General features: G+C 64.5%; 51 protein-coding genes and 8 tRNA genes (2 of these 59 cut by a window edge). 39 read left to right on the top strand and 20 right to left on the bottom strand.

Annotation, left to right across the window (positions count from 1 at the left end; genetic code table 11):
• From OIK44_RS13240 to OIK44_RS13225, 4 genes are all read right to left on the bottom strand, one after another.
• Window positions 1-967, bottom strand: the 5' portion of a protein-coding gene (locus tag OIK44_RS13240) for a diguanylate cyclase domain-containing protein (RefSeq protein ID WP_273671219.1). The gene continues 392 nt to the left of window position 1, outside the view; only the first 967 of its 1,359 coding nucleotides appear in the window; its start codon is at window positions 965-967; its stop codon lies off the left edge, out of view.
• 425 nt (window positions 968-1,392) lie between these two features.
• Window positions 1,393-2,586 carry an aminotransferase-like domain-containing protein gene (locus OIK44_RS13235; protein WP_273671218.1) on the bottom strand — a complete coding sequence of 398 codons (1,194 nt, stop codon included), beginning with the start codon at window positions 2,584-2,586 and terminating at the stop codon, window positions 1,393-1,395.
• A gap of 132 nt (window positions 2,587-2,718) precedes the next feature.
• Window positions 2,719-3,180 (bottom strand): RidA family protein, encoded by a 462-nt coding sequence (locus OIK44_RS13230; protein WP_273671217.1) that lies wholly within the window; start codon window positions 3,178-3,180, stop codon window positions 2,719-2,721.
• A 210-nt stretch (window positions 3,181-3,390) separates the two neighbouring features.
• A complete protein-coding gene (locus tag OIK44_RS13225; RefSeq protein WP_273671216.1) occupies window positions 3,391-4,317 on the bottom strand; it encodes a DMT family transporter in 927 nt (308 codons plus the stop codon).
• A gap of 174 nt (window positions 4,318-4,491) precedes the next feature.
• On the opposite strand from OIK44_RS13225, the gene OIK44_RS13220 reads away from it, so the two are divergent.
• Together OIK44_RS13220 and htpG are read left to right on the top strand one after the other, a co-directional pair.
• Window positions 4,492-5,946 carry an aminotransferase-like domain-containing protein gene (locus tag OIK44_RS13220; protein WP_273671215.1) on the top strand — a complete coding sequence of 485 codons (1,455 nt, stop codon included), beginning with the start codon at window positions 4,492-4,494 and terminating at the stop codon, window positions 5,944-5,946.
• 111 nt (window positions 5,947-6,057) lie between these two features.
• Entirely contained in the window at window positions 6,058-7,983 is a 1,926-nt protein-coding gene (gene htpG, locus OIK44_RS13215; RefSeq protein ID WP_273671214.1) for a molecular chaperone HtpG, read from the top strand.
• Window positions 7,984-8,041: 58 nt separating this feature from the next.
• On the opposite strand, the gene OIK44_RS13210 is transcribed toward htpG, so the two are convergent.
• From OIK44_RS13210 to kynU, 4 genes are all read right to left on the bottom strand, one after another.
• On the bottom strand, window positions 8,042-8,629 hold the full coding sequence (locus OIK44_RS13210; RefSeq protein ID WP_273671213.1) for a CHRD domain-containing protein: 588 nt from the start codon (window positions 8,627-8,629) through the stop codon (window positions 8,042-8,044).
• A gap of 200 nt (window positions 8,630-8,829) precedes the next feature.
• Window positions 8,830-10,011, bottom strand: a complete 1,182-nt coding sequence (locus tag OIK44_RS13205) for a sterol desaturase family protein (protein ID WP_273671212.1) — start codon at window positions 10,009-10,011, stop codon at window positions 8,830-8,832.
• Between the two features lie 207 nt (window positions 10,012-10,218).
• The gene (gene kynA, locus OIK44_RS13200) at window positions 10,219-11,061 is read right to left on the bottom strand and encodes a tryptophan 2,3-dioxygenase (protein ID WP_273671211.1); all 843 of its coding nucleotides are present in this window, start codon (window positions 11,059-11,061) and stop codon (window positions 10,219-10,221) included.
• 27 nt (window positions 11,062-11,088) lie between these two features.
• Window positions 11,089-12,339 carry a kynureninase gene (gene kynU / locus OIK44_RS13195; protein ID WP_273671210.1) on the bottom strand — a complete coding sequence of 417 codons (1,251 nt, stop codon included), beginning with the start codon at window positions 12,337-12,339 and terminating at the stop codon, window positions 11,089-11,091.
• 583 nt (window positions 12,340-12,922) lie between these two features.
• On the opposite strand from kynU, the gene flhD reads away from it, so the two are divergent.
• From flhD to OIK44_RS13120, 15 genes are all read left to right on the top strand, one after another.
• Window positions 12,923-13,240, top strand: coding sequence for a flagellar transcriptional regulator FlhD (gene flhD, locus OIK44_RS13190; RefSeq protein WP_273671209.1), 318 nt, complete (start codon window positions 12,923-12,925; stop codon window positions 13,238-13,240).
• Between the two features lie 45 nt (window positions 13,241-13,285).
• A complete protein-coding gene (gene flhC, locus OIK44_RS13185) occupies window positions 13,286-13,840 on the top strand; it encodes a flagellar transcriptional regulator FlhC (RefSeq protein WP_273671208.1) in 555 nt (184 codons plus the stop codon).
• 37 nt (window positions 13,841-13,877) lie between these two features.
• A complete protein-coding gene (locus tag OIK44_RS13180; protein WP_273671207.1) occupies window positions 13,878-14,645 on the top strand; it encodes a class I SAM-dependent methyltransferase in 768 nt (255 codons plus the stop codon).
• A 186-nt stretch (window positions 14,646-14,831) separates the two neighbouring features.
• Entirely contained in the window at window positions 14,832-15,692 is an 861-nt protein-coding gene (motA, locus tag OIK44_RS13175; RefSeq protein ID WP_273671206.1) for a flagellar motor stator protein MotA, read from the top strand.
• A gap of 48 nt (window positions 15,693-15,740) precedes the next feature.
• Entirely contained in the window at window positions 15,741-16,661 is a 921-nt protein-coding gene (motB, locus tag OIK44_RS13170) for a flagellar motor protein MotB (protein ID WP_273671205.1), read from the top strand.
• A 51-nt stretch (window positions 16,662-16,712) separates the two neighbouring features.
• Entirely contained in the window at window positions 16,713-17,261 is a 549-nt protein-coding gene (locus tag OIK44_RS13165) for a chemotaxis protein (protein ID WP_273671204.1), read from the top strand.
• Window positions 17,262-17,329: 68 nt separating this feature from the next.
• Window positions 17,330-17,695, top strand: a complete 366-nt coding sequence (locus OIK44_RS13160; protein WP_273671203.1) for a response regulator — start codon at window positions 17,330-17,332, stop codon at window positions 17,693-17,695.
• A 50-nt stretch (window positions 17,696-17,745) separates the two neighbouring features.
• Entirely contained in the window at window positions 17,746-19,974 is a 2,229-nt protein-coding gene (cheA, locus tag OIK44_RS13155; RefSeq protein ID WP_273671202.1) for a chemotaxis protein CheA, read from the top strand.
• 20 nt (window positions 19,975-19,994) lie between these two features.
• Window positions 19,995-20,498 (top strand): chemotaxis protein CheW, encoded by a 504-nt coding sequence (locus tag OIK44_RS13150; RefSeq protein WP_273671201.1) that lies wholly within the window; start codon window positions 19,995-19,997, stop codon window positions 20,496-20,498.
• 207 nt (window positions 20,499-20,705) lie between these two features.
• Entirely contained in the window at window positions 20,706-22,436 is a 1,731-nt protein-coding gene (locus OIK44_RS13145) for a methyl-accepting chemotaxis protein (RefSeq protein ID WP_273671200.1), read from the top strand.
• Between the two features lie 63 nt (window positions 22,437-22,499).
• Window positions 22,500-23,369: a CheR family methyltransferase gene (locus tag OIK44_RS13140; RefSeq protein ID WP_273671199.1), complete on the top strand. Its 870-nt coding sequence runs from the start codon at window positions 22,500-22,502 to the stop codon at window positions 23,367-23,369.
• A 9-nt stretch (window positions 23,370-23,378) separates the two neighbouring features.
• Complete coding sequence (gene cheD, locus OIK44_RS13135; protein WP_273671198.1) at window positions 23,379-23,987, top strand: chemoreceptor glutamine deamidase CheD; 609 nt, start codon at window positions 23,379-23,381, stop codon at window positions 23,985-23,987.
• Between the two features lie 90 nt (window positions 23,988-24,077).
• Window positions 24,078-25,148 (top strand): protein-glutamate methylesterase/protein-glutamine glutaminase, encoded by a 1,071-nt coding sequence (locus tag OIK44_RS13130; protein ID WP_273671197.1) that lies wholly within the window; start codon window positions 24,078-24,080, stop codon window positions 25,146-25,148.
• Window positions 25,149-25,295: 147 nt separating this feature from the next.
• Window positions 25,296-25,694, top strand: a complete 399-nt coding sequence (cheY, locus tag OIK44_RS13125) for a chemotaxis response regulator CheY (RefSeq protein WP_273671196.1) — start codon at window positions 25,296-25,298, stop codon at window positions 25,692-25,694.
• 152 nt (window positions 25,695-25,846) lie between these two features.
• Complete coding sequence (locus OIK44_RS13120; RefSeq protein ID WP_273671194.1) at window positions 25,847-27,055, top strand: EAL and HDOD domain-containing protein; 1,209 nt, start codon at window positions 25,847-25,849, stop codon at window positions 27,053-27,055.
• Between the two features lie 142 nt (window positions 27,056-27,197).
• On the opposite strand, the gene panC is transcribed toward OIK44_RS13120, so the two are convergent.
• The 3 genes from panC to OIK44_RS13105 are packed head-to-tail and all read right to left on the bottom strand — an operon-like array spanning window position 27,198 to window position 29,156.
• On the bottom strand, window positions 27,198-28,037 hold the full coding sequence (gene panC / locus OIK44_RS13115) for a pantoate--beta-alanine ligase (RefSeq protein WP_273671193.1): 840 nt from the start codon (window positions 28,035-28,037) through the stop codon (window positions 27,198-27,200).
• A gap of 48 nt (window positions 28,038-28,085) precedes the next feature.
• Window positions 28,086-28,928 carry a segregation and condensation protein A gene (locus tag OIK44_RS13110; protein ID WP_273671192.1) on the bottom strand — a complete coding sequence of 281 codons (843 nt, stop codon included), beginning with the start codon at window positions 28,926-28,928 and terminating at the stop codon, window positions 28,086-28,088.
• Between the two features lie 18 nt (window positions 28,929-28,946).
• Window positions 28,947-29,156, bottom strand: coding sequence for a DUF3460 family protein (locus OIK44_RS13105; protein WP_273671191.1), 210 nt, complete (start codon window positions 29,154-29,156; stop codon window positions 28,947-28,949).
• 274 nt (window positions 29,157-29,430) lie between these two features.
• Between OIK44_RS13105 and OIK44_RS13100 the strand changes: the two genes are divergently transcribed.
• A complete protein-coding gene (locus OIK44_RS13100; protein ID WP_273671252.1) occupies window positions 29,431-30,330 on the top strand; it encodes a DMT family transporter in 900 nt (299 codons plus the stop codon).
• Here OIK44_RS13100 and OIK44_RS13095 read toward each other — a convergent pair whose 3' ends face one another.
• The gene (locus OIK44_RS13095) at window positions 30,331-30,810 is read right to left on the bottom strand and encodes a GNAT family N-acetyltransferase (protein WP_273671190.1); all 480 of its coding nucleotides are present in this window, start codon (window positions 30,808-30,810) and stop codon (window positions 30,331-30,333) included.
• A 10-nt stretch (window positions 30,811-30,820) separates the two neighbouring features.
• Complete coding sequence (gene metG / locus OIK44_RS13090; protein WP_273671189.1) at window positions 30,821-32,965, bottom strand: methionine--tRNA ligase; 2,145 nt, start codon at window positions 32,963-32,965, stop codon at window positions 30,821-30,823.
• Window positions 32,966-33,100: 135 nt separating this feature from the next.
• Here metG and apbC point away from each other — a divergent pair, with 135 nt between their 5' ends.
• Together apbC and OIK44_RS13080 are read left to right on the top strand one after the other, a co-directional pair.
• Window positions 33,101-34,189, top strand: a complete 1,089-nt coding sequence (apbC, locus tag OIK44_RS13085; protein WP_273671188.1) for an iron-sulfur cluster carrier protein ApbC — start codon at window positions 33,101-33,103, stop codon at window positions 34,187-34,189.
• Window positions 34,190-34,219: 30 nt separating this feature from the next.
• A complete protein-coding gene (locus OIK44_RS13080) occupies window positions 34,220-34,630 on the top strand; it encodes a DUF4399 domain-containing protein (protein WP_273671187.1) in 411 nt (136 codons plus the stop codon).
• A gap of 49 nt (window positions 34,631-34,679) precedes the next feature.
• Here OIK44_RS13080 and lysA read toward each other — a convergent pair whose 3' ends face one another.
• The gene (gene lysA, locus OIK44_RS13075) at window positions 34,680-35,972 is read right to left on the bottom strand and encodes a diaminopimelate decarboxylase (protein WP_273671251.1); all 1,293 of its coding nucleotides are present in this window, start codon (window positions 35,970-35,972) and stop codon (window positions 34,680-34,682) included.
• A 98-nt stretch (window positions 35,973-36,070) separates the two neighbouring features.
• On the opposite strand from lysA, the gene OIK44_RS13070 reads away from it, so the two are divergent.
• The 15 genes from OIK44_RS13070 to OIK44_RS13000 all read left to right on the top strand — a co-directional run bounded on the left by OIK44_RS13070 (window position 36,071) and on the right by OIK44_RS13000 (window position 44,412).
• Complete coding sequence (locus OIK44_RS13070) at window positions 36,071-36,982, top strand: LysR family transcriptional regulator (RefSeq protein WP_273671186.1); 912 nt, start codon at window positions 36,071-36,073, stop codon at window positions 36,980-36,982.
• Between the two features lie 78 nt (window positions 36,983-37,060).
• A complete protein-coding gene (gltX, locus tag OIK44_RS13065) occupies window positions 37,061-38,470 on the top strand; it encodes a glutamate--tRNA ligase (RefSeq protein ID WP_273671185.1) in 1,410 nt (469 codons plus the stop codon).
• A 62-nt stretch (window positions 38,471-38,532) separates the two neighbouring features.
• Window positions 38,533-38,608 (top strand) — tRNA-Ala (locus OIK44_RS13060).
• 71 nt (window positions 38,609-38,679) lie between these two features.
• A tRNA-Glu gene (locus tag OIK44_RS13055) sits at window positions 38,680-38,755 on the top strand.
• A 100-nt stretch (window positions 38,756-38,855) separates the two neighbouring features.
• Window positions 38,856-38,931, top strand: a tRNA-Ala gene (locus OIK44_RS13050).
• A gap of 33 nt (window positions 38,932-38,964) precedes the next feature.
• A tRNA-Glu gene (locus tag OIK44_RS13045) sits at window positions 38,965-39,040 on the top strand.
• Window positions 39,041-39,094: 54 nt separating this feature from the next.
• Window positions 39,095-39,170: transfer RNA gene (locus tag OIK44_RS13040), tRNA-Ala, on the top strand.
• Between the two features lie 26 nt (window positions 39,171-39,196).
• Window positions 39,197-39,272, top strand: a tRNA-Glu gene (locus tag OIK44_RS13035).
• 200 nt (window positions 39,273-39,472) lie between these two features.
• A complete protein-coding gene (locus OIK44_RS13030) occupies window positions 39,473-39,865 on the top strand; it encodes a hypothetical protein (protein ID WP_273671184.1) in 393 nt (130 codons plus the stop codon).
• A 30-nt stretch (window positions 39,866-39,895) separates the two neighbouring features.
• Window positions 39,896-41,350 (top strand): PoNe immunity protein domain-containing protein, encoded by a 1,455-nt coding sequence (locus OIK44_RS13025; RefSeq protein ID WP_273671183.1) that lies wholly within the window; start codon window positions 39,896-39,898, stop codon window positions 41,348-41,350.
• A gap of 182 nt (window positions 41,351-41,532) precedes the next feature.
• Entirely contained in the window at window positions 41,533-42,084 is a 552-nt protein-coding gene (locus OIK44_RS13020; protein WP_273671182.1) for an immunity protein Imm33 domain-containing protein, read from the top strand.
• A 141-nt stretch (window positions 42,085-42,225) separates the two neighbouring features.
• A tRNA-Glu gene (locus tag OIK44_RS13015) sits at window positions 42,226-42,301 on the top strand.
• A gap of 61 nt (window positions 42,302-42,362) precedes the next feature.
• Window positions 42,363-42,438, top strand: a tRNA-Glu gene (locus OIK44_RS13010).
• A gap of 107 nt (window positions 42,439-42,545) precedes the next feature.
• Window positions 42,546-43,703: an elongation factor P maturation arginine rhamnosyltransferase EarP gene (gene earP, locus OIK44_RS13005; RefSeq protein WP_273671181.1), complete on the top strand. Its 1,158-nt coding sequence runs from the start codon at window positions 42,546-42,548 to the stop codon at window positions 43,701-43,703.
• Window positions 43,704-43,836: 133 nt separating this feature from the next.
• Window positions 43,837-44,412 (top strand): elongation factor P, encoded by a 576-nt coding sequence (locus tag OIK44_RS13000; RefSeq protein ID WP_273671179.1) that lies wholly within the window; start codon window positions 43,837-43,839, stop codon window positions 44,410-44,412.
• 137 nt (window positions 44,413-44,549) lie between these two features.
• Here the strand turns inward: OIK44_RS13000 and OIK44_RS12995 are convergent, their stop codons facing one another.
• Window positions 44,550-44,951 carry a type II toxin-antitoxin system MqsA family antitoxin gene (locus OIK44_RS12995; protein WP_273671178.1) on the bottom strand — a complete coding sequence of 134 codons (402 nt, stop codon included), beginning with the start codon at window positions 44,949-44,951 and terminating at the stop codon, window positions 44,550-44,552.
• Between the two features lie 2 nt (window positions 44,952-44,953).
• Window positions 44,954-45,250: a type II toxin-antitoxin system MqsR family toxin gene (locus OIK44_RS12990; protein WP_273671177.1), complete on the bottom strand. Its 297-nt coding sequence runs from the start codon at window positions 45,248-45,250 to the stop codon at window positions 44,954-44,956.
• Between the two features lie 255 nt (window positions 45,251-45,505).
• Here OIK44_RS12990 and OIK44_RS12985 point away from each other — a divergent pair, with 255 nt between their 5' ends.
• Window positions 45,506-47,110, top strand: a complete 1,605-nt coding sequence (locus OIK44_RS12985) for an amidase (RefSeq protein ID WP_273671176.1) — start codon at window positions 45,506-45,508, stop codon at window positions 47,108-47,110.
• Window positions 47,111-47,125: 15 nt separating this feature from the next.
• Window positions 47,126-47,578, top strand: coding sequence for an Ivy family c-type lysozyme inhibitor (locus OIK44_RS12980; protein WP_273671175.1), 453 nt, complete (start codon window positions 47,126-47,128; stop codon window positions 47,576-47,578).
• A 130-nt stretch (window positions 47,579-47,708) separates the two neighbouring features.
• Here OIK44_RS12980 and OIK44_RS12975 read toward each other — a convergent pair whose 3' ends face one another.
• A complete protein-coding gene (locus tag OIK44_RS12975; RefSeq protein ID WP_273671174.1) occupies window positions 47,709-51,542 on the bottom strand; it encodes an EAL domain-containing protein in 3,834 nt (1,277 codons plus the stop codon).
• On the opposite strand from OIK44_RS12975, the gene OIK44_RS12970 reads away from it, so the two are divergent.
• Both OIK44_RS12970 and aqpZ read left to right on the top strand, forming a co-directional pair.
• Entirely contained in the window at window positions 51,529-51,780 is a 252-nt protein-coding gene (locus OIK44_RS12970) for a hypothetical protein (protein ID WP_273671173.1), read from the top strand. The two genes, OIK44_RS12975 and OIK44_RS12970, sit on opposite strands and share 14 nt — an antisense overlap.
• A 102-nt stretch (window positions 51,781-51,882) precedes the next feature.
• On the top strand, window positions 51,883-52,572 hold the full coding sequence (aqpZ, locus tag OIK44_RS12965; RefSeq protein WP_273671172.1) for an aquaporin Z: 690 nt from the start codon (window positions 51,883-51,885) through the stop codon (window positions 52,570-52,572).
• Between the two features lie 37 nt (window positions 52,573-52,609).
• On the opposite strand, the gene dbpA is transcribed toward aqpZ, so the two are convergent.
• From dbpA to OIK44_RS12950, 3 genes are all read right to left on the bottom strand, one after another.
• Window positions 52,610-54,022 (bottom strand): ATP-dependent RNA helicase DbpA, encoded by a 1,413-nt coding sequence (dbpA, locus tag OIK44_RS12960; RefSeq protein ID WP_273671171.1) that lies wholly within the window; start codon window positions 54,020-54,022, stop codon window positions 52,610-52,612.
• 109 nt (window positions 54,023-54,131) lie between these two features.
• On the bottom strand, window positions 54,132-54,365 hold the full coding sequence (locus OIK44_RS12955) for a hypothetical protein (protein WP_273671170.1): 234 nt from the start codon (window positions 54,363-54,365) through the stop codon (window positions 54,132-54,134).
• Window positions 54,366-54,696: 331 nt separating this feature from the next.
• Window positions 54,697-55,958, bottom strand: partial view of an acid phosphatase gene (locus OIK44_RS12950; protein WP_273671169.1) — the 3' portion only. 397 nt of this gene lie beyond the right edge of the window; only the last 1,262 of its 1,659 coding nucleotides appear in the window; the start codon falls outside the window, past its right edge; it ends in the stop codon at window positions 54,697-54,699.

The raw sequence follows: 55,958 nt of genomic DNA, 5'->3' as shown, positions 1-55,958 counted from the left end.
GGTGCCCCAGGCTGTCGTTGTACAGCTTGAAGTGGTCGACGTCGAGCACCACCAGCGACAGCGGCGTGCCGCTGCGCACCGAGCGCTGCCACTCTTTTTCCAGGAAGCTGTCGAAATGGCGCCGGTTGGCGATCTTCGTCAAGGGGTCGATGTGGGCGGCGCGCTGCAGCGCGTCCTCCGACTGCTTGTGGTGGGTGATGTCGTGCAGCAGGCCGATGTAGAGCGGCTGGCGCAGGAACATCGGCGTCAGCGTCAGGTCCATGCTCAGCGTGCCGCCGTCGCGGCGGCGGATCGCCACCTCGCGCGTGCCGTGCTTGTGCGCGGTCGCCGGGTTGGCCGCGTACATGGCGAAATAGTCGAGGTACTCGCTGGCCACCAGCGGCATCAGCAGTTCCTTGATGCTGCGCCCGGCCAGCTCGTTCTCCTGGTAGCCGAGGTACTGGTCGCAGGCCGGGTTGGTGAACTGGATGCGGCCGTCGGCCTCGATCACCAGCAAACCCTCGGCCATGTTGTTGACGATCGTGCGCAGCCGCTCGGCCTGCTCCTGCTGGGTTTCGCTGTTGCTGCGCATCTGCAGCTGGGCGCGCACGCGGGCGCACACTTCGGCCATGCGCAGGGGCTTGCTGATGTAGTCGGCGGCGCCGATGTCGAAGCCGGCGACGACGTCCTCGGTTTCCGTCTTGGCGCTCATGAAGATCACCGGAATGCGCTGGGTCAGCGCGTTCAGCTTGAGCTGGCGGCAAGTCTCGAAGCCGTCCATGCCGGACATGACGACGTCGAGCAAAATCAGGTCGGGGTGGACGCGCTGGGCGATCATCAGCGCCCGCTCGCCGGACGTGGCGACAAAGGTCTGGTAACCCTGTTGGTCCATCAGGTGGCGCAGCATCGCCAGGTTGGCCGGCGCGTCGTCGACGATCAGGATGGTGGCGTCGCGCCGCTGCGGGAGTCCCCCGCCGACTAGGTTCATCGGGCCTGGCCCGTTGCCGCGCCGCCGCGCGGGGCGCGGGGGCGCACCGCTCCCGCCCGCTTGGCGGGATGCCGGACTGACGCCGTCTGGCCCGCAGTGCTGGCGCTGCGGGCGCTGGAAAGTTCTGCGCGTACTGACAAAGGCTGGCCTGGTTTCAAAAATGAATAGTCTTGCAAATCATACCGCTTTGTTAATTTATTTGGTGAAAAAATCCTTGGATTGTGTACTGAAGAATACACGCCGATGTGGAGTTTTCATACAGGATGCCATGAATTTGCGCGCCGTTGGGTGAACTTCCGGTAGTTTTCGGATGCTGCCACGTAGTTGTTCGCGCTCGGCGGCGCGGTGCGGGAGGGGAGTCCCCGCCGGGGAGGGCGGGGCGGCGGCGTGGCTGGCGGGCAGCCACGCCGGGGGCGGCGGGCGCCTTAGATCTTGGCGGCGATCAGCTTGCCGAGGATGGCGATGCCTTCGCGGATGCGCTCCGGCGGCACGGTGACGAAGGACAGGCGCAGCGTGTTCGTTTCCGGCGCGTTCGCGTAGAACGGCGAACCCGGCACGAAGGCGACTTTGTTGGCAATCGCCTCGTCGAGCAGCTTCATGGCGTCGATGTGGGCCGGCAGCGTGACCCAGATGAACATGCCGCCTTCCGGTTTGGTCCATTGCACGCCGGCCGGGAAGTGCTGTTGCATGGCCGACAGCATGGCCTGGCACTGGTCGCCGTACAGCGTGCGGATGCTGGGGATGTGGCGGTCCAGGAAGCCGTCCTTGATGACCTCATGCACGACCATCTGCGTCAGTTGCGAGGTGTGCAGGTCGGCCGCCTGCTTGGCCAGCTCCAGGCGGCGCACCAGCGGCAGCGGCGCGACCACGTAGCCGAGGCGGATGCCCGGCGTCAGCACCTTCGAGAACGAGCCCATGTAGATGACGCCGTCCGGGTTCATCGCCAGCATTTTCGGGAACGGCTCGCCGGCGTAGCTCAGCGCGCCGTAGGGATCGTCCTCGATCAGCGGCAGGCCGTGGCGGGCGCAGGTTTCCACCAGTTCCAGGCGGCGCTCGACGGACAGGCTGCGGCCGGTCGGGTTCTGGAAGTTCGGCAGCGCGTACAGCAGGCGCGCGCCGTCGGCGACGCCGGTCACCGATTGCGGCACCAGGCCGTGCTCGTCGGTGGCGACGGAGACGAACTCCGGACGGTACACGGAAAACGCCTGCAGCGCGCCCAGGTAGCTGGGGGTTTCCACCAGCACGCGGCTGCCTTCGTCGATCAGCACCTTGCCCAGCAAATCGAGGGCTTGCTGCGAACCGGAGGTCATCAAGACCTGCTCGGGAACGATCTTCGCGCCGTTCGTCGACAGCGAATCGGCGATCCACTGGCGCAGCGGCAGATAGCCGTCGGTCGGGCCGTACTGCAGCGCGACCTTGCCATTGTCCGACAAGACCTTGTCGAAGGCGGTCTTCATTTCGGCGACCGGGAAGGTGGCCGGCGACGGCAGGCCGCCGGCGAAGGAAATGATTTCCGGTTGCTGCGTGATCTTCAGGATTTCGCGGATGAAGGAGCTTTGCAGCTGGTCGGCACGCTCGGCAAAACGCCACTGGATCGGATTGGGATTTTCAATTTTCATACGAGTCTCACTGAGGGAAGGGCCGTGCAGCGCCCGGCCGGGGTAATAAGCGCGCTCGTGGCGGCTATATAAAAGAGCGGCGCCGGATCAGCGCCGCCCGCACATGTTTCACAGGCGGCGCCGGCGCCGCGATCAGGCGATTTCGACGATCATCTCGATTTCCACGCACGCCCCCAGCGGGATTTGCGCGACGCCGAAGGCGGAGCGGGCGTGCGCGCCCTGCGCGCCGAACACCTCGGCCAGCAGCGTCGAGGCGCCGTTCGTGACCAGATGCTGTTCGGTGTAGTCGGGCGTCGAATTGACCAGGCTCATCAACTTGACGATGCGCCGGACGCGCGTCAGGTCGCCGCCGCAGGCATCCTGCAGCGTGCCGATCAGGTCGACGGCGATGGCGCGCGCCGCCGCCTGTCCCTCTTCGGTCGTGATGTTCTTGCCCAGTTGCCCGACCCAGACGCTGCCGTCGGCTTTTTTCGCGATGTGGCCGGAGATGAATACCAGATTGCCCGTCTGCACATGCATGACATAGGCGGCGGCCGGCGTGGCCGGCTTGGTCAGCGTGATATTCAGCGCTTCGAGTTTTGCGTAAACTGACATGTAGTATCCATATAGGTGCCGTTCGTTTGGCGGGTTCGGGGCGGCCAGCTATGTTTGTTTTTGTACTGGAAACGATATTGTACGTCTTGCAGCCGGCGCTGCACACTAAAGCAAAAAAACGGAACTTAATCAGGTAAAACGGCCGGGGCGAGCTATATTTTGGTGCGGCGGGCGGCGCGCCGACACGGAAATAACAGAAACTGCCATGCCTCAGCGCCTGATCTGCATCTTGCGGCCCGCCGCGACGACGCCGATGACGGCCAGCGCGAACAGCACGGTGGCCCATTCCAGCGGCTCGCCCAGTATCAGCGTGGCGCCGAGCAGCGACAGGAAGGGTTGCAGCAACTGGGTCTGGCCGACCCGGGCCACGCCGCCCAGCGCCATGCCGCGATACCAGAAGAAAAAGCCGATGAACATCGAGCACACGGAGATGTAGGCGAAGCCCAGCCAGGCGCCGGCGCCGGCGCTGGCGAAGACGGCGCCCTGCGACCAGCTCAGCCACAGCACCAGCGGCAGCAGCAGGGGCGCCGACAGCACCAGCGCCCAGCTGATGACCTGCTGGCCGCCCATGCTTTGCGCCAGCCGGCCGCCCTCGGCGTAGCCCAGCGCGGCCAGCACGACGGCGGCGAACATGGCCAGGTCGGCCAGGTGGAAGCTGCCGCCGCTCTGGCGCAGCGCGAAGCCGATCACCAGCGCCGAGCCGGTGGCGGCCATGACCCAGAAGCCGGCCGAGGGCTTTTCATTGCCGCGCAGCGCAGAAAACAGCGCCGTGGCCAGCGGCAAAATACCGACCAGCACGGCGCCATGCGAGGCCGGCAGCGAGCGCATGGCGATCGACGTCAGCCAGGGGAAGCCGATGACGCAGCCGAGCGCCACCATCGACAGCGCCGGCAGCGCGGCGCGCGGCGGCGGCGGCGCGCGCCGCCACCACAGCCAGATGCCGGCCAGCGCGGCCGCCACCAGCGCCCGGCCCAGCGCGACGAAGCTGGCGTCGAGGGCGGCCACGGCCAGCCGCGTGAACGGCAGCGTCAGGCTGAAAATGGCCACGCCGATCAGACCCAGCAGCATGCCCTTGCTTTCGTCGGACAGGCGCGTCGTGGCGGCAGCGGGTTGGGACAGGGGGAGGCTATTGTTCATGCTTGATTCCAGGGTCGTGTAAAAGGGGTCGGGGGCGCCAGCGGGGTCCGCCCCCGGCTGCGAACAGACTTTCCGGCGGGTGGATTTGTGCGTCCGATACAGGTATCCTAGACTACAAAACCAATACAGTGCCAATACACTATTCCATATAATTTCATATACTGTGACGGTAAAATGACCAATACACGCCCCGCCGCCGCCCGTAGCGCCCCGGCGCCCCTGCTGGCGCTGCTGTCGCGCGATTCCGGCGAAACGCTGATCGACCAGATCGTCCGTTCGGTGATCGCCCGCATCGACGACCGGCTGCTGCGCGGCGGCGCGCGCATGCCCTCGATCCGCCAGTTCGCGGCGACGCAGGGCGTGTCGGCCTTCACCGTCGTCGCCGCCTACGACAAGCTGGTCGGCGCCGGTTACCTGGAATCGCGCCGCGGCGCCGGCTTCTTCGTGCGCGGGCGCGCGCCGCTGAGCGCGCCCGCGCCGGAAAACGGCGCCGCGGCGCCGCAGTCGCTGGACGTCACCTGGCTGGTGCGCAATATGTTCCGCCAGGCGCCGCTGGGCCAGGCCCCCGGCACCGGCACGCTACCGGCCGACTGGCTCGACAGCGAACTGGTGGCCAACGCGCTGCGCACCGTCAGCCGCCAGGGCGGCGCCGCGCTGCTCGGCTATGGCGCGCCGCAGGGCTTTTTGCCGCTGCGCCAGGGCTTGCAGCGCAAACTGGCCGAGCTGGAAATCGCCGCCGCGCCCGAGCAGATAGTCCTGACCTTGGGCGTGACGCAGGCGCTGGACCTGGTCGCGCGCGAATTCGCCCGCCCCGGCGACACCATCTTCGTCGACGATCCGGCCTGGTTCCTGATGTTCGGCTCCTTCGCCGCACTGGGCATGAAGGTGGTCGGCATCCCGCGCCTGGCCGACGGCCCCGACATCGCGCTGCTGGAGGAGATGGCGGCGCTGCACAAGCCCAAGCTCTACATCATCAACTCGGTGCTGCACAACCCGACCTCGACCTCGCTGTCGGCGGCCAAGGCTTTCCAGGTGCTGCGCCTGGCCGAGCAGCACGACTTCATCCTCGTCGAAGACGACATCTATTGCGATCTGCATCCGGGCAGCGCGGTGCAGCCGGCCACGCGCCTGGCCGCGCTCGACCAGCTGCGCCGGGTGATCTACCTGGGCGGCTTCTCCAAGACCCTGTCGGCCACGCTGCGGGTCGGCTTCATCGCCGCCGCGCCCGAGTGGGCCGTGCGCCTGACCGACCGCAAGATCCTGACGACGCTGACCAGCGGCGAAATCAGCGAACGCGTCGTATATAAAATCCTCGCCGAAGGGCTCTACCGCAAGCACGCGGAACGCGTGCGCGCCCGGCTCGACCAGGCGCGCGGCAAGGTCATGCGGCAGATCGAGCGCGCCGGGCTGCGCATCGAGGTGGCCGCGCCGGCCGGCATGTTCGTCTGGGTCGACGCGCTCTGCGACACCAATGTGCTGACGCAGAAGGCGATGGCGCAGGGCCTGCTGCTGGCGCCGGCCAGCCTGTTCTCGCCGAAGCAGCTGCCGTCGACGCGCATGCGCCTGAACGTGGCGGCGATGCAGGACCCGGCCGTGTGGCGCTTTTTCGAGCGCGAGCTGGGGCGTTAATGGCCGCCGCTTGGCGGGGTGGCGGGGCGGATTCGTCTGTGCCCTTGAAAACAGCCTTTATAATCCCCACCTTGCTTCCATCCGTTCAACTAGTCTTATACGAGGTATAACATGGCTGTCGCCGAAAAAGAAACCCTTGGCTTTCAAGCTGAAGTAAAGCAGCTGCTGCAACTGATGATCCACTCGCTGTACTCGAACAAGGAAATCTTCCTGCGCGAACTGATCTCGAACGCCTCCGACGCGTCCGACAAGCTGCGCTTCGAGGCGATCAATAACGACACCCTGTACGGCAACGACCATGAACTGAAGATCAAAGTCAGCTTCGACAAAGAGGCGCGCACCGTCACGATCTCCGACAACGGCATCGGCATGAGCCGCGACGAGGCGATCTCGCACCTGGGCACCATCGCCAAATCGGGCACCAAGGAATTCTTCGGCAAGCTGTCGGGCGACCAGCAGCAGGACGCGGCCCTGATCGGCCAGTTCGGCGTGGGCTTCTACTCCGGCTTCATCGTCGCCGACAAGATCACCGTCGAAACCCGCCGCGCCGGCGCGGCCGCGTCCGAAGGCGTGCGCTGGGAATCGGCCGGCGAGGGCGACTACAGCGTCGAGGCGATCGACAAGACCGCGCGCGGCACCGACATCATCCTGCACCTGCGCGAAGGCGAGGACGAGCTGCTGTCGAGCTGGAAGATCAAATCGATCATCCGCAAATACTCCGACCACATCTCGCTGCCTATCGTCATGCAGAAAGAGGAATGGGACGAAGAGAAGAAGGAAACCGTCGTCAAGGACGAATTTGAGACGATCAACCAGGCCAGCGCGCTGTGGGCCCGCAACAAGTCCGACATCACGGCGGAACAGTACGACGAATTCTACAAACACGTCTCGCACGACTTCCAGGCGCCGCTGACGCACACCCACAACCGCGTCGAAGGCCGCAGCGAATACACGCAGCTGCTGTATATCCCGAGCAAGGCGCCGTTCGACATGTGGGACCGCAACAAGCGCGGCGGCATCAAGCTGTATGTCAAGCGCGTCTTCATCATGGACGACGCCGAACAACTGATGCCGGCCTACCTGCGCTTCGTCAAGGGCGTGATCGACTCGAACGACCTGCCGCTGAACGTCTCGCGCGAAATCCTGCAAGAGTCGCGCGACGTCAAAGTGATCCGCGAAGGCTCGACCAAGCGCGTGCTGGGCATGCTGGAAGAGTTGGCGAACGCCGACGAGCAGGAGAAAAAAGACAAGTACACGACCTTCTGGAAAGAGTTCGGCCAGGTGCTGAAAGAAGGCATCGGCGAAGACACGGTCAACAAAGAGCGTCTGGCCAAGCTGCTGCGCTTCGCCACCACCCACAACGACAGCGACGAGCAAACCGCCTCGTTGGCCGACTACGTGGCGCGCATGAAGGAAGGCCAGGACAAGATCTTCTACGTCACGGCCGACAACTACCGCGCCGCGAAGAACAGCCCGCACCTGGAAATCTTCCGCAAGAAGGGCGTCGAAGTGCTGCTGCTGACGGACCGCGTCGACGAGTGGATGCTGTCCTTCATCCAGGACTTCGAAGGCAAGGAACTGGTGTCCGTGGCCAAGGGCGGCCTGGACCTGGGCAAGCTGGAAGACGACGCCGAGAAGAAAGAGCACGAAGAAACCGAAACCTCGTATGCCGATCTGGTCGGCAAGATGAAGACCGCGCTGGCCGACAAGGCCAAGGACGTGCGCGTCACGTTCCGTCTGACCGATTCGCCGGCCTGCCTGGTCGCCGACGAGAATGAGCTGTCGGGCAACCTGCTGCGCATGCTGAAGGCGGCCGGTCAAAGCGCGCCGGAATCGAAGCCTATCCTGGAGATCAACCCGAACCATCCGCTGGTGACGCGCCTGAAGTACGAAGACGCGGAAAAAGGCACGCAGTTCGCCGATTGGTCGCACATCCTGTTCGATCAGGCGATGCTGGCCGAAGGCGGCTCGCTGGCCGATCCGACGGCTTTCGTCAAACGCCTGAACGACATGTTGTTGAACGCCCCGGCCAAGTAAGCCCGCCTGAGCGATAACAGAACGGCCCCCGCTTGCGATGCGAGCGGGGGCCGTTTTTTTAGCGCGCCGTGCGGCGCAGGCGCCAGCCCAACAGGCCCAGCAGGCCAGCGCCGAGCATGGCCATGGGACTCGGCTCGGGAACCGGCGCCAGGAAGCCGCGGATCTCGCCGCCGGGATACGCCATGCTGTGGATGTTGAAGTACGCCCGTCCATCCAGCAGGCCGGCGCCGAACGCCGCCTCGGCGCCGGCCGCGCCGCCGTGGGCCGCCAGGAAGGCCGAACTCCAGGTGCTGTCCAGCGCGGTGTTGAAGGCGACGTTGTAGGTGCCTGCCGTGACGCCGAGCGGGAAGCCGTTGAAGCTCGGCGTTTGCGTCGCCACGCCGGCCGTGCCCGTGCCCGGCAGCGCGGTGCAGCAATGGATGTGGGCGGCGGTGCTTGGCGCCAGCAAGCCGCCGAAGGTGACGTCGATGCCCAGCATGTGCGCCATCGGGTCGAAGCTCAGTTGCACCATGCCGCTGCCGGGCGAGGCGTTCGGCGGCGCTTCGTTTGCGCCGGATAAATTGGCGCTAAATGACGCGGCCTGGCACAGCGTCGCCGGCAACAGCAGTGCCAGCAGCGCCAGGGTATGTCGGATCTGAGTGTTCATATCATGCACCTTTCCTCGTTGTTCCTGCCAATATGCGCAGTCGTCAATGGCTGTGCAAGAACCGTGCTAGCCGGCGTATTCTGCATGGAATCAAATGCTTGGGATCAGTTGCAGGAAAGGCGGACGGGTGCATGTAAAAAGCGCCGACAGGTCGGCGCTTTGGGGAGGCAAGGATGCTGCGCCCCCGGCGAGGCGCGGGCTTACTTCTGGGAGCGGAAGGGGAACATCAGCTGCTTGGTGAAGCCGTCCGGCATATAGTCGCCCTGCACGCCGTATTTTTCCGGGAAGCCGGTCTGCCCCTTGATCTGGGTGCCGAACAGGTGGTCGAGGAAGGCGTAGTGGGCGGCGTAGTTTTTGTCGATGGCGACCGCGTCCGAGGAGTGGTGCCAGTGGTGGAAGTCGGGCGTGACGATGATGTACTTCAGCGGCCCCCAGGGCAGGTGCACATTGGCGTGGTTGAACACGGCCTGGAAGCCGACGACGATGATGTAGACGTCCATCACTTCCTTGTCGAAACCGAGCACATACAGCGCGCCCAGCACGCCGACGCGGGTGACGATCAATTCCAGGATGTGCTGGCGCGAGCCGGCCAGCCAGTCCATCGTCTTGGCCGAGTGATGCACGGCGTGGAAGCGCCACAGGAAGGGGATCTCGTGGTAGGCGCGGTGGGTCCAGTACTGGACGAAATCGGCGGCCAGGATGCACAGCAGCAGTTGCGGCACGAAGTGGATCGATTGCACCAGATCGTGCAGGGTTTCATTGGCCATCCAGCCGAACAGGCGGTGGATGGCGAAGTTCACCGTCAGCAAGGCCAGGCCGACGATGAAGTGGTTGACGGCGAAATGCACCATATCGGTTTGCCACTCGCGGCGGAACAGCAGTTGCCCTTTATACAGCGGGAACAGTTTCTCGATGGCGGCGAAGATCACGGTCGAGCCCAGCAAATCGAGGATGAACCAGTCCAGCCCGATGTAGGGCGTGTGGTCGGGGAAATCCTTGATCGGCACGTGCGAACCGCCCAGCGCGACGCACAGCAGGATCATGGTGCCGGCCACGCCGTTCAGGCCGCGTTTGCGGTTCAGCACGACATTGAGCAGGCTGATCGAGCCGGCCAGCACCATGGCGGCGAACATGATGTGGCGGATCACGTCGGGCGAATACTCGCGCCGCAATTCCGGCGTCGTCAAATATTGGGGGTAGTGGAAGGCGGCCACGCCGAGCAGGCACAGGATCGCCAGCGTCAGCGCCAGCACGCCGCTGGCCAGGCCCTGGCCGGGTTTCAGCGGGCCGCTTTGGTTGAGCAGGTCGGTGGTTTCGCTGACCGCGCCGCTGAGATTGTCGATGACGGCCTTGGCCGGTTCTACCAGATGTTTTTCTATCATGTTTCCGAGTGTAATGCGATTGCAAGATCGGCAATATAACAAAATAACGGCCGCTCTGCGACACGCTTGCCGATATATATGGCGCCGGTTTGCGCTGCGCCTATGGATAAGGGGACAGACCACGATTTCCAAGAAATATTTCTTAAAAATATTTCTTGGAAATCGTGGTCTGTCCCCGACGCCGTGCGTGGTCTGTCCCCGGCTTTGCTAGAGCGCCGTGCGCAGCGCGAACAGTTCCGGGAATAGCACGACGTCGAGCATTTTGCGCAGGTAGCTGACGCCGGCCGTGCCGCCGGTGCCGGTCTTGAAGCCGATGATGCGCTCGACCGTGGTGACGTGGCGGAAGCGCCAGAAGCGGAACGCCGTTTCCATGTCGACCAGCTTTTCCGCCAGTTCGTACAGGGCCCAGTGCTTGTCCGGGTCTTGGTAGACGGCCAGCCAGGCCGCTTTCACGGAGTCGTCGGCGCTGGTCGGCTGGGTCCAGTCGGCGTTCAGGCGTTCAGGCGCGATGGCGAAGCCGTTGCGCGCCAGCAGCCGGATCGATTCGTCGTAGACGGAGGGCGTTTTCAGCGCCGCGTCGAGCAGGGCGTAGGCGTCCGGCGCCGTGCTGTGGACGTCGAGCAGGGTGGCGTTCTTGTTGCCAAGGATGAATTCGATTTCGCGGTACTGGTAGGACTGGAAGCCGGACGAGGCGCCCAGGTAGGGCCGGATCGCCGTGTATTCCGGCGGCGTCATCGTCGCCAGCACGTCCCAGGCGTGCACCAGTTGGTCCATGATGCGCGCCACCCGCGCCAGCATCTTGAAGGCCGGCGCCAGTTGGTCGCTTTGCAGATTGGCGCGCACGGCGTGCATTTCGTGCAGCATCAGTTTCATCCACAGTTCGCTGGTCTGGTGCTGGACGATGAACAGCATTTCATTGTGGTTCGGCGACAGCGGGTGCTGGGCGTTGAGGATTTGGTCGAGCGCCAGATAGTCGCCGTAGCTCATCGTTTTGCTGAAGTCCATCTGGGCGCCGTGCCAGGTGCATGCGCCTTTTTTTTCCGTGCTCATGAAAAGTCTCTCTTTATATAGGTGGTGTCAGGTCACCGCGTCGCGCGCGGCGTCGATGTCGTAGGCTTGTCCGTCGAGGATGTCGCGGAGGATGTCCACCGCGTCCCAGACGTCGGCGTAGCGGGTGTACAGCGGCGTGAAGCCGAAGCGCATGATGGCCGGCTCGCGGTAGTCGCCGACGACGCCGCGGGCGATCAGCGCCTGCATCACCGCGTAGCCGTGCGGATGGGTGAAGCTGACCTGGCTGCCGCGCCGGGCGTGCTGGCGCGGCGTCACCAGTTCCAGCGGGTGGGCGCCGCAGCGCGCCTCGACCAGTTCGATGAACAGGTCCGTCAGCGCCAGCGATTTGGCGCGGATCGCCGCCATGTCGGTCTGGGCGAAGATGTCCAGGCCGCATTCGACCATCGCCAGCGAGGCGATCGGCTGGGTGCCGCACAGGGCGCGGCCGATGCCGTCGGCGGGCGCGAAGTCGGGCGCCATCGCGAACGGCGCGGCGTGGCCCCACCAGCCCGACAGCGGCTGGCGGAACGCCGCCTGATGGCGCCGCGGCACCCAGATGAAGGCCGGCGCGCCGGGGCCGCCGTTCAGGTATTTATAGGTGCAGCCGACGGCCAGGTCGGCGCCGTCGCGGTGCAGGTCGAGCGGCACGGCGCCGGCCGAGTGCGCCAGATCCCAGACGATCAGCGCGCCCTGGGCGTGGGCGTGGGCGCTCAGCGCCGCCATGTCGTGCTGGTAGCCGGTGCGGTAGTTGACGTGGGTGAGCATGACGACGGCGCTGTCGGCGTCGATCGCCGCCTCCAGTTCGGCCGGCGAGTCGACCAGCCTGACGCGGTAGCCGCGCTGCAGCCAGCCGGACAGGCCCTGCGCCATATAGATATCGGTGGGGAAGTTGCTGCGCTCGGTGACCAGCACGCGCCGTTCGCCGCGCGCCGGGTCGGCCGCCTGCATGTGCAGCGCGGCCGCCAGGGCCTTGAACAGGTTGACCGAGGTGCTGTCGGTGACGACGACTTCGCCGGCGCCGGCGCCGATCAGCGGCGCGAGGCGGTCGCCCAGGCGTTTCGGCAGGTCGAACCAGCCGGCCGTGTTCCAGCTGCGTATCAAGTCCTGGCCCCATTCGCGGGCGATGACGTCCTGGGCGCGCGCCAGCGCCGCGCGCGGACGGGCGCCCAGCGAGTTGCCGTCGAGGTAGATCAGCTCGGGCGGCAGGTCGAATTGGGCGCGCAGCGGGGCCAGGGCGTCCTGGCTGTCGCGGGTGAGGCAGTCCTTGCGTGTGGTCATGGGCTGGCTTTCGTGGAGGGGGAGGGTGGGAAAAGTATTTGAAGCTTAATCTATTTTCCGGCGCACAGTCGAGTTTTTGCCCCCTGCCGGGCGTAAAGCCTTGCAATGTCGGCATCTGTTTTGGGTCGCGCCACTGGCTGCGGCGGCTTTTTTCATCTTTTTTCAAAATATTTGAAAAAAACCCTAAAGTTCCCGCCGGCGGCGCCGTTACAGACTTCATGAGAGGGATTTGAAGTTTTTTCAAATATTTTTCAAAACAAGCCTAAAGTTCTCGACGGCCGTGCCGTTACAGGTAGTAGAAGGGCTTGTTGCAGCACAAAAGAGTTGTAGAAAACAGCGTTTTCACCTCAGGCGGGAAGTCGGAATTTGAACCTTTCAGCCCCATCATTCAGCGCCCTCCACGGGCGTCACAGCATGACCTGCTAGTGTTTGTCGGACAAACACCTACGGGTCGCACCGTCTATTTCCGGACGAAAAATACAGTGTGTCACCTCTACTGTTAAAGTTGTTGCTCCTTCAGAATGTATCTCACTGGCAATACACACCGAGTGCCAGACGAGTTCAACGCATTGAGGAGATGGAAATGACACCAAACGATATGATGGCTGAAATTCGCGACGCTAACCTGAGCTACCTGATGTTGGCGCAGCAGATGATACGCGCGGATAAGGTGACGGCAATCTTCCGTTTGGGCATAGCCGCCGAGATCGCCGAACTGATCGAAGGCATGAGCAATGCGCAAATCCTCAAGCTCGCCGGCGGCAATATGATGCTGGCCCGCTTCCGCTTCGACGACGGCGCCATCCTGTCGATGCTGACGAACTATAATAAAGACCGTTCGCTGGCCCAGTCGCACGCCGCCATCCTGATGGCTGGCCAGGCGGTTGAAGAAATCGCCTAAGCTGTCCCAGTTCTGCATTCACCGTAGCATCCGGAGTAGATAATCATGGCCAAGAAAAGCGTCGTTTCAGAAGCGCAGGAGATCCGGCTTGCGATCGAACTGATACAACTTGGCGCCCGTTTGCAGTTGCTGGAAACGGAAGTGTCGCTGTCGCGCGAGCGGCTGCTCAATCTGTACAAGGAATTGAAGGGCGTTTCGCCACCCAAGGGCATGCTGCCGTTTTCGACGGACTGGTTCATCACCTGGCAGCCGAACATTCATTCCTCGCTGTTCATCAACATCCACACATTCCTGGTCGAGCACGCCGGGGCCTCCGGCATCGAAGCCGTCATGAAGGCCTACAAGCTGTATCTCGAACAAATGCCGCCCGAGCCGGGCGAGGAGCCCCTGCTGTCGCTGACGCGGGCCTGGACCCTGGTGCGCTTTTTCAGCAGCAAGATGCTGGCGATGGCGCCATGCAAAAAATGCACCGGCAAATTCGTCGTCAACACCTTCGACCTGAACGCCGACTACGTCTGCGGCCTGTGCCACATGCCTTCGCGCGCCGGCAAAACCAAAAAAGCCAAAGAAGCGGCCGCGCCGCTGTCGCAGGGGGCGTGATCGCCTCGCCCGCGGCGGCGCCAGGGCGGGGCGGGGCGTGAGCCTGCCGCGCCAGATCTGGCGCGCCCCGGCCGTGCGCGCGGCGCTGTTGCAGGCGCTCGCCTTTCCCCTGATGCTGGCGCTGGTGTATCTGCTGGCGCGGGCCGGCCTTGCGCTGCCGCTGTTTGCCGTCGCCCTGCTGCAGGGCGCGCTGGCGGCCGCGCTGAGCTGGCGCTGCGGCCTGGCGCCGTGGTGGCGCGCGATCCAGTTATTGTTCGCGCCGGCGCTGCTGGCCGCGAGCGCGCTGCACCTGCCGCCGCTGCTGTTCCTGCTGGCCTTCATCTTCCTGCTCGGCCTGTACTGGTCGACCTTCCGCACCCAGGTGCCGTTTTATCCGTCCGGCCCGGCCGTCTGGGACGCCGTGGCGCAGCTGCTGCCGGCGCAGCGGCCGGCGCGCCTGGTCGACATCGGCAGCGGCCTGGGCGGCCTGGTGCTGGCGCTGGCGCGCCGCCGCCCCGACTGCAGCTTCAGCGGCATCGAGCTGGCGCCGCTGCCGTGGTTGTGCAGCGTGCTGCGGGCGCGCCTGGCGGGCAGCGCGGCGCGTTTCCTGCGCGGCGATTATGAAAAACTTGACTTCGCTCAATTCGACGCCGTGTTCGCCTATCTGTCGCCGGCGGCGATGCCGGCGCTGTGGCAAAAGGCCGCCCGCGAAATGCGTCCGGGAACGATGTTACTTAGTTATGAGTTCTGTATTGCAGGACAAGAAGCGCAGCGGATTATCGCCGCCACGCCCTCGGGGCCGGCGTTATATGTCTGGTACTTTTAAGCACTAGTCTGCGTTATTTACTTGCTCGGTGGCCATTCTCACGTTATTGTAGTTCCACATATTATTTTATTGAAACTGGGCAGGTTTCAGTATGCATTCTGCTCCCTGGTGTTTGCTGTGGCTGAGTATGGATAGACTAAGAACCCCGAGCCTCGAAGCGCGGCCTTATTTTGGGAGTCAGTGCACTTGTTAGTTATTATTGGTTACGTGATAGTTTGCGGTTCGGTCTTTGGCGGCTTCGCCATGGCCGGCGGCCACTTGGCCGCGCTGTTCCAGCCGCTGGAATTGCTGATGATCGGCGGCGCCGCCGCGGGCGCTTTCCTGGTCGGCAACAACGGCAAGGCCATCAAGGCCACGATGGCCGCCGTGCCGACGCTGTTCAAGGGCTCGCGCTACACCCGCGAGCTGTACATGGAAATGATGTCGCTGCTGTTCGACGTGCTCAGCAAGGTCCGCAAGGAGGGGCTGATGTCGATCGAGGGCGATATTGACAGCCCGCAAGATAGTCCCTTGTTTAGCAAATATCCTACCGTTCTGGAGGATCATCACATTGTTGAATTCATGACCGATTACCTGCGCTTGATGGTGTCGGGGAATATGGACGCGTTTCAGATCGAAAATCTGATGGACAATGAAATCGAAACCCACCACCACGAGGGCGCCGTGCCGGCCCACTGCATCGCCAAGCTGGGCGACGGCCTGCCGGCGTTCGGCATCGTCGCGGCCGTGATGGGCGTGGTGCACACGATGGAATCGGTGGGCATTCCGCCGGCCGAGCTGGGCATGCTGATCGCCCACGCGCTGGTCGGCACCTTCCTCGGCATCTTGCTGGCCTATGGCTTCGTCGGCCCGCTGGCCAGCCTGCTGGAACAAAAACTGGAAGAGTCGACCAAGATGTTCCAGTGCGTGAAAGTGACCCTGCTGGCCAGTTTGAACGGTTATGCGCCCGCGCTGGCCGTCGAATTCGGCCGCAAAGTGCTGTATTCGACCGAGCGTCCGACCTTCGGCGAGTTGGAAGAGCATATCAAGAAATCCAAATCGAAATAGGGCGCAGGCGTACCATGAGTCAATTGCAGCACACACTGGGGGCACGACATGGCAGATGATGGCCTGCGTCCGATCATTGTCAAACGCATCAAGAAAACGGCCGGCGGCCACCACGGCGGCGCCTGGAAGATCGCCTATGCCGACTTCGTGACGGCGATGATGGCCTTCTTCCTGCTGATGTGGCTGCTCGGCTCGACCACCAAAGGCGACCTGAACGGCATTTCCGAATTCTTCAAGACGCCGCTGAAGGTGGCCATGTCGGGCGGCTCCGGCAGCGGCGACAGCTCCTCGGTGATCCAGGGCGGCGGCGAAGACCTCAGCCGGCAGCAGGGCCAGGTGAAGAAGGGCGAAGACCCGCCGGCGAAGAAGACCTTCGACCTGAAGGGCGCCAAGGCGGCCCTGGAGCGCGACGAGGCCGTGCGCCTGCAGGCGCTGAAGGCGAAGATCGAGGCGACCATCGAAGCCAATCCGGCGCTGCGCAAATACAAGAACCAGCTCTTGCTCGACATCACCAGCGAAGGCTTGCGCATCCAGATCGTCGACGAGCAGAACCGGCCGATGTTCGCCCTGGCCAAGGCCGAGCTGCAACCGTACACGCGCGAAATCCTGCAGGCGATCGGCTATGTGCTCAACGAGGTGCCCAACCGCATCGGCCTGTCCGGCCACACGGATTCGACGCCGTATATGAGCGACGTCGGCTACAGCAACTGGGAATTGTCGGCCGACCGCGCCAACGCCTCGCGGCGCGAGCTGGTGCTGGGCGGCATGGGCGAGAACAAGATCTTGCGCGTCGTCGGCCTGGCGTCGGCGGCCCACCTGGACCGGCAAGACCCGTTCAATCCGATCAACCGGCGCATCAGCATCATCGTCATGAACAAGCGCACCGAGGAAAACGTGCTGCGCGACGGCGCCGCCATGGAGGTGCCGGCCGCGGCGGCCCAGCCGCAGCCCCGGCCGCTGAAGAAATAGCAGGGCGCGCGCCCAGGCGGCGCGTGGAGATTGGTAACAACGAGAGCTTTTATGACGAGAAAAAAAATACTGGGCTCACATGTGAAGCGCCTGCTGTCCGGCGTGTCGGACCACGGGCGCAAGCATTTGACGGAAGTGGAAACGGACCTGGTGCAAACCGGCTTCCTGCTGGAAGAGGCGATCGAGAAGCTGTCGAGCAACTTCATGGCCATCCACGCCGCCGTCAGCGCGCAGCAAGCCACCATCGACGCGCTGCTGGCCGGCGCCGCGGTCACGCCGCAGCAGGCCGCCAGCCTGACGGCCATGCAGGGCGAGGTGGGCGGCTACGTCAACGCGGCCATCACCAGCATGCAATTCCAGGACATGACCAGCCAGCTGATCGACCGCACCTTGAAGCGCGTCACCGGCTTGCGCGAATTCCTCGGCACGCTGAGTTCGCACGGCGCCGAGATGTTGCCGGAAAGCGACAACGAGGAAATCGTCGCCCTGCTCGGCAAGGTCAGCATGGCGCTGGCGATACAGAGTCTGGAATTGCGCAGCGTGTTGCGCAAGGCCGTCAGCCAACAGCATTTGGAGAGTGGCGACATCGAGCTGTTCTAGCCCGGTTCGCCTGTGCAGGGATCACAACAGCGGGCGCGGTGCCCGGAATTACAATAGTGGGAGCAAAGATGGCTAAAACGATACTTGCAGTGGACGATTCAAGCTCGCTGCGCCAGATGGTGGCATTCAGCCTGAAGGCCGCCGGTTACCTGGTGGTCGAGGCGGTGGACGGCCAGGACGGCCTGGAAAAGGCCAAGCTGCAGACGGTGGACCTGGTGCTGACGGACCAGAACATGCCGCGCATGGACGGCTTGCAATTGATCAAGCTGCTGCGCGAGCAGGCCGCCTACCAGAAGGTGCCCATCCTGATGCTGACCACCGAGTCCTCCGACGAAATGAAGGCCAAGGGCCGCGCGGCCGGCGCCAACGGCTGGCTGGTCAAGCCCTTCGATCCGCAGCGCCTGATCGAGGTGGTCAAAAAGGTGATCGGCTGATGTTCGCCGCGGAGTGCACAGATGCAAAGCGAATTTGACGGAGTCTCAACATGACCATCGATATAAGCCAGTTTTTCCAGGTCTTTTTCGATGAAGCCGAGGAATTGCTGGCTGAAAAAGAGCGGCTGTTGCTGGCCGTCGACATTGCGGCGCCCGACGCCGAAGACCTGAACGCGATTTTCCGCACCGCCCACTCGATCAAGGGCGGCGCCTCGACGTTCGGCTTGAACGATATGTCGGAGGTGACCCATATCCTGGAGTCGCTGCTGGACCGCATCCGCAAGGGCGAGATGGCGCTGACGTCGGAGCACGTCGACGCCTTCCTGGCCGCCAAGGACATCCTCAAGATGCAGCTCGACGGCCACCGCCTCGGCACGCCGGTCGACTCCGACGCCGTCGCCGACGTGCGCATGATGCTGCAGTCGCTGTCGCAGGACGCGCCGGTGCAGGCCATGGCGCCGGCCGCGCCGTCCTTCCACGCGCCCGAGGCCAAGGCCGTCGACCACGAGGGCGGCCAGCGCTACCGCCTGGAATTGCCGAAGATGGAGCTGCGCGAGGTCAACGCGCTGAGCGCCGAACTGGGCCTGTTGGGCCAGGTGTCGGTGGCGCCGCTGGACGGCGAGCGCCACGTCATCGTCGTCACCACCCATGAAAGCCTGGACGACATCGTCGCCATCTGCTCCTTCGTGCTGAACCCGGACGACATGCAGGTGTCGGTGGCGCCGCCGCTGACGCCGCAGCAGCGCGCGCTGGAGCAGGCCGCCCGCAACGAGGTCGAAAACGCCCTCGGCTACGGCTTCTTCGACCCGATCGAGCCGTTCTCGCCGGCCCAGGCCGCGAAAGGCGACGCCGAGCAGGGTTACGGCTTCTTCCAACCCATCGAACAGATACGCGCGCTGTCGGCCGAGCCCAGCGACGCCGAGCGCGGCTACGGCTTCTTCCAGCCGATCGAGGAAATCCGCGCCAGCGCCGGCATCGTCGCCGCGCCGCGCGAGGCGGCCGCGCCGGCCGCCCGCAGCGAGGCTCCGGCCGAGGCCGAGGCCGACAAGAAGCCCGCCAAGAAGGACGGCGACAAGGCCGCGCCGGGCGCCGAATCGTCGTCGATCCGCGTCTCGATCGAGAAGGTCGACCAGTTGATCAACCTGATCGGCGAGCTGGTCATCACCCAGGCCATGATAGAGCAGCGCGCCGACACCCTGGACCCGATGGTGCACGAGCGCCTGCTCAACAGCATCGGCCAGCTGACCCGCAACACCCGCGACCTGCAGGAAGCGGTGATGTCGATCCGCATGATGCCGATGGACTTCGTCTTCTCGCGCTTCCCGCGCATGGTGCGCGACCTCGCCGCCAAGCTGGGCAAGAAGATCGACTTCATCACCAACGGCGCCGCCACCGAGCTCGACAAGGGCTTGATCGAGCGCATCGTCGACCCCCTGACCCACCTGGTGCGCAACAGCATCGACCACGGCATCGAAATGCCGGCCGCCCGCGCGGCCGCCGGCAAGAGCGAGGCGGGGCGGCTGTTCCTGTCGGCCAGTCACCAGGGCGGCAACATCATCATCGAAGTCTCCGACGACGGCGGCGGCTTGAACCGCGAGCGCATCCTCGCCAAGGCGCAGCAGCAGGGCATGGCCGTCGCCGACAGCATGAGCGACGCCGAGGTCTGGCAACTGATCTTCGCGCCGGGCTTCTCGACGGCCGAGGCGGTCACCGACGTGTCCGGCCGCGGCGTCGGCATGGACGTCGTCAAGCGCAACATCGGCGCCATGGGCGGCAGCGTCGACATCCGCTCGGCCAAGGGCTTCGGCACCACCATCTCGATCTCGCTGCCGCTGACGCTGGCTATCCTCGACGGCATGTCGATCCGCGTCGGCGAGGAAGTCTACATCCTGCCGCTCGGCTATGTCATCGAGTCGCTGCAGCCGGCGCCCGAGGACGTCAAGGAAATCAGCGGCAAGGGCCGGGTCGTCAAGGTGCGCGGCGAATACCTGCCCCTGATCCCGCTGTACCAGATGTTCGACATCGCGCCGCGCTTCACCGACCCGTCCCAGGGCATCTGCGTGATCCTCGAAACGGAGGGGCGCAAGGCGGCGCTGTTCGTCGACGACCTGGTCGGCCAGCAGCAGGTGGTCGTCAAGAATCTGGAGTCGAATTATCGTAAGGTGGTTGGTATTTCCGGCGCGACTATCCTGGGCGACGGCGGCGTGTCGCTGATCCTCGACGTCACCGCGCTCATCCGTTCGTCCCGGCAGCTCGCCGACGAATCCATTTTCTCGTGAATTCAGATAGGAACCCCATCATGTCAGAACAGCAAACTTCCGGACTCAAACTGGCCGACGGCAAGGACATCGCCGGCCATGAATTTCTCGCCTTCACGCTCGGCTCCGAGGAATACGGCATCGACATCCTGAAGGTGCAGGAAATCCGCGGCTACGAGGCGGTCACGCGCATCGCCAACGCGCCCGAGTTCATCAAGGGCGTCATCAACCTGCGCGGCATCATCATCCCCGTCGTCGACATGCGCATCAAGTTCAATCTCGGCACGCCCGTCTACGACCAGTTCACCGTCGTCATCATCCTCAACATCGGCGGGCGCATCGTCGGCATGGTCGTCGACAGCGTTTCCGACGTCACCACGCTGACGCCGGACCAGGTCAAGCCGGCCCCCGAGATGGGCAACGCCTTCAGCACCGACTACATGATCGGCCTGGGCACGATCGACGCGCGCATGCTGATTTTGGTCGACATCGACAAGCTGATGTCAAGTGGTGAAATGGGTCTGATCGACAAGCTGGCCGCATAAACCACGCCGGCGCCTTGTTGTTGCAGAACGCCGCACTACAGTGTGGCGGAGTGGTGTAATGTAGTGGTATTGCTCTACGGCTACCTCCGCGCCCAACGGGGCGGTAGCCGGCCCAAGGTCCGCAGAGGCCAGGCCAAACAGGTATTGCCCGGCGCGCCAGGCGCGCGCCGGCATGAGATGAGCGGGTGGTATTCTACGGAGACATAAATGAATTTACGCGACTTCAAAATAGGCACACGTCTGGGTATCGGCTTTGGGATTATCCTGACAATTCTTGTCGCGATGGTGTTGACGGCCAATTTTTTGAACTACCGCAACAAGGCCGAGCTGGTGAGCGGCGTGGAACTGGCCGGCGCAAAAAACACCCAGGCGGCGGCGATGAAGAGCGCCATGCTGGAAACCGGCATCGCCATGCGCAACATCGGCTTGCAGTCCGACGTCAGCCTGATGCAAAAGGAAGAGGCCAAGGTCAAGGAGCAGCGCAAGCGCTACGACGCGGCGCGCGACAAGCTGCAGTCGCTGGGCTTGAACGAGAATGAGAAGAAGGTGCTCGGCGATATCGCCGCCTTCGACAAGGAAGTCGACAACGCCTTCAAGGAGGCGATCGGCCAGGTGCTGGCGTTTAACAGCGAGGGCGCGGCCAAGGTGATTGCCAGCCGCATCGACCCGCTCAGCCAGCAGACCCTGGTGGCGATCAACAAGCTGCTGGACTTGCAGCAGGCCGCCTCGCGCAGCTTCATGGACGGCTCGGTGGCCGGCGACACGCGGCTGATGCTGACGCTGTTCGTGCTCGGCGGCGTCGCCGTGGCCATCGGCGTCGTCTGCGCGATGGCGATCACGCGCAGCATCACCGGCCCGCTCTCGGGCGCCGTCGAGGTGGCGCAGAAGGTCGCCGCCGGCGAGCTGACGTCGCGGGTCGAGGTCAGCGGCAAGGACGAGACGAGCGCGCTGCTGCAGGCGCTCAGGGACATGAACGAGAGCCTGGTGAAGACCGTCAGCGACGTGCGCAGCGGCACCGAGACGATCACCGTCGCCTCGCGCGAAATCGCCACCGGCAACGCCGACCTGTCCTCGCGCACGGAGTCGCAGGCCAGCTCGCTGGAGGAAACAGCCAGCTCGATGGAGGAGCTGACCTCGACGGTCAAGCAGAACGCCGACAACGCCCGCCAGGCCAACCAACTGGCCGTGTCGGCCTCGTCGGTGGCCGTCAAGGGCGGCAGCGTCGTCTCCCAGGTGGTCAACACCATGGGCTCGATCAAGGATAGCTCGCGCAAGATCGTCGACATCATCGGCGTCATCGACGGCATCGCCTTCCAGACCAATATTTTGGCCTTGAACGCGGCCGTCGAGGCGGCCCGGGCCGGCGAGCAGGGCCGCGGCTTCGCCGTCGTCGCCAGCGAGGTGCGCAACCTGGCCCAGCGCAGCGCCGGCGCGGCCAAGGAAATCAAGGAGTTGATCGGCGATTCGGTCGACAAGGTCGACGCCGGCAGCAAGCTGGTCGACGAGGCCGGCCAGACCATGGACTTGATCGTCACGTCGATCAAGCAGGTGGCCGACATCATGGGCGAGATCACGGCCGCGACCCAGGAGCAGAGCAACGGCATCGAGGAAGTCAACCTGGCCATCACGCAGATGGACGAGATGACGCAGCAGAACGCCGCCTTGGTGGAGCAGGCCGCGGCGGCCGCCGAAAGCATGCAGGAGCAGTCGCAGAAGCTGGCCGAGGCGGTCAGCATCTTCAAGCTCGACGGCGACCAGCAGCAGCGCCCGGCCGTCCACGCGGCGGCGCCGCGCGCGGCTGTGAAGGCGGCGCCGCGGCCTGCCATGCCGCGTGCGGCCGCGGTCCGCGCGGCCGTGGCCCGTCCGGCGTCCGCGCCGGCCGCCGCGCCGCAGAAGATCAGCGCGGCTGCCGCCGGCGACGAGTGGGAGGAATTCTGATCGTTGGATTAGGGCGGCAACCGCTGTAAGGCATTGTTTTAATTAAGAAAAAAGGTAACACAGATGCCGCAAAATAAAACGGATACCGTCAAAGAGTTTGAGTTCACGGCCAAGGATTTCGAACGGGTCCGGGGAATGATTTACAAGCGCGCCGGTATCGCGCTGGCCGACAGCAAGCAGGAAATGGTCTACAGCCGGCTGGCGCGGCGCTTGCGCGCCACCGGCATCGCCTCGTTCGGCAAATACCTGGACGACCTGGAGGCCGGCCGCCTGGGCGAAGAGTGGGAGGCGTTCACCAACGCGCTGACGACCAATCTGACCTCGTTTTTCCGCGAGTCGCACCACTTCCCGCTGCTGGCCGAGCACCTGAAGAAAATCGGCGGGCCGGCCACCATCTGGTGTTCGGCCAGCTCGACCGGCGAGGAGCCGTACTCGATCGCCATGACGGCCTGCGAGGCCTTCAACACCTTGAGCCCGCCGGTGACCGTCATCGCCACCGACATCGACACGAATGTGCTGGCCACGGCCGCCAACGGCGTCTACACGCTGGACCGCCTCGACAAGATGGCGCCGGAGCGCGCCAAGCGCTTCTTCCTGCGCGGCAAGGGCGAGCGCGAAGGCATGGTGCGCGTGCGCCCCGAGCTGCGCCAGATGATCACCTTCAAGCAGTTGAACCTGCTGGCCGACGGCTGGCCGCTGCAGGGCCAGTTCGACGTCATTTTTTGCCGCAACGTGATGATCTATTTCGATAAGGCAACACAGCGTAAAATACTGTCCCGCTTTGTGCCCTTGATGAAGCCGGACGCGCTGCTGTTCGCCGGCCATTCGGAGAATTTCCTGTATGTGTCGGAGTCATTGAAGCTGCGTGGTAAGACGGTGTACGAATTGGACGAGCGCGGTGGCGCCCCAAAAACGTCCCCGCACCGAACATGAGAATATTATATGAGCCTAGAACCCAAAGAACACTTTGCCACGAACGTCTATTACGATAGGACCTTCGACTGCGACGCCGCGAAGATACTGCCGGGCGAGTATTATTTCACCAATAAGGACATGCTGATCGTCACGGTGCTCGGCTCCTGCGTGTCGGCCTGCATCCGCGACCGCGTCACCGGCCTGGGCGGCATGAACCACTTCATGCTGCCCGACGGCGGCGGCGACACCAGCAGCCCCGTGTCGGCGTCGGCGCGCTACGGCACCTATGCGATGGAAATCCTGATCAACGATTTGCTGAAGGCGGGCGCGCGGCGCGAAAACATGGAGGCCAAGGTCTTCGGCGGCGGCGCCGTGCTGCGCGGCTTCACGGCGATCAACGTCGGCGAGCGCAACGCCGCCTTCGTGCTGAACTACCTGCGCGCCGAGAAGATGCGCGTGGTGGCTGAGGACTTGAACGACATCCACCCGCGCAAGGTGTATTTCTTCCCGCGCACGGGCAAGGTGCTGGTCAAGAAGCTGATGCAGTCGCACAACGACACGCTGGCCAGGCGCGAGCAGGACTACGCCAGCCGCCTCAAGGTGCAGCCCGTCGGCGGCGAGGTGGAACTGTTTTAGGCGCCGTCGCCGGCGCCGTAGCACGGGCGCGCCGCCGCGGCGGCGCGCCGAACCGATATTATTGAAGAGGGCCTGGCCCGGAAAGCAAGTATGAAGATCAAAGTCTTGATTGTGGATGACTCGGCGCTGATACGCAGCGTGATGAGCGAAATCGTCAATAGCCAGCCCGACATGGAAGTGGTCGGCGTGGCCCCCGATCCCCTGGTCGCGCGCGAGCTGATCAAGCAGACCAACCCGGACGTGCTGACCCTGGACGTCGAGATGCCGAAGATGGACGGCCTGGACTTCCTCGAAAAGCTGATGCGGCTGCGGCCGATGCCGGTGCTGATGGTGTCCTCGCTGACCGAGCGCGGCTCGGAAATCACCATGCGCGCGCTGGAGCTGGGCGCCGTCGACTTCGTGACGAAGCCGAAGATTTCCATCCAGACGGGCATGCGCGACTACACCGACATGATCGCCGACAAGATCCGCGCCGCCTCGAAGGCGCGCATCCGCGCCCGCACGCTGCCGGTGGCCGGCGAGGCCGCCGCGGCGCCGCTGCCGGCCCTGCGCAACCCGCTGACGTCGAGCGAAAAACTGATCATCGTCGGCGCCTCCACGGGCGGCACCGAGGCGATCCGCGAATTCCTCATGCAAATGCCGTCCGACTGCCCCGGCATCCTGATCACCCAGCACATGCCGGAGGGCTTCACGCGCTCGTTCGCGCGGCGCCTCGACTCGCTGTGCAAGATTTCCGTGCAAGAGGCGGCCGGCGGCGAACGCGTGCTGCCGGGCCACGCCTACATCGCGCCTGGCCACTCGCACCTGACACTGACGCGCAGCGGCGCCAACTACATGACCAAGATCGACCAGGGCGAGCCGGTGAACCGCCACCGCCCCTCCGTCGACGTGCTGTTCCGCTCGGCGGCCCAGGCGGCCGGCAAGAACGCCGTCGGCGTCATCCTGACGGGCATGGGCAAGGACGGCGCGGCCGGCATGCTGGAGATGAAAGAGGCGGGGGCGTATAATTTCGCCCAGGACGAGGCCAGTTGCGTCGTGTTCGGCATGCCGCGCGAAGCGATCGCCATGGGCGGCGCCCACGAGGTGGGCGCGCTGACGGCGCTGCCGGGCATGGTGCTCGGTTACCTGGCCAAGTACGGCATGCGCGCTTTGCGCGTGTAAATCAGCTTTCCGGCGTTTTTACGCGACATTGTTCGCCTTAAAGCAACGAAAATGCTATCCTATAAACTGCTGCCGGTGTGCCGACCTGGGTGTCGGCATACATGTCGCCAATATCAATAAACCGCTAGAGAAACAACGGAGTAATTCATGGCTGATCCAAAGATGAAATTTTTAGTGGTTGACGATTTTTCGACGATGCGCCGCATCGTCCGGAATCTGTTAAAAGAACTGGGTTACGCCAATGTCGACGAGGCGGAAGACGGCGTCATGGGGCTGGCCAAGCTGCGCTCGGAGTCCTTCGACTTCGTCGTGTCGGATTGGAACATGCCGAATATGGACGGCCTGACCATGCTGCAGCACATACGCGCCGACCCGGCGCTGGCGAAACTGCCGGTGCTGATGGTGACGGCCGAAGCGAAAAAGGAAAACATCATCGCCGCCGCGCAAGCGGGCGCCAGCGGCTACGTGGTGAAACCGTTTACGGCGGCGACGCTGGACGAAAAGCTCAACAAGATTTTCGAGAAGCTGGAAAAGGCCGGGGCCTAATATGCTGCCGCAAGAAAGCGGCGGCGCGGCGGCCGGCGCGCGCCCGGGCCGCATGGCGCGCGCGCCGCTCGACAGCCTCGGCTTCTAAGCCTGGCTGCCGGCGCGGCCGGCAGCCGGACCATCCGGTCAGCTAGCCCACACCCGCCCACGCCATGCACCAAACCAACTACATCGTCCGCGAACCGCTGCTCGACCCCAAGCAGCGGGTAATAGGCTACGAACTGTCGTGGCAACAGCACGGCGCGGCCGCCTCCAGCGACGCCGAGCTGGAAGAGCTGATCGGCTTCGTCGCCGGCCAGCTCATCGACGACGAGCGCGGCTGGCTGCTGCGCGACAAACTGCTCTTCCTCGACGCCGTGCCGGCCATGCTGTCGACGGACGCGCTGTTCGCCATGCCGCCCGAATTCACCGTACTGAGCATCCGCAGCGCCGAACTGCACAACCGCGACACGCTGGCGGCCGTGCGCGGCCTGCGCGCCGGCGGCGTCGGCATCGCCCTGCGCGAAGCGTCGGCCTCGCTGCTGACGAAAAACCTGGCCGGCATCGCCTCCTGGGTCGAAGTGCGCTTCACGGGCGCCGACGTGGCCGCGCAGGCGCGCGTCTTCTCGACGCTGAAGCAATCGGCCGTGCGCATGGTGGGCCGTCCCGTGGCCAGCTGGGCCGACTTCGACGCCTGCGCCGCGCTGGGCCTGGACGCCTTCGTCGGCAAACTGCACCTGACGCCGCGGCCCGGCCCGCCCGTCAAAGGCATGAACCCGGCCCAGACCATCATCCTGCAACTGATGCAGATGGTGAACCAGAACGCCGACATCAAACACCTGGAAAACGCCCTCAAGCGCGACGCGGCGCTGTCCTACAAACTGCTGCGCTTCATCAACTCGGCCAGCTTCGCCCTGGGCGCCGAAGTGCAATCGCTGCGCCAGGCGCTGGCCCTGCTGGGCTACGCGCCGCTATACCGCTGGCTGACGCTGCTGCTGGCGACGGCCAGCGCCAGCGGCTACTCGCCCGTGCTGATGGAAACGGCGGTGGTGCGCGGCCGCCTGGCCGAACTGCTGGGCATGGCGGCGCTGGGCAAAGTCGAAGCGGAAAACCTCTTCGTGGCGGGCATGTTCTCGCTGCTGGACCGGCTGCTGGGCCTGCCGATGAAAGAAGTCCTCGACAGCATCGTCCTGCCGGCCGACGTCGTCGACGCCCTGCTCACGCGGGGCGGCAAATACGGCCCCTACCTGGCGCTGGCCGAAGCGTGCGAACTCAACACCAACCTCGTCGCCTCGCTGGCGGCGGGACTCAAACTCAGCCCCCTCGACGTCAACAAAGCCCACCTCTCGGCGCTGGCCTGGGCGCAAAGCATCGCCACCTAACAAGCAACAATGGGGTCAGGTCTAGACATGGCGGTTTTTCCAAAAACAACAATGGGGTCAGGTCTAGACATGGCGGTTTTCATCACGAAAAACCGCCATGTCTAGACCTGACCCCATTGTTGGTGGCCGGTAAGCCGGGCGCTTAGATTTCCAGGTTGTCGATCAGGCGGGTCTGACCCAGTTTGGCGGCGGCCAGTACCACCAGCGGCGTGCCTTGCGCTAGGTCGCCGGCCGACGGCGGCTGCAGGTCGTTGCGTTTGCGGATAGAGATGTAGTCGGGGTGCCAGCCTTTTTTCGCCAGTTGCGCCATCGCCGCGTGTTCCAGTTCGAAGATGTCGAGGTGGCCCGCGCGCATTTCATCGGCGACAAAGTTGAGGCTCTGGTACAGCGACGGCGCTTCGGCGCGCTCGGCCGCCGACAGATACATATTGCGCGAGGAGAGCGCCAGGCCGTCGTCGGCGCGGTAGGTTTCGGCGGCGATGATTTGCGTCGGCAGCGCGAATTGGCGGCTCATGTTGCGGATGATCATCAGTTGCTGGTAATCCTTCTTGCCGAATACGGCCACACGCGGTTGCACGCAGGAGAACAGCTTCAGCACGACGGTGGTGACGCCGGTGAAGAAGCCCGGGCGGAATTCGCCTTCCAGGGTGTTGCCCAGGTCGTCGGGCGGGCGCACGCGGAATTCCTGTGGTTCCGGGTACAGGTCTTTCTCGGTCGGCGCGAACAGCACGTAGACGCCTTCCTTTTCCAGTTTCTCGACGTCGGCCTGGAAGGTGCGCGGGTATTTCTCGAAGTCTTCGTTCGGCCCGAATTGCAGGCGGTTGACGAAGATCGACGCGACCACCGGGTCGCCGTGCTTGCGCGCCAGGCGCATCAGGGACAGGTGGCCCTCGTGCAGATTGCCCATCGTCGGCACGAAGGCCGTGCGCAATTGCCCGCTTAACTGGTCGCGCAATTCTTCAATGGAGGAGATGATTTTCATGGATTGCTTTCGCTAATGCGCTAATGGGAAGGGAGCGGCGCGGCGGCCTCAGGCCGGCGAGTACGCGAGCCGCACGTAAATCGGCGCAAACGGTTCGGCTTGCGTAATTTCGATCAGGGTTTCTTTGGCCAGTTCCAGCAGGGCGACGAAGTTGACGACGACGATGGGCACGCCGCCGGCGACGTCGAACAGGTCGGCGAATTCGACGAAGCGGGCCGATTGCAACTGGCGCAGGATGCTCGACATGTGCTCGCGCACGGACAGTTCCTGGCGGCTGATCTTGTGGTGCTGGGTCAGCTTGGCGCGTTTCAGCACGTCCAGCCAGGCCGCCTGCAGGTCGGCCGGCTCGACGTCGGGCCAGCTCGCCGTCAGGCTTTGCTCGATGAAGATGGCGGGCCGGATGAAGTCGCGCTCCAGCTGGGGGATGGTGTTCAAGTCGTAGGCGGCCAGCTTGATCTGCTCGTATTCGAGCAGGCGGCGCACCAGCTCGGCGCGGGGGTCGCCGGCGTCGTCCTCGACGTCGCTCTTGCGCGAGGGCAGCAGCATGCGCGACTTGATCTCGATCAGCATCGCCGCCATCAACAGATACTCGGCGGCCAGCTCCAGATTGTGCACGCGGATCTGGTCGACATACTTCAGATACTGCAGCGTGACCTGCGCCATCGGGATGTCGAGGATGTTGAAGTTTTGCTTGCGGATCAGATACAGCAGCAAATCCAGCGGCCCCTCGAACGCTTCGAGGAAAATTTCCAGCGCGTCCGGCGGAATATACAAATCCGTCGGCATGCGCATCAGCGGCTCGCCATACAGGCGCGCGTAGCCGACCGGATCGACTGCCGGGGCGGGGGCCGGATCGGCGCTCGTCACTGTCGCCGCATCATCTGGCAACATCCTGGTCGCCCCGAGCGCTTAAATCTTGTTCTGGTAAACGTAAGCTTGCTGCTTGACGGCCGATTCCATCTGGCGCTCCTGCTCGCTCAAGCTGACTGGCGGCTTATCCCACAACAAGGCGCGGCCGGCGCGCTGGCCCTCTTCCATGCCCGGGTTCTTCTCTTTCAACGCCTTGATGAACAAAGTGTGATCGGATTCATACAACTGGAACTGTTTGCTGAGTTTCATATAATCTTATTGGTGGGAAGCAATCGATATTTTACCGCGCCGGGCGCCGCGGCGGTAATTCTATCGCAGGCCGCGGCGTAGGAAACGGCTGAAACGGCCGGCGCGGCGCGCAAACTGTGGTATTTTTCGCAATCATGGCGAAATGGTTTATCCTCAACATGCCGTAAATTAAGGTTGGGGTCAGGTCTAGACATGGCGGTTTTTGCGCCGCCCGGCCGGAAAACCGCCATGTCTAGACCTGACCCCACGGGGTTTTGCAACTTTTTCTTTGCTTATGACGCAACGTTTGACGCTTTCCACGGTTTGCTTGCTGGTGCTCGCCCCTTTGTTGTGGGCGGGTAATGCGATTGTCGGGCGCCTCGTGCATGAGGCGGTGCCGCCTATGACGTTGAATTTTCTGCGCTGGTCGATTGCTTTGTGCATTTTGCTGCCGCTGGCGGGGCCGATTTTCCGCCGCGGCAGCGGTTTGTGGTTGCGTTGGCGCCGTTTCGCCGTGCTCGGTTTGCTGGGCATCGGGCTGTATAACGCGCTGCAGTATCTGGCGCTGCGGAGTTCGACGCCGATTAATGTCACGCTGGTCGCGGCCGGGATGCCGGTCTGGATGTTGCTCACCGGCTGGCTGTTTTTCGGCATGCCGGTGGCGCGCAGGCAGGTGGCCGGCGCCGTGTTGTCGATCGCCGGGGTGGTGCTGGTGCTGGCGCGCGGCGAGTTGCGCCATGTGCTCGAGTTGCGCCTCGTCCTAGGCGATGCGTTGATGGTGTTGGCGACCATCGCCTGGTCCTTGTATAGCTGGTTGTTGACGCGGGTGAATGCGCCGGACGATGTGCGCGGGCATTGGGCCAGTTTCTTGCTGGCGCAGGTGGCGTTCGGGCTGCTGTGGTCGGGCGCGTTCGCGGCCGGGGAGTGGGCCTTCACCGCCGCGCAGATTCACTGGAGCTGGTCTTTGGCCGCCGCGCTGGCGTATGTGGCGCTGGGGCCGGCCGTGATTGCCTTCCGCTGCTGGGGCGCCGGGGTGCAGCGCGCCGGCCCCAGCGTGGCGGCTTTTTTCAGTAATTTGACGCCGCTGTTCGCCGCCTTGATGTCGGCCGCCTTCCTCGGCGAGCCGCCGCGCCTCTACCACGCCTTGGCGTTTTTGCTGATCGTCGGGGGGATTGTGGTGTCGTCGCGGCGCTAGTTAGCAGCGCAGCGCGCGGCGCATGACCAGCGGCGCCGGTTCCAGCGGATTGGCGTGGGAGTATTCGAGCTCTTCGGCCAGTTCGAAGGCGTAGGCGGTGTAGAAGTCGCGCAGTTTCGGCTGGTCGAGGCGCACGGCCAGCCGCAGTTCCTCGACGCCGGAGGCGAGGCCGTGGTGTATCACCGCCTCCAGCAGGTGTTGCGAGAGGTTGCTGCCGCGCTGGGTCGGCAGCACGCCCATGCGCATGATTTCCCAGACGTCGGCGTCGCTGTCGAGCGGCAGCCAGCGCACCGAGCCGACCGGCGTCTCGTCGACCAGCAGAATGAAGCCGCCGCCGGCGCGCAGGTGTTCGGCGACCTGGACCGCCGTTTCGCGGTGCCCGCTGGAGGTGACGCTGACTTTGCCGGCCCAGGCCGCGCGCGTCAGGTCGGCGATCAGTTGGGCATCTTCGTCCGTCGCTTCGCGCACCACGATGTGCATGCCGTCCGCCTTAGCCTATCCGCATGCCGGGTTCTGCGCCCGGCCACGGGTTCAGGATGTAGATGCCCGGCTTGGCCTGTTCGTCGGCGGCCGAGGCGGCCAGCACCATGCCTTCGGAGATGCCGAATTTCATCTTGCGCGGCGCCAGGTTGGCCACCAGCACGGTCAGCTTGCCGGTCAGCTCTTCGGGCGTGTAGGCGGCCTTGATGCCGGAGAAGACGTTGCGCAGGCGGCCTTCGCCGGCGTCCAGGGTCAGGCGCAGCAGCTTGTCGGAGCCCTCGACGTGTTCGCATTTGACGATTTTGGCGATGCGCAGGTCGACCTTGGCGAAGTCGTCGATCTTGATTTCCGGCGCCAGCGCTTCGATGGCGCCAGCCGGCGTCGACGCCTGCAGGGCCGGCGCGGCGTCCGCGGCCGGGGCGGCCACCGGGGCCGGCGCGTCGAACAGCGCCTCGACCATCTTCGCGTCGACCCGCGTCATCAGGTGGTTGTAGGCGCCGATCTCGCGGCCCAGCATGCTCTGGTAGACGGCGCCGCTGGCCACTTCCGTGTCGCTCCAGCTCAGTTCGCTGTCGTTGAGGAAGCCGGCGACGTTGGCGGCCACGGCCGGCAGCACCGGCGACAGCAGGATCGTCAGCTGGCGGAACAGGATCAGCGCGGTGGAGCAGACCTCGTGCAGCTCGGCGAGCTTGGCGTCGTCCTTGGCCAGTATCCACGGCTTGTTTTCGTCGACGTACTGGTTGGTGATGTCGGCGATTTCCATGATTTCGCGCAGGGCCTTGCCGAATTCGCGGTGCTCGAAGTGCTTGGCGATGCTGGCCTGGCGTTCGCCGACGCCGCCGTCAACGCTGACGGTCAGGGCGCGCTTGATCCAGGCCTGGGCGCCGTCGGACAGGCCGGCGGCCAGTTTGCCGTCGAATTTCTTGGCGATGAAGCCGGCGCAGCGGCTGGCGATGTTGACGTATTTGCCGATCAAGTCGCTGTTGACGCGGGCCACGAAGTCTTCGCCGGTGAAGTCGAGGTCTTCGACTTTGGCGTTGAGTTTGAAGGCGATGTAGTAGCGCAGCCATTCCGGGTTCATGCCCAGGTTCAGGTAGCGCAGCGGCGAGATGCCGGTGCCGCGCGACTTCGACATCTTCTCGTTGTTGACGGTCAGGTGGCCGTGCACGTTGACGGTCAGCTTGTCGATCACCGGGTGGCCGGCGAATTTCAGCATCGCCGGCCAGAACAGCAGGTGGAAGGAGACGATGTCCTTGCCGATGAAGTGGATCTGTTCGGTGGCCGGGTCGTTCAGCAGCGCGTCGAAGTCGATGCCTTGCTTGTCGCAGTAGTTCTTCAGGCTGGCCAGGTAGCCGACGGGCGCGTCCAGCCAGACGTAGAAGAACTTGCCCGGCGCGTCGGGGATAGGGATGCCGAAGTAGGGCGCGTCGCGGGAAATGTCCCAGTCGGCCAGTTTTTCGCCGGCCTCGCCCAGCCATTCGCTGACCTTGTTGACCATTTCCGGCTGCAGGCGGCCGGGCGTGTTCAGCCAATCCTTGAGGAATTCGAAGCAGCGCGGGTCTGACAGCTTGAAGAAATATTGCTCGGACGGCTTCATGATCGGCGTCGAGCCGGTGAAGACGGAGAAGGGCCGCACCAGTTCCGTCGGCTGGTAGGCGGCGCCGCACACTTCGCAGTTGTCGCCGTACTGGTCCTTGGCGCCGCATTTCGGGCATTCGCCCTTGATGTTGCGGTCGGCCAGGAACATGCCCTTGACGGGGTCGTAGAAGCGGTCGACGGTCTTGGTGACGATCAGGCCGGTGTCGCGCAGCTTGCGGTAGATGCCCTGGGACAGGGCGACGTTTTCCGGCGAGTCGGTCGAGTACCAGTTGTCGAAGGCGATGTGGAAGCCGTCGAGGTACTGGGCGCGGCCGGCGGCGATGCGGGCGACGAATTCCTGCGGCGTCAAGCCCTCTTTTTCGGCGGCGATCATGATCGGCGTGCCGTGGGTGTCGTCGGCGCCGACAAAGTGCACCTCGCGTTTCGCGGCACCGTCGCGTTGCATTCGCTGGAACCGTACCCAGATATCGGCCTGGATGTATTCCATCATATGGCCAATGTGGAAGGCGGCGTTTGCGTATGGCAGGGCAGTGGTGACGAACAGCTTGCGAGTCATGATTGATGCACTTTGGCTTGGGTAAAAAATGCATTTTACCAGCGGAAAGGCCGACTGGACATCCGGCGAGGGCCGGGCCGCCCTGATTTTTCGTCAATTTTGCGCTAGACTGCGGGATCACACACGGAGATTTTCATGAGCATCACAGTAGAAGACGTCAAGGCAGCACTCTCTCTCGTTATCGATCCGAACACCGGCAAGGACTTCCTGTCTTCCAAGTCCGTCAAGAACCTGAAGGTGGACGGCGCCGGGATTGCGCTCGACATCGAGCTCGGCTATCCAGCCAAGAGCCAGTTCGAGGCGATCCGTGCCAGCGTGGCGGCGCCGCTGCAGGCGCTGGCCGGCGCCGGCAAGGTCAGCATCAACGTGTATTCCAAGATTATTTCGCACACCGTGCAGCGCGGCCTGAAGTTGATGCCGAACGTGAAGAACATCATCGCCGTCGCCTCCGGCAAGGGCGGCGTCGGCAAGTCGACGACGGCCGTCAACCTGGCGCTGGCGCTGGCGGCCGAGGGCGCCTCGGTCGGCATGCTCGACGCCGACATCTACGGCCCCTCGCAGCCGATGATGCTGGGCATCAGCGGGCAGCCGAAAACCACCGACGGCAAGACCATGGAGCCGCTGGAGAACCACGGCCTGCAAGTGTCGTCGATCGGTTTCATGATCGACCCGGGCGAGCCGATGGTGTGGCGCGGCCCGATGGTCACGCAGGCGCTGCAGCAGTTGCTGGAGCAGACCAACTGGCGCGACCTCGACTACCTGATCGTCGACATGCCGCCGGGCACGGGCGACATCCAGTTGACGCTGTCGCAAAAAGTGCCGGTGACGGGCGCCGTCATCGTCACGACGCCGCAGGACATCGCGCTGCTGGACGCGCGCAAGGGCTTGAAGATGTTCGAGAAGGTCGGCATCCCCATCCTCGGCATCGTGGAGAACATGAGCACCCACATCTGCACCAACTGCGGCCACGCGGAAGAGATTTTCGGCGCCGGCGGCGGGCAGAAGATGTGCGGCGAATACGGCGTCGACTTCCTCGGCGCCTTGCCGCTGACGATGGCGATACGCCAGCAGGCCGATTCCGGCAACCCGACGGTCGTCGCCGAGCCGGACGGCCCGGTGGCGGCCGTGTATAAAGAGATCGCGCGCAAGATCGCGGTGAAAGTGGCTGAAAAGGCCAAGGATTTAACCAGTAAGTTCCCTAGCATCGTCATCAAAAACGATTAAAAACGAGTAATCAACGAGGAGATTGTACTAATGGGTAAGACGATTCTGTTTCTGCGCCGCCTGGCGGTGAGCGCCGCCGTGAGCGGCTGTGTGGCGGCAAGCGCGTTCGCGCAATCGGTGGCCTTTGTCGAGCCGGTCAACGGCGCCACCGTCAGCAGTCCGTTCAAGGTGAAGTTCGCCGTGAACGGCATGGAGGTCAAGCCGGCCGGCGAGATGGCGGCCAACACCGGCCACCACCATCTGCTGATCAACGCCGAGGCGATCAAGGAGGGCGAGTCGGTGCCGTTCAACGACACCCATCTGCATTTCGGCAAGGGCCAGACGGAAACGGAAGTCAAGCTGGCGCCGGGCGTCTACACGCTGACGCTGCAGTTCGCCAACGGCGCGCACCAGTCGTATGGTGCGGGCTTGAGCAACACCATCAAGGTGACGGTGAAGTAAGTCCTTGCCCGGGGGAGGGTCCGTTTGCCGGACCCGGCCCCGGCGCAGTTTAGTCCAGCCGTTCCAGCGCGATCAGTTCCTCGACCGTCTGGCGGCGCCGGATCAGGCGCGACTGCGCGCCGTCGACCAGGTATTCCGCCGCGTGCGGCCGGCTGTTGTAGTTCGATGACATCGAGGCGCCATACGCGCCGGCGCCGTGCATGACGACGTAATCGCCGACCTGTGCGCGCGGCAGCAGGCGCGTCTCCACCACACCGCCCTCCAACTGGGTGAACACGTCGCCCGACTCGCACAAGGGGCCGCCGACGACGGTCGCGCGCGCATCCTGCGCCCGCAGGTCGCGGCCATCGCGCGCCAGCACCGTCATCTCGTGATAGCTGCCGTACATGGCGGGGCGCATCAATTCGCTGAAGCCGGTGTCGAGCAGGGTGAAGTGATTGCCGCCCATTTGCTTGGTGGCGCGCACCTCCGTCACCAGCAGGCCGGCCTCCGCCACCAGGAAACGCCCCGGTTCGATTTCCATGCGCACCGGATGGCCGAGGTGGGTTTCGATCTGCTTCCGGGCGGCGTCCCACAGCGCGAAGTAGTGGGCCGTGTCGACCGGCTGCTCGCCTTCGCGGTAGGGCACCGACAGGCCGCCGCCCGTCGAAATGGCCTCGACGTCGTGGCCCATGCCCGTGACCAGGTCGACCATCGTGCCGCAGACCTGCTGCAAGTGGCTGTAGTCGACGCCGGAGCCGATGTGCATGTGCAGGCCGACCAGATGCAGGCCGTACTGGCGGATCAGCGCCAGCGCGTCCTTCAGTTCGCTGTGCCAGATGCCGTGTTTGCTGTTTTCGCCGCCCGTGTTGGTCTTGTTGCTGTGGCCGTGGCCGAAGCCGGGATTGATGCGCAGCCAGACGCGGTGGCCGGGCGACACCGCGCCCAGCTGGTGCAGCATGTCGATCGAGCCGGCGTTCACTTCCACCTTCGCCTCGACGACGCGCCGCAGCGTGGCGCGGTCGAACAGGTCGCAGGTGAAGACCAGGCCGGCGGCGCCGCCGCTGCCGTCCGTCGTGAAGCCGGCCTGCAGCGCGCGCTCGATCTCGCCCAGCGAGACGGCGTCGACGTGGGCGCCCGCTTCGCGCATCAGCGCCAGCAGGTGGATGTTGGAGCAGGCTTTCTGGGCGAAGCGCACGGTGTCGAACGAGGACAGCTGGGCGATGCGCTCGCGTATCAGGGCGGCGTCGTAGACCCACAGGGGGGTGCCGTGTTGTTGCGCCAGCTGGGCCAGGGTCTGTTCTGAGATGCGCGTCATCGTGTGCTTTCTTTGTCTGGGGGCGGCGTGCGCCCGTGTCGGTATATTGGTCCATTATGGGCGGCTTCGCCTCAAACATAAAATATCCATTTGGCCTTGCCTTATTCATTTATGATATAGCCTGATCCCGCCAACCTGCCGCCATGTCCATTACCCTTCGCCATATCGAGGTATTCCGCGCCATCATGACCTGCGGCAGCGTGACCGGCGCCGCGCAGATGCTGCACACCTCGCAACCGACCGTCAGCCGCGAGCTGGCGCGCCTGGAATACCTGACGCAGCTGACGCTGTTCGAGCGCGTGCGCGGCCGCCTGCGCCCGAGCGCGCAGGCGCTGCAACTGTTCGAGGAGGTGCAGCGCGCCTATTTCGGCTTGGAGCGCATCGTCAGCGCGGCGGCCTCGCTGCGCCAGTTCGAGCAGGGCCAGTTGTCGATCGCCTGCCTGCCGGTGTTCGCCCAGGCCCTGCTGCCGCGGGCCTGCCGGCCCTTTCTCGCGCAGTTTCCCAAGGTGAGCGTCAGCATCACGCCGCAGGAGTCGCCTTTGCTGGAGGAGTGGTTGTCGGCCCAGCGCCACGACCTGGGCCTGACCGAGGTCGATAGCGCGCCGCCGGGCACGGTGCTGAGCCGCCTGATGTCGGTCGACGAGGTCTGCGTGCTGCCCGATGGCCATCCGCTGGCGGCGAAGGCGGCGCTGGCGCCGGCCGATTTCGCCGGCCAGCCCTTCATCAGCCTGTCGGCGGTCGACCCCTACCGCCAGCAGATCGACGAAATTTTCCGCCGCGCCGGCGTCGAGCGGCGCATGGTGCTCGACACGCCCAGCGCCGCCTCGGTGTGCGCGATGGCGCGCGAGGGCGTCGGCCTGGCCATCGTCAACCCCCTGACGGCGCTCGACTTCGCCGGGCAGGGGCTGCAGATCCGCCGCTTCAGCGTGTCGCTGCCGTTCACCGTCAACATCGTCAAGCCGCTGCACCGGCCGCTCTCGGAGCTGGTGGCGGTGTTCGAGCAGGCGCTGCGGCAGCAGGCCGACAGCATCGAAGCGCAGATCGGCCGGCTGTAGAAGCTTGCCGGCGCATGGTGGCGCGGCGGCGGCAACGCGGTAAAATGGCGTCTTTCTCTTTTTAGCCTGACTACCTCGATGACCACTGCATCCGCCAAGCCCGTCCGCACCCGTTTCGCTCCCAGCCCGACCGGCTACCTTCATCTGGGCGGCGCCCGCACCGCGCTGTACTCCTGGGCGTTCGCGCGCCACTTCGGCGGCACCTTCATCCTGCGCATCGAAGACACCGACCTGGAGCGTTCGACCCCGGAAGCCGTGCAGGCGATCATCGACGGCATGAAGTGGCTCGGTCTGGAGCACGACGAAGGCCCGTTCTACCAGATGCAGCGGATGGAGCGTTACCGCGAAGTCGTCGCCGCCATGCTGAAGGAGGGCAGCGCCTACCTGTGCTACTCCTCGCCCGAGGAAGTCGAGGCGATGCGCGAAAGGATGCGCGCCGCCGGCGAAAAGCCGCGCTACGATGGCACCTGGCGTCCGCAGGAGGGCAAGACCCTGCCGGCCGTGCCGGCCGACCGCAAGCCGGTGGTGCGCTTCAAGAACCCGCTCGATGGCGACGTCAGCTGGGACGACGTCGTCAAAGGCACGATCACGATCTCGAACCGCGAACTGGACGACCTGGTCATCGCGCGCCCGGACGGCACGCCGACCTACAACTTCTGCGTCGCCGTCGACGACTGGGACATGGGCATCACCCACGTGCTGCGCGGCGACGACCACGTTAACAACACGCCGCGCCAGATCAACATCCTGCGCGCGATCGGCGCGCCGCTGCCGCTGTACGGCCACCTGCCGATGATACTCGGCGCCGACGGCGAGAAGCTGTCGAAGCGCCACGGCGCCGTCAGCGTGATGGACTACCCGGCCCAGGGCTATCTGCCGGAAGCGATGCTGAACTATCTGGCGCGCCTGGGCTGGAGCCACGGCGACGACGAAGTGTTCTCGATGGCGCAGTTCTGCGAGTGGTTCAACCTGAACCACCTGACCAAGTCGGCGGCCCAGTTCAACCACGAAAAACTGGCCTGGCTGAACAACCACTATATTAAGCAGGCCGACAACGCCCGCCTGGCCGAGCTGGCCCGTCCGCTGATGCTGGCCGAAGGCGCGCAGTTCGACGGCGCGCCGGATCTGGCGCTGGTGCTGGGCATGCTCAAGGAGCGCGTCAACACCGTCAACGAATTGGCGGCGGCGGCGATGCTGTTCTACCGCGCGCCGCAGCCCGACGCGGCGCTGCTGGCGCAGCACCTGAACGACGCGGTCAAGCCGGCGCTGGCGCAGTTCGCCGAGCGCTGCCAAAGCGTCGAGTGGAGCAAGGAGGCGCTGGCCGCGATGATCAAGGAAGTGCTGGCCGCGCACGCCTTGAAGATGCCGCTGCTGGCGATGCCGCTGCGCCTGATCGTCACGGGCCAGTTGCAAACCCCGGCCATCGACGCCGTGCTGCAAGTGTTCGGCCGCGAGACTATTTTGGCCCGTTTGGCTAAATATCTCTGATAGTTGCAAAAGGGTATTTGCATCCTCCTGTATCTTTGCTATACTCTTGTTTCTGCGCCAACGGGGGTATAGCTCAGCTGGGAGAGCGCTTGCATGGCATGCAAGAGGTCAGCGGTTCGATCCCGCTTACCTCCACCAGCAAACAGAAAAGCAATTTTCTGTTTTAGGTTGAAAGAAGTTAGCGCAGATGTAGTAGTTGGCAGTTCAGGGTCCCCATCGTCTAGAGGCCTAGGACATCACCCTTTCACGGTGAGTACAGGGGTTCGAATCCCCTTGGGGACGCCAAAGTAGTTTAGCGGTTGTTGTACTATTTGTTGTTGGCAGTAGCCTTAAACAGTTAGTAAGACAAAGTCGCCAAGTGCGGCTTTTATTATTTCTGCGCCCGGGGGGTATAGCTCAGCTGGGAGAGCGCTTGCATGGCATGCAAGAGGTCAGCGGTTCGATCCCGCTTACCTCCACCACTGCGCAGAAAGTTGTAGAAAATGTAGTTCATGGTCCCCATCGTCTAGAGGCCTAGGACATCACCCTTTCACGGTGAGTACAGGGGTTCGAATCCCCTTGGGGACGCCAGGTTTCGTAGTGGTAGTAAAAATCGCTCACGCGGTTTGTTTTGTTCTGTGCCAGGGGGGTATAGCTCAGCTGGGAGAGCGCTTGCATGGCATGCAAGAGGTCAGCGGTTCGATCCCGCTTACCTCCACCAAAGCACAGAAAATGATGCAGTTCATGGTCCCCATCGTCTAGAGGCCTAGGACATCACCCTTTCACGGTGAGTACAGGGGTTCGAATCCCCTTGGGGACGCCAGATTCGACAGTTTGCGGGGCAATCGCCGGCAAGCAAGTCAAACGCAGTCGCAGATCAAGCCGCCCAGTGCGGCTTTTTTGTTTTTCCCCTCCGCATTTTCGATTCAACTCCCTTTTGCGACGCAATCATGCCGGACCGGCTAATATAGCCCCCTATATTCGACATTGCCGGGGAGTCTAATGAAATCACTCTATGCGATCATGCTGGCCTTCCTGCTGGCGCCCGCCGCGCATGCGCAAAGTCCGTCCAATCCGATCCAGCTGGATGGCGTCTATATGTACCGCACCGGCGCGGACGATCTCGACATCATTGGCGACGCCGTCTGTTTTCATCCCGATAAAAAACAATGGGGACGCGTGCCGCGGCCGAAAAATGGCCTGCCCGTGTGGTTTTGCTTCGCCAACGATGCCGAGGCGAGGGCGCTGCTGCATGTGCCGGGCAAGGAGGCGGCAATCGGCTGCGGTTTCCAGGCCAGGGCGAGTATCGAAATTTATGGCTATGTGATTTATCGCGAGCAGGGCGATTACCACGACACGGCCAAGCTGAAGGCGGTGTCGGCCTTATCCAGGGCCAAGCCAATAGCATGCGAATAGTCACTCCCGATTGGAATTAGAAGGCGCACGATGAATTTTTTGGAATTACATGTTCTTGATCTGACGGGGCGCGCGCGTCCCGCCGAAGGCGAGCAGCGGGCCATGCATGCATGGCGCCAGGCGCGCCGTATCGACAATCCGGCGGCCGATGAGGATGCCCCGATGGCGGGGATTGGCGGCCATGAATGGTTCCGCCTGCCTGAGCCGGTGAGTATCTGTGGCCAGAGCACCGACCTGATGGTGGGCAGCATCATCGGCGTATATTTTGTATTTGCGGGGCGCCATGCGGCATTGTTTGCGCAGGGGCTGGATCTGCAATACGACGCCGATAATAAAATAGACAGGCCGAGCGGCCTGGATTCCTTGCTGGAGGCGTATGAGGTGGATGCCGGCGGCGGGTTGTCCAGGCTGGATGAGGGCGATCTGTCGCCCATTGCGCCGGCGGGCGGATTGCCGCGCCACCATGATGACGTTTATTTCCGCGTGAGCGATCTGAGCGGAAGCGGAATAATCGAGACGAGAACGACCATCGCCTACGAGAGCAGTGCCTTCGCCGGCTTTACCCTGCTGGGCACGACCTATCCCGGTTTCGGCTCCCAGCCCGAGAGCGCGGAGATGCGCCGGCAATTCACCGCGACGGCCGCCGATTGGGCGGTGCGGAAGGAATGCGCCGCGCAATTGATGTCCGAGCGTTGCGCCGCCTGGCCGCACGCGCCGCGGCAGAGCATCGTCGATTTGCCCAGCTACCCGCGTGAAGTCGCCTATATCGAAGCGCTGGCGCGGGCGTATGAGCTGCGGCGCGACAAAGGATATCGATTCAACACCGACGACCCGTATTGGGTTTATGCGGCCAGCGACGCGCGCTTCCGTGAATTCTCCTTGAAATACACGGCCGGCTTGCCATTCGAAGACCTGGGGCGGGTGCTGGAGCTGGCGGTTGCTGCGCATGAAAAGGCGCGCGTGGCGCTGACGCGCGATTACGGCGAACACGAACTGTCGGCCTTGAATTTCGAGGATGTGCAGGAATACGCCCGCTGCATGCAATTACTCGGCGCCAGTTATCTGCTGGGGCGCGGCGATCTGGTTGCGCGCATCGCCGCAATGCAGGACCATGAGTATCGCGGCGAAGACGCCTTATTCGAGGCGCTGCTGAAATTCAGCCTGCCCGATCGCGACGACGACATCGACGAGTGGTATCACGACATTCCGTACACGCACCTGGTCGATTGCCTTGACGAGGAGGCGCCCGGGCGGGCGGACTGTATCAAGCAATTCCTGCAGGCGTGGCATCCGGAGCTCGTTTCCTACACCTGGTATAACGGGCATTTGCGGTCGAACGGCCTGGGCGGTTATTCCGGACTGTGGGCTTTCGAGGCTGCGGCGCTGGCCTATTTGCTGGATATCGACGACGCCGGCATTCAGCATTGGGCGTATCCGCGGGAATTGCTCGCCTATGCCAGGCGGCAATTCCCGCGCTCGCCATAAAATTCGGGCCGGGTCTGGCCGTTTGCCTTGTGCGCAGAAAGGTTGTTGTGTTGCTTAGACTGCAGTGTGCTTTGTTATTGTGTCTTTGTGTCGCGGGGAATGCGCTCGCGGGCACGTTCCTGACTGCGCGGTGCAGCCAGTTCCAGCATCCTGAATTTCAGGTCCGGGTGTTGGACGAGGCCATGCCAGGCGCCGATATCCAGTGGCTTCTCGATCATCTGGAGCAGCGCGTTGCCAGCGGGGAGCGCTTCGCGGCCGGCGAGTTCATGCAGGTCGGCTGGATGCTGTTGCGGCTGGACGGCGGCGCGGATGGGGTGCTCAGGGTTGCCGAGCCCGATATGAAGAGCATGCCGATTGCGTATATTGAGTCGATCGACAATACCTTGAAGACCATGCGCGCGCAAAAAGAGATGCTGGAAAACCTGCGGCCGCCCGAGGCGCCGGCGTTTCCATCCATGCGGCAAAGTGTGTTGGTGGACGCGAATTACAAGAGCGCCGAGAGTGTGGTGATGTACCGCATTGCCAGCGAGGTGACGTCCGGCTGGTTCGTCATGGATGCGCACGGTAAGCGGGACGGGCCGGATCAGCTGAACGCCTCGTATATTTCTCTCTATCAGCTGGCGCTCGACCGGCCCGATCTGGTGAAATTCTTTGCTTTGCCGACGGGGCTGAAGGTCGAGGTGGACAAAAAATTCGGCGCCGCGCCGGCGGGGAAGGGCAAAGACAAGAGCTGAGCCCGGGCTGGATAGATGTGCGGCGACGCGAGCCCGTCTATTGATTTGGCGCGCCGCTTCGTGTTAAACTTCGCGCACGCTTTTTTGAGGGGTAAAAAATCTCTCGGATCAGAGTCCGCTGAGCGGTATTTTTCAGCACAGGTCCCCATCGTCTAGAGGCCTAGGACATCACCCTTTCACGGTGAGTACAGGGGTTCGAATCCCCTTGGGGACGCCAAGTTTTTGGCTTCAGTTTTACCAGGTCAGAATGCGCGGTTCGGCATTCAGGACAGATTTCTGTCCCCATCGTCTAGAGGCCTAGGACATCACCCTTTCACGGTGAGTACAGGGGTTCGAATCCCCTTGGGGACGCCAGAACATGGCCGGCGCGATACTATTTGGTGTCGCAGCCGGCATTTTCTTTTGCGCCGTGCATTCGCTCTGCCGCGCCGCCCGCCCTTTGCTGCCTAAGCCATCAAAAAATGTCCCTTGATAAAGATCCCCTCAGCTCGCTAGCCATCTTCTGCAAAGTCGTCGATAACTATGGCGACATCGGCATTTGCTGGCGTCTGGCGCGGCAGTTGCAAGGGGAGCATGGCGTTGCCGTCACCTTGTGGGTCGACGATCTTCGCAGTTTTCAGCGGATTTGCCCGGAGCTTGCGGCGGACGCCGAGGTGCAGCAGATGGCCGGCGTGACGGTGCGCCACTGGCGCGATCAGGACGGCGTGTTCGCGGCCGCCGATGTGGCCGATATCGTCATCGAATTTTTCGCCTGCGATATCCCGCCCGGCTACATTGCCGCCATGGCGCAGTGCGATCCGCGTCCGGTGTGGTTCAATCTGGAAGGCTTGAGCGCCGAGGAGTGGGTCGAGGGTTGCCACACCCTGCAGTCGCCGCACCCGCGCCTGCCTTTGATGAAACATTTTTTCTTCCCCGGTTTTACCAGTAAAACGGGCGGTTTGCTGCGCGAGGCCGCCTTGGAGCAAGAGCGGCGGCAATTCCAGGCGGACCCGGCGGCGATGACGGCGTTCCTGGCCCGGCTGGGCTTGGCGCCGGCCGAGATGGCCGCGCTGAAGGTGTCGCTGTTCTGTTATCCGGACGCGCCGGTCCAGGCCCTGTTCGACGCCTGGCAGGGCGGCGCAACGGCCATCACCTGCCTGGCGCCGGAAGGCGTTGCCGTCGCGGCGATGCAAGCCTTTCTCGGCGCGGACGCCAAGGCTGGGGCGGTGCGCAGCCGCGGCGCGCTGACCGTGCGCATCGTGCCGTTTGTCGCGCAGCCGGACTACGACAAGCTGTTGTGGGCCTGCGACCTCAATTTCGTGCGCGGCGAGGATTCCATCGTGCGCGCGCAGTGGGCGGGGCGGCCATTCGTCTGGCATATCTATCCGCAGGACGAAAACCTGCACCATGTCAAATTGCGCGCCTTCCTGCGGCGTTATTCGGACGGCATCGACAGCCTGGACGCGCTCGCCTTGCACTGGAACGGCGCGTTGGCCGAGGCCGGCTGGGCGGCATTGTGGGCGGCGTTTCAGGCGGACATGCCGGCCATGACGCGCCGCGCCGCCGACTGGCAGCGGGAAATGTTGGCGAACGGCGATCTCGCCAGTAATATGCTGGCGTTCGCCCGCTCGCTTCGGTAGCCCGCCGCGCGAAAAGTAAGGTATAATTTTCGGTTAATTTTTAAGGTATTTTTTCGATCAAACGTGAGCTTACGGCGCGGTTAGCCAGGCGACAGATGATTTTTATGCAACCTCCTTTTTACGTATAATTCCTATGAAACCTGCAAAAGAAATTCGTGTTGGCAACATCATCATGGTTGACAGCAAGCCAATGATCGTGCTGCGTTCCGACGTCAATGGTTCGAGCCGCACGGGCTTCACATACAAATGGAAGATGAAAAATCTTCTGACGAACAGCCCGCAGGAAAACGTCTTCCGCGGCGACGACAAGTTCGACGTCGTTGTTTTGGACAAGAAGCCAGTGACCTACTCGTACTTCGCCGACCCGCTGTTCGTGTTCATGGACACGGAATACAACCAGTACGAAATCGAAGAAGAAAACCTGGGCGATGCGCTGCATTACCTGAAAGACGGCATGGAATGCGAAGCCGTGTTCTACGACGGCAAGGCGATTTCCGTTGAATTGCCGACGACCATCGCGCGTCAGATCGTCTACTCGGAGCCTGCAGTCAAGGGCAACACCTCCGGCAACGTCTTGAAAGAAGCCAAGATCGAAAACGCCATCGACGCGCACCGCCACATCGTGCAAGTGCCGCTGTTCGTCAGCCAGGACGACGTGATCGAAATCGACACCCGTACCAATGAGTACAAACGTGTGGTCCGCAACTAAGCCACCCGCCCTCCGAAAAACGCTGCCGCTGCAGCGTTTTTTTTCGTCCGCACAGCTGGGGACAGACCACGATTTTCGAGGAATGTTTCTTGGAAATCGTGGTCTGTCCCCAGCTGTGCAAGGCGACGCCCCCAAGGTCAGGCGGTTCTGACCTCATTGAGCAGATCGGGATGACGATCCAGCAGCTTGAGCAGCTTGACCAAGGCCAGCGGCGGCTTTGTCTTGCCGTTCTCGTAGCGCGAGAAGGCATTGATGCCGCCGCCGAAGATTTCGGCGGCCTCGCGCTGGTCAAGATCGAGCTTCTTGCGCACCTTGGTAATGAAGCTTGGGTCAACGATGGCCGCATTCACTTGCTTGGAGAATGCCTGCATTTCTCGCATGACGCGATTCGACTCGGCCGCGTCCAGAATGGATTCGGCACAGGCCGGGCAGAAGTCGCCCGTCACTGCCGCGATGATGGTGCTTTCCCCCTTGTAGGTGTAGGGGAGGTCGCGGGTGTCGTGAATCAGTTCAGCCGCGCCGCAAACTGGGCATTTCATGTTCATAGCTCCTTGAAGGACACAATCAGTACGTCATCAACGACCGTCAGTTTCAGGCACACGTCGCCCGCCTGCGTGCGTGGACGGTAGACGTCCTGCCATATCGTGTGATCGGCATGGCTGGTCATGCTTTTGTAGAAGTCCGCCGGCGTGAGCGCCATCACCACATCCAGCATCTCGGAGAGCGTAAACCCCAGCTCGTTTGCGCCAACTCGCGCCGCGTGCGTGGTGCGTACCTTGCCGGCATTGACTAAAGCTTTGGCCACGGCCAGCCTGCAATGTGGGATGTGCTTCTCCATCAATGTAATTTAACCTAGTTGGTTTATTTTGGTAAATTGCTTAGTTGCTCGCTTAACCGTACTTGGTGGGGACAGACCACGATTTCCGAGGAATGTTTCTTGGAAATCGTGGTCTGTCCCCAGCTGTAAAGCATTAAATGTTTCTGTGCGTATAAAATAATTGATTAATAGTGTCGTTTTCTCATGCCTGTTGCTGCTATGCTATTGGTTCGCATTCGCGGGCATGTGGCGCATTTCATTGAGGATGGGGTTGGCATGGATCGTAGGGATTTCGTGGGTATGGGCTTGGCCGTTGGCGCCGTCGCCAGTGTCGCGCCGGCACGCAGCGCGCCGGCCAATGCAGCCTTCAAGCCCGGCGGCGCCCTCGACGCCGGCGTGTTGCAGCAGCAGGAGCTGATGGCGGCGGGCAAGCTCAGCTCGCACGCCTTGACGTCGCAGTATCTGGCCCGCATCAATTCGATCGACAAGTCCGGCCCGCGCATCAATTCCATCATCGAACTCAATCCCGAGGCCCTGAAGATCGCCCGCGAGATGGACCGCGAGCGCGCCGCCAAAAAATTGCGCGGCCCCCTGCACGGCATTCCCGTGCTGCTCAAGGATAATATCGCCACGGCCGACCGCATGAGCACCAGCGCCGGTTCGCTGGCGCTGGTGGGCGTGCGCGCCGCCCGCGACGCCCACGTGGTGGCGCAGTTGCGCGCGGCCGGCGCCGTCATCCTCGGCAAGACCAATCTGAGCGAGTGGGCGAATATGCGTTCTACCCATTCGGTCAGCGGCTGGAGCGGACGCGGCGGCCTGACGCGCAACCCGTATGCGCTGGACCGCAATTGCAGCGGTTCCAGTTCCGGTTCGGGCGCGGCCATCGCCGCCAGCCTGGCGACGCTGGCCGTGGGCAGCGAGACGGACGGTTCTATCGTTTCGCCGGCCTCGATTTGCGGCCTGGTCGGCATCAAGCCGACGCTGGGGCTGGTCAGCCGCGGCGGCATCATTCCGATCGCCCATTCGCAGGACACGGCCGGGCCGATGGCGCGCAGCGTCACCGACGCGGCGCTGATGCTGGCGGCGATGGTCGGCGTCGATCCGGCCGACGCCGCCACGCTGGACGGCGCCGGCAAGGCTGGCGATTACGCCAAGGCGCTCGACAAGGGCGGCTTGCGCGGCATGCGCATCGGCGTCGCGCGCGATTTCTTCGGCAGTAACGACGAGCTGGACGCCGTCATCGAACGGGCGCTCAAGGCCTTGGCGGCGCAGGGCGCCGTGCTGGTCGATCCGGTGCAGGTGCCGAACGTGGCCAAGTACGGCGACAGCGAAACCGAGGTGCTGCTGTATGAGTTCAAGGCCAATCTGGCGGCCTATTTGAAGGATTATGCGCCGGACGCGCCGGTGGCGGACATGGCGGCCTTGATCGCCTTTAACGAGAAGCACGCCGCCACCGAGCTGCGCTATTTCGGCCAGGAGTATTTGCTGCGGGCCGAGGCCAAGGGCGGCCTGGATAGTCAGGAGTATCTGGATGCGCTGGCCAATAACCGCCGCTATGCGCGCGAGGAGGGCATCGACCAGGTGCTGCGCGAGCACCGTCTCGACGCGCTGGTGGCGCCCACGGGCGGGCCGGCCTGGCTGACCGATTTCATCAACGGCGATCATTATGGCGGCAGTTTTTCGACGCCGGCCGCCGTCGCCGGCTATCCGCATATCACGGTGCCGGCCGGCTTCGTACACGGTTTGCCGGTCGGCTTGTCCTTCGTCGGCGCCGCTTATAGTGAGGCGGCTTTGATCGGAATGGCGTATGCTTTCGAGCAGGCGACGCTGCACCGGCGCGCGCCGCAGTTTCCCGCCAGCGTGTCGTTGGCGGTGAAGTAACGCATAAGGATAGAGATGAACCGTCACGCCAGGTTGTTGCTGTTGTTTGCTTTGTCGTTGCCGGCGCTGCCGTTGCAGGCGAAGGAGTCGCCGGTCGAGCAGGCGCTGCGCTGCACGAAGTCGACTGCGTGCCCGTATTTTCCCGAGGCGTATAAGCGCGACCGCGATTTCCGCGATGCGTTCAAGGACGCGCTGAAGCAGGCCGGCATCAAGCGGCCGCGCTGGGTGCCGGACGGCGTTTCCGGCCCGGTCGAGCCGGTTGTCGTCGGTGGCGCGAAGATGTTGTTCACCAATGTCTGCGAGCCGCATAATTGCGGCGACCATCGCTTGATGCTGTTGTATCGCGTTGATAGCAAGAGTATGGCGGGCCTGTATATCAGCGATGCCGACGGTAAGATCAGCAAGACTTTTTTCGGTAATCCGAGTCAGGCCGAGCAGGATGTGCTGAAGAAGGATGAGCGTAACTAGCGGGCGGATTTGCCGGGTTTAGATTGAAACGGCTTCAGGCTGGATGTGGCCGGCAAAAGCAGGGGTCAGACCCCAAAGGGCCGGGGTCAGACCCCATTGGGCCGCTGGCTTCGCTTTGTCGCTGCACCGCCTAGGCGGAGCGCACCAGACGGCGCAGGCGGCCGATCAGTTCGTCGCGCAGCGCGTGCAGCCGGCCCAGTTGCGCGGTGGCGTCGGCGCCGCGTCCGGCGCGCCGCAATTCCACGAGTTCGCGCCCCAGCGCGTGCACTTGCGCGTGCAGCGCCGGCAGCGCCGCGAACGCCGGCCCTTGTCCGTATAGCGCGCGGCCTTCGTGTTCCAGCCAGCGGCCGAAGTGGCCGGCGTGGGCGTCCAGCGGCGCCGGTTCTTCGCGCCCGCCGTCGAGGTAGCCGTCGATGCCGCGCAGCCAGTGGCGCAGTTCGACTTCGGCGAATACCGTCATGCGGTCGCTTGGCGTCGGCGCGCGGTCGCGCCAGGCGCTCCAGGCCGGGTCCGGGCGCCAGCCGGCGACCCAGCCGGGCAGTTCGGCGGCCGGCATCGCCTCGGCGATGCCGAAGCCTTGCGCCAGCGTGCATCCCAGCAGCAGCAACAGTTCGCCGTGCGCCGTCGTTTCCACGCCTTCGGCGATGAGTTGGCGGCGGAAGGCCGCCGCCAGTCCGGCCACGCCTTCGATGATGGCCAGGTCTTCGGGGTCTTCCAGCATGTCGCGCACGAAGCTTTGGTCGATCTTCAGCCATTCGACCGGCAGGCGCTTCAGGTAGGTCAGCGAGGAGTAGCCGGTGCCGAAGTCGTCGAGGGCGAAGTTTACGCCGATGGCGCGGCAGGCGTGCATCACTTCCGACACTTGCGCCATGTCTTCCAGCGCGCTCGTTTCGAGTATTTCCAGTTCCAGGTAGCCGGCCGGCACGTCGGGCTGCGCCGCCAGCAGCGCCGCCAGGCGCGCGCCGAAGTCGTTCTGCTGCAGCTGGCGCGCGCCGACGTTGACGCTGACGGGCAGTTCCAGCCCGGCCGCGCGCCAGGCGCTGATCTGCGCCAGCGCGCTGCCGATCACCCATTCGCCCAGCTCGACGCTGACCTGGTGCTCGTCGATGACCGGCAGGAAGGCGGCCGGCGGCAGCAGGCCGCGCTGCGGATGCTGCCAGCGCACCAGCGCCTCGGCGCCGATGACGGCGCCGCTGCGCATGTTCACGCGCGGCTGGTAGTGCAGCACGAATTCTCCCTGTTCCAGGCCGAGGCTGATGCGGGCGATGCTTTCGCGGTAGATTTTCTCGGCCTGGTCCTGTTCGACGTCGAACAGGTGGTAGCGGTTTTTGCCGGCCTGCTTGGCCAGGTACATGGCCTGGTCGGCGTGGCGCATCAGCAGGTCGGCGTCGGCGCCGTCGCGCGGGTACAGCGTGACGCCGATGCTGGCCGAGACGCGCAGCGCCTGCTGTTCGACCTGGACCGGGTCGGCGGCCGCCCGCAGCAGCCGTTCCAGCACCGGCTCGCAGTCCTGCGGCCGGTCCAGGTCGACCAGCACGGCGACGAATTCGTCGCCGCCGATGCGGGCGATGGTGTCGCCCTCGCGCAACGCCGCCTGCATGCGCTGCGACAGCGTGACCAGCAGGGCGTCGCCGATCTGGTGGCCGTGGTGGTCGTTGACGGCCTTGAAGCCGTCCAGGTCGAGGTAAACCAGGGCCAGCGACTGGCTGCGGCGCTGGCTTTGCGCCAGCGCGTGCTGCAGGCGGTCGGCCAGCAGCACGCGGTTGGGCAGGCCGGTCAGGGCGTCGTAGTGGGCGATGTATTCGAGTTGGCGCTGGTGTTCCTTGAACGGCGTGATGTCGGTGAACAGGGCGACGTAGTTCTGGGTCTTGCCGGCGGCGTCGCGCACGGCGCTGATGGTGATCATTTCGGCGTGCACCTCGCCGTTCTTGCGGCGGTTCCAGGCTTCGCCGTCCCAGTGGCCGGTGTCGATCAGGGCGCGCCACATGGCGGCGTAGTAGTCGGGCGGCTGGCGGCCGGAGTTGAGGATGCGCGGGGTTTGGCCCAGCGCTTCCTGGTGGCTGTAGCCGGTGATGCGGGTGAAGGTGTCGTTGACTTCGATGATGATGCCGTCGGCGTCGGTGATCATGATGCCCTCGCGGGCGTGGGTGAAGACGCTGGCGGCCAGCTGCAGGCGCGCCTCTGCGCCGGTCTGGTCGATCGCCAGCGCGGCCAGGCGCGCCTCGTCTTCGAGAAACTGCAGCTCGCCCGGCGCCGGCGCGCGCGCGTGGCGGTGGAAGATGGCGAAGATGCCCAGCACCTTGCCCTGCGAGCTGCGGATCGGCTGCGACCAGCAGGCGCCCAGGCCGGCCTGGAAGGCCAGCTCCAGCAGCGGCGGGCCGGCGGCGGCGCCGGCGATGTCGGCGACGATGACGCGGCGCTCGGCGAAGGCGGCCGTGCTGAAGGGGGCGCCGCCGGCGTCGACGGCGATGCCGTCGACGCCGGCGCGGTAGTCGTCCGGCAGGCTGGGCGCGGCGCCGACGCGCAGGCGCCGGCCGTCCTCGTCGAGCAGCAGGATGCAGCTGAGCATGGCGGGGTAGATCGCCTCGACGTCGGCGGCGATGGCGTCGAGCACGTCGGGCAGGGCCGCCTTGGCCGCCAGCATGGCCAGCACCTGGTTGTGGTGCTGGGTGCGCTGCTCGGCCAGGCGGCGCGCCGTGACGTCGGCGATGACGCCGACCAGGCCGCGCTCGACGCCGGCGCCGTCGTAGAAGCGCTTGCCGGTCAGGTGGCCGAGGAAGGCGGTGTCGTCGGCGCGCCAGTAGTGGCGCTCCAGGTCGACGGAGACGATCTGGCTGCCCAGCAGGGCGAGCATTTTTTGCTGGCCGCTGGCCCGTTCCGAGGGGTGCACCAGCTCGACGTAGGATTTGCCGATCAAGGCGCGCAGCGGCCAGCCGAACATGTCGGCCATGCGCTCGTTGGCGTGGGTGAGGCGGCCCTCCAGGTCGACGAGGAAGATGGCGACGCTGGAGGTGTCGAGGATTTGCTGCAGCAGCGCCTGGCGGCCGGCCAGCTCGCCGTTGGCCCGTTCGAGGGCCTGCTCGGCCCGTTCGCGCTGGCCGATGTCGCGCTCGATCGCCGCCAGCATGTCGTTGAAGTGGCGGCCCAGCTTGCTCAGCTCGTTGCCGGGCGGGACGGCGCAGCGGGCCGCGTAGTCGCCGCGCGCCACCTGCTCGGCGTGGCGGCCCAGCAGGCCCAGCGGCCGCAGCACGGCGCGCCGCGTGTAGACGATGATGCCGCTGACGCCGACCAGGGCCAGCACCACCAGTGTCATCAGCAGCAGCACCAGGCGCTGCAACTGCCGCTGCAGCGCCTGCAGCTCGCCCTTGGTGCGGGCGTCGATGGCGTCGACGAAGCGGCTGATCGGCGCCATGATGCTGGCCTTGGCGTCCAGGTAGCGGGGGCCGTACAGCAGGCCGACGGCGGCCTGGCGCTCGAAGGCATGGCGCTCGCCGACGGCGGCGAAGGCGTGCCGCTCCAGCGTGACGAGGGCGTCGGAATAGGCCAGGGCGGTGTGCAGCAGCGCGAATTCGTCGTCGGCGACGCCCTCGCGCCGCATCAGTTCGCGCAGCGCCACGGCGGTGCCGGCGGCGACGGCGGGGCCGCGGTCCACGCCGGCCAGGTTCCAGTAGGTGGGCGAGTAGCGCAGCGGCCGCGGCAGCGTGCCGTTGCGGATGCCGAGGATGGCGTCGTAGTGCCGTTCGTAGGCCAGGTCGCCGGTGCTGACGTAGCTGCGCGCCATGCGGCTCAAGTCTTCCGAGCTTTGGAACAGCTCGTCGGCCAGCATCAGCGAGTGCCGCCGGTGTTCGGCGCCGAGCACGACGCGCTGCTCGATTTGCAGCACGCGGAAAATCACCAGGCCCATCGCCACGAGCATGGCGATGGTGGCGACGGCGACGCATTTGCCCAGGGTGCTGATCTTCATCGCTGTCCCTGTCTTGCCGGCGGGCGTGCCGGTGCGCGGCCGTGGCGACGGCGGGCGGCGGGGGAGGCGGGCTTACAGCGCTGGCGCTGTAACGCGAAGCAATGCTGATCCATTGCAAATGATTGTATCCCAGGTGCTGCTTATCAGAAATAGTATTTCATTTGAGCAAAAAATACCTGTTGCGCTGGGGGCCAGGGTGGAAAAACTTGGCAATTCCTGCAACTTTGATATTGTCTGATCAATGCTTTCATGCCAACATGCGGGCAGCGGCGGCCGCGGCACGGGCCGTCGAATCGAGCAGGTCTTTTTCTCCCCTCCCCATTTTTATAAGGATGCGCATATGAAGCAATACAGCGCGGAGTTTCTTGGTACATTTTGGCTGGTTCTCGGCGGCTGCGGCAGCGCCGTGCTGGCGGCCGCCTTTCCCCACGTCGGCATCGGTTTGCACGGCGTCTCGCTGGCCTTCGGCCTGACCGTGCTGACGATGGCCTACGCGATCGGCCACATCTCCGGTTGCCACCTGAATCCGGCCGTGTCGATCGGCCTGTGGGCGGGCGGACGCTTCCCGGCCGCCAAGCTGGCGCCCTACATCGGCGCGCAGGTGGCTGGCGCCATCGCCGCCGCCGGCGTGCTGTACCTGATCGCCAGCGGCGCGCCGGGCTTCAGCCTGAGCGGCGGCTTCGCCTCGAACGGCTACGGCGAGCACTCGCCGGGCGGCTACTCGATGCAGGCGGCCCTGATCACGGAAGTGGTCATGACGATGTTCTTCCTGATCGTCATCCTCGGCGCCACCGACAAGCGGGCGCCGGCCGGCTTCGCGCCGCTGCCGATCGGCCTGGCGCTGACGCTGATCCACCTGATCAGCATCCCCGTGACGAACACCTCGGTGAATCCGGCGCGCAGCACCGGCGTCGCCCTGTTCGCCGGCGACTGGGCCGTCGGCCAGTTGTGGTTGTTCTGGGTTGCGCCTATCGTCGGCGCGCTGCTGGGCGCATTGGCCTACCGCTTCATCGCCAGCGAAGAGAAGTAATCTGGACGGCGCCGGGGTCCAACCCCGGCGCGGCGCCTCAGGCGTCGATGAAGCGCATCTTGAAGCTGCGGCCCTTGATGTTGCCGAAGTCGCGGCCCAGCGGATTGCCGCCGTTCAGGCGCTGGAAGGCCGCCTCGGCCACGCCGCGCTCCAGCGCCACGTAGGTCATGAATTCAAACACGTTGATCTTGCCGACCTGCTCCTTGCTCAGGCCGGCGTCGCCCGTCAGCGCGCCCAGCAGGTCGCCTGGACGCAGCTTGTCCTTCTTGCCCCCCATGATGCACAGCGTGACCATGGGCGCGGCCAGCGCCGCCTCCGCCTCGTCGCCTTCCAGCTCGCCCAGGTCGTGCCACTGCGCCGGCTTGTCCTGATACTGCTCGATCAGCTTGACCCATTTCTTTTCGTTCGGCGCGCACAGCGACAGCGCCAGGCCGCTTTCGCCGCCGCGGCCGGTGCGGCCGATGCGGTGGATGTGCACCTCCGTGTCCTTCGAGACGTCGACGTTGATCACCGCGCCCAGGCTCTGGATGTCGAGGCCGCGCGCGGCCACGTCGGTGGCCACCAGCACGGAGCAGCTGCGGTTGGCGAACAGCACGAGGATTTCGTCGCGCTCGCGCTGTTCCAGCTCGCCGTACAGGGCCAGCGCGGAAAAGCCCTGCTGGCGCAGCTCGTCGGCCAGTTCGCGGCAGTGCACCTTGGTGTTGCAGAAGGCCAGCGTCGAGACGGGGCGGAAGTGCTTGAGCAGGGTGCCGACGGCGGCGTCGCGCCCGTCGAAGCCCACTTCGTAGAAGCGCTGCTCGATCTTGTCGTTGTCGTGCTGCGCCTGCACGGTGACCTCGGCCGGGTTGTCGAGGAAGGCGGCGGTGGCGCGGCGGATGTCGTCCGGGTAGGTGGCCGAGAACAGCAGCGTCTGGCGGCGCGCCGGGCAGGCGCTGACGATGCCGGCGATCTCGTCATAGAAGCCCATGTCGGTCATGCGGTCGGCCTCGTCCAGCACCAGCGTCTGCACGTGGCCCAGGTTCAGGGTGCCGCGCCCCAGGTGGTCGCGCAGCCGGCCCGGCGTGCCGACGACGATGTGGGCGCCGTGCTCCAGCGAGGCCATCTGCGGGCGCATCGAGGTGCCGCCCGTCAGCGTCAGGATCTTGATGTTGCCGGCGCTGCGGGCCAGGCGGCGCAGCTCGTTGGCGACCTGGTCGGCCAGTTCGCGGGTCGGGCACAGCACCAGGCCTTGCACGGCGAACCAGGCCGGGTTCAGCTTGTGCAGGATGCCGATGCCGAAGGCGGCCGTCTTGCCGCTGCCCGTCTTCGCCTGGGCGATCAGGTCGCGCCCGTCCAGCACCGTCGGCAGGCTTTGCGCCTGGATCGCCGTCATTTCATGGTAGCCGAGCTGGTCGAGGTTGGCCAGGAAGGCGGGCGTCAGCGGCAGGCTGGAAAAGGAGTTCGGATTCATATCGGGGCCAGTCAGGGAAAGCGGGGGAGGGTGGGCACAGTCTACCAGCGTCGGCTGCGGCTGTGCGGATAGCGGGGCGCCCGCGGCGGGCGCGCCGCCGCAGCGGGCGTCAGGCCGGCGCCCAGTTGGGCAGGCCGGTCAGGTCGGTGTTCTCGTCGCGGCGCCAGACCGGCAGGCCGGTGGCGTCGGTCGGGTCGAGCAATTCCAGTTGCACCTGCTTGACGCTGGGCTTCTTGATGCGCGGCGCGCGCCACGGCACGGGCTCGGCCGGCGTCAACAGCTCGGCCGGGGCCGGGCCGAAGCCGGGCAGGTCGAAGGTCGCGTTGTCTTTTTTATCTCTCATTTCGGAAACCTCATGCCACCGCGCGCCGCCCCAACGGCGGCGCTGCGATGGAGCGGCCATGACGTCTGGACGCTTCAATTACGGCCGCGTAAACGCGCCGCAGAAAACAAAAGCCCGGCTGCAGGAGTCGGGCTCAATGGGTGATCGGCGCCTGGGGCGGCGAGTCCGTGTGCGCTCGCCGTAACCCATTCAGACCGCTGCTCCGGGCGGGACAGCGACAGCGCCCGCCGAGTGTAAGTTCGGCACGCAGTGTATCACACTCCTTTTTCACCGTGGGGGCTGGATTGGCGCGCCGGCCCGAAGCCGGCGCGGCCCCCACGGCGCGGGCCGCTTAGCGGAAGCTCAGCGCGCCGGTCAGGTCGCCCGGCGGCAGCGCGCCGCGCGCGGCGAAGGCGGCGTTGCGCGTGGCCAGCCCTTCCAGCAGCGGCAGGTCGTGCAGGCGGGTGATCAGGCGCAGGATCGAGGTGGTGTCGTAGAAGCTGTGGTCGACCACGCCCTTTTTCGCGTATGGCGAGACGACGATGGCGGGAATGCGCGAGCCCGGACCCCAGCGGTCGCCCTTGGGCGGCGCGACGTGGTCCCACCAGCCGCCGTTTTCGTCGAAGGTGATGACGACCACCATGTCTTTCCACTGCGGCGACTTCTTCAAGTGCTCGATGACGTTGGCGACGTGCTGGTCGCCGGACTCGACGTCGGAATAGCCGGCGTGCAGGTTCAGGTTGCCCTGCGGCTTGTAGAAGCTGACGGCCGGCAGCTTGCCGGCGACGACGTCGGCGAGGAATTTGTTGGAGATCGGGCTGTCGCCCAGGCCGCCGTCGCGCAGGTGCTCGGCGCGCGCGCGCGTGCCCGGCGCGAACTGCTGGAAGTAGTTCAGCGGCTGGTGGTGGAACTGGAAGTTCGGCTTCTCGCCGCCGCCCTTGGCGTCCAGCGCCGCCTGCCAGGCGCCGCCGTACCAGGCCCAGCTGACCGACTTCTCGGACAGCAGGTCGCCGATGGTTTGATAGGTCTGCGGCGGCAGCGTGCTCGGGTCGAGCGGGTCGGCCAGGGCCTTGTCGCCGCCGGCGGCCGGGCGCACATAGCTGGGCTGGAACGGCGGGGCCATGGTGTTGACGGCGTAGCCGTCCGGCGTGATGGCGCCGTCGTTGACGAATTTCGGCTTGCCGTCCATTGCCGAGGCGGGGCCGTCGGCGGCCACGGCCAGGCGCGCGCCGGTGGGGCCGTCGGCCGTCACCGCGATCTTTTTCTTCGCCGGCGTCGCGGCCGCGTTGAAGTATTCCGGCGTGCGGCCGGAGATCAGGAACTGGTGGTTCAGGTAGGAGCCGCCGAAGGCCGCCATGAAGAAGTTGTCGCACAGCGTGTATTGCTGGGCGATCTTCCACAGGTCCAGATTAGTCCTGGTTTCGCCGTAGTAGCCCATGACCATGCCGCCGGTGTTGGCCCAGGCGACGAAGCCGTCGTTGCTGCCGCCGTTGATCTGCATCTGGTTCTGGTAGAACAGGTGCCACAGGTCGCGCGTGATGACGGACTCGGGCAGGGGCTGGCCGTCGGTGTTGCTCAGCTTGAACGGGCCGTTCGGCAAGTCCTTGATCTGGT

This window comes from Janthinobacterium fluminis, assembly GCF_028595325.1.
Lineage (GTDB): Bacteria > Pseudomonadota > Gammaproteobacteria > Burkholderiales > Burkholderiaceae_D > Janthinobacterium > Janthinobacterium fluminis.
The sequence above is the reverse complement of the archived record's forward strand: the minus strand, read 5'-3'. Positions and strand labels throughout refer to the sequence as shown.

Bases quoted from the DNA above. Each gene is read 5' to 3' on its own strand.
- htpG (WP_273671214.1), top strand. From the start codon at position 6,058: ATGGCTGTCGCCGAAAAAGAAACCCTTGGCTTTCAAGCTGAAGTAAAG.
- OIK44_RS13110 (WP_273671192.1), bottom strand. From the start codon at position 28,928: ATGTTGCCAGATGATGCGGCGACAGTGACGAGCGCCGATCCGGCCCCC.
- gltX (WP_273671185.1), top strand. From the start codon at position 37,061: ATGACCACTGCATCCGCCAAGCCCGTCCGCACCCGTTTCGCTCCCAGC.
- aqpZ (WP_273671172.1), top strand. From the start codon at position 51,883: ATGAAGCAATACAGCGCGGAGTTTCTTGGTACATTTTGGCTGGTTCTC.
- OIK44_RS13230 (WP_273671217.1), bottom strand. From the start codon at position 3,180: ATGTCAGTTTACGCAAAACTCGAAGCGCTGAATATCACGCTGACCAAG.
- apbC (WP_273671188.1), top strand. From the start codon at position 33,101: ATGAGCATCACAGTAGAAGACGTCAAGGCAGCACTCTCTCTCGTTATC.
- OIK44_RS13165 (WP_273671204.1), top strand. From the start codon at position 16,713: ATGACGAGAAAAAAAATACTGGGCTCACATGTGAAGCGCCTGCTGTCC.
- OIK44_RS13225 (WP_273671216.1), bottom strand. From the start codon at position 4,317: ATGAACAATAGCCTCCCCCTGTCCCAACCCGCTGCCGCCACGACGCGC.
- OIK44_RS13220 (WP_273671215.1), top strand. From the start codon at position 4,492: ATGACCAATACACGCCCCGCCGCCGCCCGTAGCGCCCCGGCGCCCCTG.
- OIK44_RS13080 (WP_273671187.1), top strand. From the start codon at position 34,220: ATGGGTAAGACGATTCTGTTTCTGCGCCGCCTGGCGGTGAGCGCCGCC.
- OIK44_RS12975 (WP_273671174.1), bottom strand. From the start codon at position 51,542: ATGAAGATCAGCACCCTGGGCAAATGCGTCGCCGTCGCCACCATCGCC.
- kynA (WP_273671211.1), bottom strand. From the start codon at position 11,061: ATGAGCACGGAAAAAAAAGGCGCATGCACCTGGCACGGCGCCCAGATG.
- OIK44_RS13100 (WP_273671252.1), top strand. From the start codon at position 29,431: ATGACGCAACGTTTGACGCTTTCCACGGTTTGCTTGCTGGTGCTCGCC.
- OIK44_RS13025 (WP_273671183.1), top strand. From the start codon at position 39,896: ATGAATTTTTTGGAATTACATGTTCTTGATCTGACGGGGCGCGCGCGT.
- OIK44_RS13095 (WP_273671190.1), bottom strand. From the start codon at position 30,810: ATGCACATCGTGGTGCGCGAAGCGACGGACGAAGATGCCCAACTGATC.
- OIK44_RS13120 (WP_273671194.1), top strand. From the start codon at position 25,847: ATGCACCAAACCAACTACATCGTCCGCGAACCGCTGCTCGACCCCAAG.
- OIK44_RS13105 (WP_273671191.1), bottom strand. From the start codon at position 29,156: ATGAAACTCAGCAAACAGTTCCAGTTGTATGAATCCGATCACACTTTG.
- OIK44_RS13020 (WP_273671182.1), top strand. From the start codon at position 41,533: ATGCCAGGCGCCGATATCCAGTGGCTTCTCGATCATCTGGAGCAGCGC.
- flhD (WP_273671209.1), top strand. From the start codon at position 12,923: ATGACACCAAACGATATGATGGCTGAAATTCGCGACGCTAACCTGAGC.
- dbpA (WP_273671171.1), bottom strand. From the start codon at position 54,022: ATGAATCCGAACTCCTTTTCCAGCCTGCCGCTGACGCCCGCCTTCCTG.
- OIK44_RS13140 (WP_273671199.1), top strand. From the start codon at position 22,500: ATGCCGCAAAATAAAACGGATACCGTCAAAGAGTTTGAGTTCACGGCC.
- OIK44_RS13205 (WP_273671212.1), bottom strand. From the start codon at position 10,011: ATGATAGAAAAACATCTGGTAGAACCGGCCAAGGCCGTCATCGACAAT.
- flhC (WP_273671208.1), top strand. From the start codon at position 13,286: ATGGCCAAGAAAAGCGTCGTTTCAGAAGCGCAGGAGATCCGGCTTGCG.
- cheD (WP_273671198.1), top strand. From the start codon at position 23,379: ATGAGCCTAGAACCCAAAGAACACTTTGCCACGAACGTCTATTACGAT.
- OIK44_RS13070 (WP_273671186.1), top strand. From the start codon at position 36,071: ATGTCCATTACCCTTCGCCATATCGAGGTATTCCGCGCCATCATGACC.
- kynU (WP_273671210.1), bottom strand. From the start codon at position 12,339: ATGACCACACGCAAGGACTGCCTCACCCGCGACAGCCAGGACGCCCTG.
- OIK44_RS13150 (WP_273671201.1), top strand. From the start codon at position 19,995: ATGTCAGAACAGCAAACTTCCGGACTCAAACTGGCCGACGGCAAGGAC.
- metG (WP_273671189.1), bottom strand. From the start codon at position 32,965: ATGACTCGCAAGCTGTTCGTCACCACTGCCCTGCCATACGCAAACGCC.
- OIK44_RS13130 (WP_273671197.1), top strand. From the start codon at position 24,078: ATGAAGATCAAAGTCTTGATTGTGGATGACTCGGCGCTGATACGCAGC.
- OIK44_RS13160 (WP_273671203.1), top strand. From the start codon at position 17,330: ATGGCTAAAACGATACTTGCAGTGGACGATTCAAGCTCGCTGCGCCAG.
- OIK44_RS12995 (WP_273671178.1), bottom strand. From the start codon at position 44,951: ATGAAATGCCCAGTTTGCGGCGCGGCTGAACTGATTCACGACACCCGC.
- OIK44_RS12990 (WP_273671177.1), bottom strand. From the start codon at position 45,250: ATGGAGAAGCACATCCCACATTGCAGGCTGGCCGTGGCCAAAGCTTTA.
- OIK44_RS12985 (WP_273671176.1), top strand. From the start codon at position 45,506: ATGGATCGTAGGGATTTCGTGGGTATGGGCTTGGCCGTTGGCGCCGTC.
- cheY (WP_273671196.1), top strand. From the start codon at position 25,296: ATGGCTGATCCAAAGATGAAATTTTTAGTGGTTGACGATTTTTCGACG.
- earP (WP_273671181.1), top strand. From the start codon at position 42,546: ATGTCCCTTGATAAAGATCCCCTCAGCTCGCTAGCCATCTTCTGCAAA.
- panC (WP_273671193.1), bottom strand. From the start codon at position 28,037: ATGAAAATCATCTCCTCCATTGAAGAATTGCGCGACCAGTTAAGCGGG.
- OIK44_RS13145 (WP_273671200.1), top strand. From the start codon at position 20,706: ATGAATTTACGCGACTTCAAAATAGGCACACGTCTGGGTATCGGCTTT.
- motB (WP_273671205.1), top strand. From the start codon at position 15,741: ATGGCAGATGATGGCCTGCGTCCGATCATTGTCAAACGCATCAAGAAA.
- OIK44_RS12955 (WP_273671170.1), bottom strand. From the start codon at position 54,365: ATGAGAGATAAAAAAGACAACGCGACCTTCGACCTGCCCGGCTTCGGC.
- OIK44_RS13030 (WP_273671184.1), top strand. From the start codon at position 39,473: ATGCTGGCCTTCCTGCTGGCGCCCGCCGCGCATGCGCAAAGTCCGTCC.
- OIK44_RS13235 (WP_273671218.1), bottom strand. From the start codon at position 2,586: ATGAAAATTGAAAATCCCAATCCGATCCAGTGGCGTTTTGCCGAGCGT.
- OIK44_RS13210 (WP_273671213.1), bottom strand. From the start codon at position 8,629: ATGAACACTCAGATCCGACATACCCTGGCGCTGCTGGCACTGCTGTTG.
- OIK44_RS12980 (WP_273671175.1), top strand. From the start codon at position 47,126: ATGAACCGTCACGCCAGGTTGTTGCTGTTGTTTGCTTTGTCGTTGCCG.
- OIK44_RS13000 (WP_273671179.1), top strand. From the start codon at position 43,837: ATGAAACCTGCAAAAGAAATTCGTGTTGGCAACATCATCATGGTTGAC.
- cheA (WP_273671202.1), top strand. From the start codon at position 17,746: ATGACCATCGATATAAGCCAGTTTTTCCAGGTCTTTTTCGATGAAGCC.